This is a genomic window from Pseudoalteromonas sp. P1-7a (assembly GCF_001401855.1).
Lineage (GTDB): Bacteria > Pseudomonadota > Gammaproteobacteria > Enterobacterales > Alteromonadaceae > Pseudoalteromonas.
Window position 1 is genome coordinate 1 of sequence record NZ_LKDU01000024.1, and the last position, 57,671, is coordinate 57,671.

Annotated in this window: 59 protein-coding genes and 1 riboswitch (1 of these 60 running past the window's edge); of the genes, 16 read left to right on the forward strand and 43 right to left on the reverse strand. The window is 40.5% G+C overall.

The genetic code is table 11. The features are described 5' to 3' along the window. Positions 1 to 138: 138 nt before the first annotated feature. From AN389_RS14115 to AN389_RS14130, 4 genes are all read right to left on the reverse strand, one after another. The gene (locus AN389_RS14115) at positions 139 to 657 is read right to left on the reverse strand and encodes a DUF1566 domain-containing protein (protein ID WP_055014942.1); all 519 of its coding nucleotides are present in this window, start codon (positions 655 to 657) and stop codon (positions 139 to 141) included. A gap of 9 nt (positions 658 to 666) precedes the next feature. Then, entirely contained in the window at positions 667 to 2,322 is a 1,656-nt protein-coding gene (locus AN389_RS14120; RefSeq protein WP_055014941.1) for a DUF1566 domain-containing protein, read from the reverse strand. 276 nt (positions 2,323 to 2,598) lie between these two features. Continuing rightward, positions 2,599 to 2,931, reverse strand: coding sequence for a hypothetical protein (locus tag AN389_RS14125; RefSeq protein WP_024034321.1), 333 nt, complete (start codon positions 2,929 to 2,931; stop codon positions 2,599 to 2,601). Between the two features lie 20 nt (positions 2,932 to 2,951). Next, complete coding sequence (locus tag AN389_RS14130) at positions 2,952 to 3,656, reverse strand: DUF2982 domain-containing protein (RefSeq protein ID WP_055014940.1); 705 nt, start codon at positions 3,654 to 3,656, stop codon at positions 2,952 to 2,954. A 246-nt stretch (positions 3,657 to 3,902) separates the two neighbouring features. Between AN389_RS14130 and AN389_RS14135 the strand changes: the two genes are divergently transcribed. The 3 genes from AN389_RS14135 (at position 3,903) to msrA (ending at position 8,692) form a co-directional block, all read left to right on the forward strand. Then, the gene (locus AN389_RS14135) at positions 3,903 to 4,955 is read left to right on the forward strand and encodes an efflux RND transporter periplasmic adaptor subunit (protein WP_055014939.1); all 1,053 of its coding nucleotides are present in this window, start codon (positions 3,903 to 3,905) and stop codon (positions 4,953 to 4,955) included. Positions 4,956 to 4,958: 3 nt separating this feature from the next. Continuing rightward, complete coding sequence (locus AN389_RS14140) at positions 4,959 to 8,066, forward strand: efflux RND transporter permease subunit (protein WP_055020089.1); 3,108 nt, start codon at positions 4,959 to 4,961, stop codon at positions 8,064 to 8,066. An 89-nt stretch (positions 8,067 to 8,155) separates the two neighbouring features. Continuing rightward, positions 8,156 to 8,692: a peptide-methionine (S)-S-oxide reductase MsrA gene (gene msrA / locus AN389_RS14145; protein ID WP_055017586.1), complete on the forward strand. Its 537-nt coding sequence runs from the start codon at positions 8,156 to 8,158 to the stop codon at positions 8,690 to 8,692. A gap of 82 nt (positions 8,693 to 8,774) precedes the next feature. Here msrA and AN389_RS14150 read toward each other — a convergent pair whose 3' ends face one another. The 3 genes from AN389_RS14150 to AN389_RS14160 all read right to left on the reverse strand — a co-directional run bounded on the left by AN389_RS14150 (position 8,775) and on the right by AN389_RS14160 (position 12,426). Beyond that, a complete protein-coding gene (locus AN389_RS14150) occupies positions 8,775 to 10,604 on the reverse strand; it encodes a TonB-dependent receptor domain-containing protein (protein WP_055020090.1) in 1,830 nt (609 codons plus the stop codon). Positions 10,605 to 10,640: 36 nt separating this feature from the next. Continuing rightward, positions 10,641 to 10,804: riboswitch (cobalamin riboswitch) on the reverse strand. 86 nt (positions 10,805 to 10,890) lie between these two features. Then, positions 10,891 to 11,673 carry a hypothetical protein gene (locus AN389_RS14155; protein ID WP_055020091.1) on the reverse strand — a complete coding sequence of 261 codons (783 nt, stop codon included), beginning with the start codon at positions 11,671 to 11,673 and terminating at the stop codon, positions 10,891 to 10,893. Positions 11,674 to 11,943: 270 nt separating this feature from the next. Beyond that, positions 11,944 to 12,426 carry a YajQ family cyclic di-GMP-binding protein gene (locus tag AN389_RS14160; protein ID WP_055014934.1) on the reverse strand — a complete coding sequence of 161 codons (483 nt, stop codon included), beginning with the start codon at positions 12,424 to 12,426 and terminating at the stop codon, positions 11,944 to 11,946. 150 nt (positions 12,427 to 12,576) lie between these two features. Here AN389_RS14160 and AN389_RS14165 point away from each other — a divergent pair, with 150 nt between their 5' ends. Together AN389_RS14165 and AN389_RS14170 are read left to right on the forward strand one after the other, a co-directional pair. After that, positions 12,577 to 12,930, forward strand: coding sequence for a VanZ family protein (locus AN389_RS14165; protein WP_055014933.1), 354 nt, complete (start codon positions 12,577 to 12,579; stop codon positions 12,928 to 12,930). Then, on the forward strand, positions 12,923 to 13,825 hold the full coding sequence (locus AN389_RS14170) for a ketopantoate reductase family protein (RefSeq protein WP_055020092.1): 903 nt from the start codon (positions 12,923 to 12,925) through the stop codon (positions 13,823 to 13,825). The genes AN389_RS14165 and AN389_RS14170 overlap by 8 nt, the downstream gene beginning before the upstream one ends. Before the next feature lie 26 nt (positions 13,826 to 13,851). Here the strand turns inward: AN389_RS14170 and thiI are convergent, their stop codons facing one another. Together thiI and AN389_RS14180 are read right to left on the reverse strand one after the other, a co-directional pair. Beyond that, positions 13,852 to 15,309 (reverse strand): tRNA uracil 4-sulfurtransferase ThiI, encoded by a 1,458-nt coding sequence (thiI, locus tag AN389_RS14175; RefSeq protein WP_055020093.1) that lies wholly within the window; start codon positions 15,307 to 15,309, stop codon positions 13,852 to 13,854. Positions 15,310 to 15,406: 97 nt separating this feature from the next. Beyond that, positions 15,407 to 16,060, reverse strand: coding sequence for a TetR/AcrR family transcriptional regulator (locus tag AN389_RS14180; protein WP_055020094.1), 654 nt, complete (start codon positions 16,058 to 16,060; stop codon positions 15,407 to 15,409). Positions 16,061 to 16,234: 174 nt separating this feature from the next. On the opposite strand from AN389_RS14180, the gene coaD reads away from it, so the two are divergent. Next, positions 16,235 to 16,726: a pantetheine-phosphate adenylyltransferase gene (gene coaD, locus AN389_RS14185; protein ID WP_055014929.1), complete on the forward strand. Its 492-nt coding sequence runs from the start codon at positions 16,235 to 16,237 to the stop codon at positions 16,724 to 16,726. A 41-nt stretch (positions 16,727 to 16,767) separates the two neighbouring features. Here coaD and AN389_RS14190 read toward each other — a convergent pair whose 3' ends face one another. From AN389_RS14190 to argC, 10 genes are all read right to left on the reverse strand, one after another. Further along, positions 16,768 to 17,121, reverse strand: a complete 354-nt coding sequence (locus AN389_RS14190; RefSeq protein ID WP_327077940.1) for a hypothetical protein — start codon at positions 17,119 to 17,121, stop codon at positions 16,768 to 16,770. A gap of 166 nt (positions 17,122 to 17,287) precedes the next feature. Next, positions 17,288 to 17,800 carry a hypothetical protein gene (locus AN389_RS14195; protein WP_200911306.1) on the reverse strand — a complete coding sequence of 171 codons (513 nt, stop codon included), beginning with the start codon at positions 17,798 to 17,800 and terminating at the stop codon, positions 17,288 to 17,290. Beyond that, positions 17,800 to 18,243: a hypothetical protein gene (locus AN389_RS14200; RefSeq protein ID WP_082430568.1), complete on the reverse strand. Its 444-nt coding sequence runs from the start codon at positions 18,241 to 18,243 to the stop codon at positions 17,800 to 17,802. The genes AN389_RS14195 and AN389_RS14200 overlap by 1 nt, the downstream gene beginning before the upstream one ends. 1,157 nt (positions 18,244 to 19,400) lie before the next feature. Then, positions 19,401 to 19,934, reverse strand: a complete 534-nt coding sequence (locus AN389_RS14215) for a hypothetical protein (RefSeq protein WP_055020100.1) — start codon at positions 19,932 to 19,934, stop codon at positions 19,401 to 19,403. A 14-nt stretch (positions 19,935 to 19,948) separates the two neighbouring features. Then, the gene (locus AN389_RS14220; protein WP_055020101.1) at positions 19,949 to 20,149 is read right to left on the reverse strand and encodes a hypothetical protein; all 201 of its coding nucleotides are present in this window, start codon (positions 20,147 to 20,149) and stop codon (positions 19,949 to 19,951) included. A 288-nt stretch (positions 20,150 to 20,437) separates the two neighbouring features. Beyond that, the gene (gene argH / locus AN389_RS14225; RefSeq protein ID WP_055020102.1) at positions 20,438 to 22,303 is read right to left on the reverse strand and encodes an argininosuccinate lyase; all 1,866 of its coding nucleotides are present in this window, start codon (positions 22,301 to 22,303) and stop codon (positions 20,438 to 20,440) included. A gap of 51 nt (positions 22,304 to 22,354) precedes the next feature. Continuing rightward, positions 22,355 to 23,557: an argininosuccinate synthase gene (locus AN389_RS14230; RefSeq protein WP_055020103.1), complete on the reverse strand. Its 1,203-nt coding sequence runs from the start codon at positions 23,555 to 23,557 to the stop codon at positions 22,355 to 22,357. Then, positions 23,554 to 24,486, reverse strand: coding sequence for an ornithine carbamoyltransferase (locus tag AN389_RS14235; protein WP_055020104.1), 933 nt, complete (start codon positions 24,484 to 24,486; stop codon positions 23,554 to 23,556). The genes AN389_RS14230 and AN389_RS14235 overlap by 4 nt, the downstream gene beginning before the upstream one ends. A 7-nt stretch (positions 24,487 to 24,493) precedes the next feature. Next, positions 24,494 to 25,261, reverse strand: a complete 768-nt coding sequence (gene argB, locus AN389_RS14240) for an acetylglutamate kinase (protein ID WP_055014918.1) — start codon at positions 25,259 to 25,261, stop codon at positions 24,494 to 24,496. Continuing rightward, positions 25,261 to 26,271, reverse strand: a complete 1,011-nt coding sequence (argC, locus tag AN389_RS14245) for an N-acetyl-gamma-glutamyl-phosphate reductase (RefSeq protein ID WP_055017602.1) — start codon at positions 26,269 to 26,271, stop codon at positions 25,261 to 25,263. The genes argB and argC overlap by 1 nt, the downstream gene beginning before the upstream one ends. A gap of 218 nt (positions 26,272 to 26,489) precedes the next feature. Between argC and argE the strand changes: the two genes are divergently transcribed. Then, positions 26,490 to 27,641 (forward strand): acetylornithine deacetylase, encoded by a 1,152-nt coding sequence (argE, locus tag AN389_RS14250; RefSeq protein WP_055014916.1) that lies wholly within the window; start codon positions 26,490 to 26,492, stop codon positions 27,639 to 27,641. A gap of 77 nt (positions 27,642 to 27,718) precedes the next feature. On the opposite strand, the gene panP is transcribed toward argE, so the two are convergent. Beyond that, positions 27,719 to 29,347 carry a pyridoxal-dependent aspartate 1-decarboxylase PanP gene (gene panP / locus AN389_RS14255; RefSeq protein ID WP_055014915.1) on the reverse strand — a complete coding sequence of 543 codons (1,629 nt, stop codon included), beginning with the start codon at positions 29,345 to 29,347 and terminating at the stop codon, positions 27,719 to 27,721. A 274-nt stretch (positions 29,348 to 29,621) separates the two neighbouring features. Here panP and AN389_RS14260 point away from each other — a divergent pair, with 274 nt between their 5' ends. Continuing rightward, on the forward strand, positions 29,622 to 31,502 hold the full coding sequence (locus AN389_RS14260; protein WP_055020105.1) for a GGDEF domain-containing protein: 1,881 nt from the start codon (positions 29,622 to 29,624) through the stop codon (positions 31,500 to 31,502). On the opposite strand, the gene AN389_RS14265 is transcribed toward AN389_RS14260, so the two are convergent. The 8 genes from AN389_RS14265 to folB form a co-directional block, all read right to left on the reverse strand. Next, positions 31,499 to 32,164, reverse strand: a complete 666-nt coding sequence (locus AN389_RS14265) for a tRNA (guanosine(46)-N(7))-methyltransferase TrmB (RefSeq protein ID WP_055020106.1) — start codon at positions 32,162 to 32,164, stop codon at positions 31,499 to 31,501. The two genes, AN389_RS14260 and AN389_RS14265, sit on opposite strands and share 4 nt — an antisense overlap. After that, on the reverse strand, positions 32,164 to 32,931 hold the full coding sequence (locus AN389_RS14270; RefSeq protein WP_004588540.1) for an ABC transporter permease: 768 nt from the start codon (positions 32,929 to 32,931) through the stop codon (positions 32,164 to 32,166). Before AN389_RS14270 ends, AN389_RS14265 begins: the two co-directional genes overlap by 1 nt. Continuing rightward, positions 32,932 to 33,861, reverse strand: coding sequence for an ABC transporter ATP-binding protein (locus AN389_RS14275; RefSeq protein WP_055014912.1), 930 nt, complete (start codon positions 33,859 to 33,861; stop codon positions 32,932 to 32,934). Further along, positions 33,861 to 34,481 carry a flavin prenyltransferase UbiX gene (locus tag AN389_RS14280; protein ID WP_055014911.1) on the reverse strand — a complete coding sequence of 207 codons (621 nt, stop codon included), beginning with the start codon at positions 34,479 to 34,481 and terminating at the stop codon, positions 33,861 to 33,863. The genes AN389_RS14275 and AN389_RS14280 overlap by 1 nt, the downstream gene beginning before the upstream one ends. A 1-nt stretch (position 34,482) precedes the next feature. Beyond that, the gene (gene mpl, locus AN389_RS14285; protein WP_055014910.1) at positions 34,483 to 35,838 is read right to left on the reverse strand and encodes a UDP-N-acetylmuramate:L-alanyl-gamma-D-glutamyl-meso-diaminopimelate ligase; all 1,356 of its coding nucleotides are present in this window, start codon (positions 35,836 to 35,838) and stop codon (positions 34,483 to 34,485) included. Between the two features lie 175 nt (positions 35,839 to 36,013). Continuing rightward, positions 36,014 to 36,814 (reverse strand): undecaprenyl-diphosphate phosphatase, encoded by an 801-nt coding sequence (locus tag AN389_RS14290; RefSeq protein ID WP_055014909.1) that lies wholly within the window; start codon positions 36,812 to 36,814, stop codon positions 36,014 to 36,016. Continuing rightward, complete coding sequence (gene folK, locus AN389_RS14295) at positions 36,811 to 37,299, reverse strand: 2-amino-4-hydroxy-6-hydroxymethyldihydropteridine diphosphokinase (protein ID WP_055017606.1); 489 nt, start codon at positions 37,297 to 37,299, stop codon at positions 36,811 to 36,813. The genes AN389_RS14290 and folK overlap by 4 nt, the downstream gene beginning before the upstream one ends. Next, complete coding sequence (gene folB / locus AN389_RS14300) at positions 37,300 to 37,659, reverse strand: dihydroneopterin aldolase (RefSeq protein WP_055014907.1); 360 nt, start codon at positions 37,657 to 37,659, stop codon at positions 37,300 to 37,302. A 230-nt stretch (positions 37,660 to 37,889) separates the two neighbouring features. On the opposite strand from folB, the gene plsY reads away from it, so the two are divergent. Next, positions 37,890 to 38,501, forward strand: a complete 612-nt coding sequence (gene plsY / locus AN389_RS14305; RefSeq protein WP_055014906.1) for a glycerol-3-phosphate 1-O-acyltransferase PlsY — start codon at positions 37,890 to 37,892, stop codon at positions 38,499 to 38,501. A 2-nt stretch (positions 38,502 to 38,503) separates the two neighbouring features. Here plsY and tsaD read toward each other — a convergent pair whose 3' ends face one another. Genes tsaD through AN389_RS14320 form a run of 3 tightly spaced genes read right to left on the reverse strand, consistent with a single transcriptional unit; the run spans position 38,504 to position 40,488 of the window. Further along, positions 38,504 to 39,517, reverse strand: coding sequence for a tRNA (adenosine(37)-N6)-threonylcarbamoyltransferase complex transferase subunit TsaD (tsaD, locus tag AN389_RS14310; RefSeq protein ID WP_055017607.1), 1,014 nt, complete (start codon positions 39,515 to 39,517; stop codon positions 38,504 to 38,506). A 37-nt stretch (positions 39,518 to 39,554) separates the two neighbouring features. Then, positions 39,555 to 40,145: a YjaG family protein gene (locus tag AN389_RS14315; protein WP_055020107.1), complete on the reverse strand. Its 591-nt coding sequence runs from the start codon at positions 40,143 to 40,145 to the stop codon at positions 39,555 to 39,557. Further along, positions 40,129 to 40,488: a DUF2007 domain-containing protein gene (locus tag AN389_RS14320; protein WP_055017608.1), complete on the reverse strand. Its 360-nt coding sequence runs from the start codon at positions 40,486 to 40,488 to the stop codon at positions 40,129 to 40,131. Before AN389_RS14320 ends, AN389_RS14315 begins: the two co-directional genes overlap by 17 nt. A gap of 83 nt (positions 40,489 to 40,571) precedes the next feature. Between AN389_RS14320 and AN389_RS14325 the strand changes: the two genes are divergently transcribed. The 3 genes from AN389_RS14325 (at position 40,572) to AN389_RS14335 (ending at position 43,203) form a co-directional block, all read left to right on the forward strand. Continuing rightward, positions 40,572 to 41,009 carry a DUF2721 domain-containing protein gene (locus AN389_RS14325; RefSeq protein ID WP_055020108.1) on the forward strand — a complete coding sequence of 146 codons (438 nt, stop codon included), beginning with the start codon at positions 40,572 to 40,574 and terminating at the stop codon, positions 41,007 to 41,009. A 444-nt stretch (positions 41,010 to 41,453) separates the two neighbouring features. After that, entirely contained in the window at positions 41,454 to 42,338 is an 885-nt protein-coding gene (locus AN389_RS14330) for a LysR family transcriptional regulator (RefSeq protein WP_055014901.1), read from the forward strand. 244 nt (positions 42,339 to 42,582) lie between these two features. Beyond that, positions 42,583 to 43,203 (forward strand): 2OG-Fe(II) oxygenase, encoded by a 621-nt coding sequence (locus AN389_RS14335; RefSeq protein ID WP_055017609.1) that lies wholly within the window; start codon positions 42,583 to 42,585, stop codon positions 43,201 to 43,203. 62 nt (positions 43,204 to 43,265) lie between these two features. Here the strand turns inward: AN389_RS14335 and ubiA are convergent, their stop codons facing one another. After that, complete coding sequence (ubiA, locus tag AN389_RS14340; protein WP_055020109.1) at positions 43,266 to 44,144, reverse strand: 4-hydroxybenzoate octaprenyltransferase; 879 nt, start codon at positions 44,142 to 44,144, stop codon at positions 43,266 to 43,268. Beyond that, positions 44,141 to 44,674, reverse strand: a complete 534-nt coding sequence (locus tag AN389_RS14345; protein WP_055014899.1) for a chorismate lyase — start codon at positions 44,672 to 44,674, stop codon at positions 44,141 to 44,143. The genes ubiA and AN389_RS14345 overlap by 4 nt, the downstream gene beginning before the upstream one ends. A gap of 154 nt (positions 44,675 to 44,828) precedes the next feature. Between AN389_RS14345 and AN389_RS14350 the strand changes: the two genes are divergently transcribed. Further along, the gene (locus tag AN389_RS14350) at positions 44,829 to 45,227 is read left to right on the forward strand and encodes a flagellar basal body-associated protein FliL (protein WP_055014898.1); all 399 of its coding nucleotides are present in this window, start codon (positions 44,829 to 44,831) and stop codon (positions 45,225 to 45,227) included. A 2-nt stretch (positions 45,228 to 45,229) separates the two neighbouring features. On the opposite strand, the gene glpG is transcribed toward AN389_RS14350, so the two are convergent. The 6 genes from glpG to AN389_RS14380 form a co-directional block, all read right to left on the reverse strand. Continuing rightward, positions 45,230 to 46,051, reverse strand: coding sequence for a rhomboid family intramembrane serine protease GlpG (gene glpG, locus AN389_RS14355; RefSeq protein ID WP_055020110.1), 822 nt, complete (start codon positions 46,049 to 46,051; stop codon positions 45,230 to 45,232). Then, positions 46,048 to 46,365: a thiosulfate sulfurtransferase GlpE gene (gene glpE / locus AN389_RS14360; protein WP_055014974.1), complete on the reverse strand. Its 318-nt coding sequence runs from the start codon at positions 46,363 to 46,365 to the stop codon at positions 46,048 to 46,050. The genes glpG and glpE overlap by 4 nt, the downstream gene beginning before the upstream one ends. 66 nt (positions 46,366 to 46,431) lie before the next feature. Continuing rightward, positions 46,432 to 47,457, reverse strand: a complete 1,026-nt coding sequence (gene tdh / locus AN389_RS14365) for an L-threonine 3-dehydrogenase (protein ID WP_055014896.1) — start codon at positions 47,455 to 47,457, stop codon at positions 46,432 to 46,434. A gap of 48 nt (positions 47,458 to 47,505) precedes the next feature. Further along, on the reverse strand, positions 47,506 to 48,702 hold the full coding sequence (locus AN389_RS14370) for a glycine C-acetyltransferase (RefSeq protein WP_055020111.1): 1,197 nt from the start codon (positions 48,700 to 48,702) through the stop codon (positions 47,506 to 47,508). Between the two features lie 168 nt (positions 48,703 to 48,870). After that, positions 48,871 to 49,434 (reverse strand): D-glycero-beta-D-manno-heptose 1,7-bisphosphate 7-phosphatase, encoded by a 564-nt coding sequence (gene gmhB, locus AN389_RS14375; RefSeq protein ID WP_055020112.1) that lies wholly within the window; start codon positions 49,432 to 49,434, stop codon positions 48,871 to 48,873. Then, entirely contained in the window at positions 49,431 to 50,492 is a 1,062-nt protein-coding gene (locus AN389_RS14380) for a glycosyltransferase family 9 protein (protein WP_055020113.1), read from the reverse strand. Before AN389_RS14380 ends, gmhB begins: the two co-directional genes overlap by 4 nt. A 123-nt stretch (positions 50,493 to 50,615) precedes the next feature. Here AN389_RS14380 and AN389_RS14385 point away from each other — a divergent pair, with 123 nt between their 5' ends. Next, positions 50,616 to 51,344 carry a 3-deoxy-D-manno-octulosonic acid kinase gene (locus AN389_RS14385; RefSeq protein ID WP_055020114.1) on the forward strand — a complete coding sequence of 243 codons (729 nt, stop codon included), beginning with the start codon at positions 50,616 to 50,618 and terminating at the stop codon, positions 51,342 to 51,344. Here the strand turns inward: AN389_RS14385 and AN389_RS14390 are convergent. Continuing rightward, complete coding sequence (locus AN389_RS14390) at positions 51,327 to 52,409, reverse strand: glycosyltransferase (protein ID WP_055017615.1); 1,083 nt, start codon at positions 52,407 to 52,409, stop codon at positions 51,327 to 51,329. The two genes, AN389_RS14385 and AN389_RS14390, sit on opposite strands and share 18 nt — an antisense overlap. Continuing rightward, the gene (locus AN389_RS14395; protein ID WP_055017616.1) at positions 52,406 to 53,479 is read right to left on the reverse strand and encodes a hypothetical protein; all 1,074 of its coding nucleotides are present in this window, start codon (positions 53,477 to 53,479) and stop codon (positions 52,406 to 52,408) included. The genes AN389_RS14390 and AN389_RS14395 overlap by 4 nt, the downstream gene beginning before the upstream one ends. Positions 53,480 to 53,690: 211 nt before the next feature. Here AN389_RS14395 and AN389_RS14400 point away from each other — a divergent pair, with 211 nt between their 5' ends. Then, positions 53,691 to 55,196, forward strand: a complete 1,506-nt coding sequence (locus AN389_RS14400; RefSeq protein WP_055020115.1) for a capsule assembly Wzi family protein — start codon at positions 53,691 to 53,693, stop codon at positions 55,194 to 55,196. A 96-nt stretch (positions 55,197 to 55,292) separates the two neighbouring features. Here the strand turns inward: AN389_RS14400 and hldE are convergent, their stop codons facing one another. Beyond that, a complete protein-coding gene (hldE, locus tag AN389_RS14405; RefSeq protein ID WP_055014888.1) occupies positions 55,293 to 56,732 on the reverse strand; it encodes a bifunctional D-glycero-beta-D-manno-heptose-7-phosphate kinase/D-glycero-beta-D-manno-heptose 1-phosphate adenylyltransferase HldE in 1,440 nt (479 codons plus the stop codon). Further along, positions 56,732 to 57,322: an SIS domain-containing protein gene (locus AN389_RS14410; RefSeq protein ID WP_055014887.1), complete on the reverse strand. Its 591-nt coding sequence runs from the start codon at positions 57,320 to 57,322 to the stop codon at positions 56,732 to 56,734. The genes hldE and AN389_RS14410 overlap by 1 nt, the downstream gene beginning before the upstream one ends. 182 nt (positions 57,323 to 57,504) lie before the next feature. On the opposite strand from AN389_RS14410, the gene waaA reads away from it, so the two are divergent. Further along, on the forward strand, positions 57,505 to 57,671 hold the beginning of the coding sequence (gene waaA, locus AN389_RS14415) for a lipid IV(A) 3-deoxy-D-manno-octulosonic acid transferase (protein WP_055020116.1). The gene runs 1,117 nt beyond the window's last position; 167 of the gene's 1,284 nt are visible here — the first part of the coding sequence; the start codon lies at positions 57,505 to 57,507; its stop codon lies off the right edge, out of view.

The window sequence follows — 57,671 nt, forward strand, 5'->3', positions numbered from 1 at the left end:
TTTTACTTATTCTTACATGGATGTAAGTCATTAGAATAACGCAGGAGCAGTTATCGAGCCCACTAGGTTACAAACCTCGCGCCGCGATTAAATGGCCCTTAGATTGAACAAATTATAACCCTAAAAGGTCAACAGGCCCTAGTTTTCGTAACGCACTAAACGTAAATACACGTCACTGGTTTTAGCATGTAAACTATTGAGCCCACTATCAAACTGATAAACCCATGCTGAACTCATCGTGCTAACGCCTGACGTATTAGTCCAATAGTTTTGCAATTTAGTGCCTAAAAACACCTCTTCGTTAATACTCGGCTCGGTACAGCTGTGTTCTAATATACTGGCAAGCTCTTTAATATTAGGCACCTGCCAATCATCATAATCAGCAGTGGTGTCGTTTTCTGCTCCTCTAAGCGCTTCTTGCCAATTCAGTGATGGTGTAGACCCAGCGCACGTTTCGGTGTCGCTATCGTAAACTTGCCCATAGCTACAGCGCTGCCACATCAGGCCCGTTTCGGTATCTAATACTGTGCCATCATCATTAAGGGTAAAGCGCGTAGTGGGTGTTGTAGTATCGGCCCCGTCGTAACACGTTTGCGCTGCGGCTAGTTGAAAGCTGGCGCTAAACACAGCCAGTGAAAATAATATGCGTGTTTTCATGGTTTTCTCCTATCGGCTTCTGACTAGGCGTACATACGCGTATTTTTCTTTCGGGTAAGCTAAGTCATTCCCATTACTCATATCTATAATGTACGCTTGCGATAAGCTGGTACCATCGGCTGCAGTTTGTGATGTCCAGTACGGTAAATTAACATCATCTATAGCGCCTGCTGCTGGCATATTAGGGAAAAACGCTTCATCAATTAATACGTTTTCGCCCTGCTTGCCATAATCTATTAAGCTCAAGAGCTCAGTGTAAGTCGGTAAGCGCCAATTGGTACCGCCGCAAAAGTCTAAGTCGTTCACTTCATTTATATAGGTTTGCACACCACAGCTTGTATCATCTGGGCAGGTGGTATTTGCGGTACTGGTATCGGTAAAGGTTGTCGTGCCTAAATCCCAAAAGTAATGATTTTGGCCATCACGCAAGGTGGTATTAGGTAATGTACCTGACTCTACACTTTTAACCTCCCATACAAGCCCCGTTACGTTGTCGCGAATGCAAGTAAAGTCGTCACTATCATCAGCTACTTCATCAGCAAATTGATTTAGCTTAGTGTAGTCAAAGGCAAGGTTACCTTGGCCTGCTTTATCGAGTTGATTGGCAAAGCTGTCTCGGCCAAGCTCTGCATCTTGTCCTGGAAAATCACTACTTTGGCAATTGATACGTTGGGTATTGTTATAACACTCGCCTAGGCCACTGTCGTTGATTAACCCTAATGCTTTTGGAGATACATCAATAAATACGGTATCGATGTCAGTGCGCCCTTTAGAATCAGTAACAGTGACTTCAAAGCTCAATGTGGTATCTAAATCAACGTCGGAGGCAAAAAATGTCGTGGTACATTGGCTAGTATTTGCCAGTGTTTCGGCATTGCCTGTTAATTGTTGCCAGCTACATGAAAACGTATCTGTTAGGGTGTCACTTTCACTTGCATCTAAGGTTACTTCCTCAAATTCTTCAACGTTTTGGTCATCTCCGGCATTAGCCACAACCAGCTCGTCTGTTTTATTGAGTGTCATACTGTATTCAGTACTTGCCTCGCCGCCTTCGTCATCGGTAACGCTTAACTGCCACACTAAATTAGTATTTGACTCAAGCAGCGGGTGGCTAAAACTTACCGTTGAATTATCAAAGTCGGTTACATCTAAATCGGGGCCTGAAATTAATTCCCACTGATAACTATTAATTTGACCGTTTTCATCTGGATCGCTCGACTCTTCAGCGCTTAAAGTTACGGTATCATTATAGGTCGAAGGCAGTGTTTCAGGAGCTATTTGACTCACAACAGCAAGTGGTAACTGGTTGCTTGAAGTAATAAATATACTCACATTGTCACTCACTAAGCTGCCGTTATCTGTTTGATAGCTTACAGATAGTACAAGTTCACTATCGGCTTTAACATCGGGAGCTGTAATAGTTTGCTCTGCACCTTCAAGCGGAAAGCCGTCCACTGACGGGCCGCTAACGCGCTGCCAAGTAAAGGTACCGTCTGCCGGTGAGCCTTGCGCGGTAATGGTAAACTCTGTTTTTTCTACAACTTGAAGATCGTTTCCTGCATTGACCGTAGTTTCAACAGTAGAGTCATCACTACCGCCGCCTCCACCGCCACAGGCAGCCAATAAAAAACAAGATATAAGGGGAGCAAAAGCAAACGCTTTCATAAAACGCACCTATAATGTCAAATAATTACTATAGAGTAATTACAAGCAATAAAGATGCCATTAAGAGTTATACCAATTCGCTTAATTAGGTGATCTACTTTGAGGCAGGAAATATGTGTTAATAACTAGGTAATAAATGCGCTATTTAGTTGCTCTCGCCAATTGTTCCTGTATTGCGCGAGCTTCTGCATCCATGCAGCCGAAATGAAAATTTTTTAACGCAGGAAGCGGCACGTTTAGCCCCGCAAAATGGTTAAATATTATTGTACATTGGTATTACATATACGTATCTTGATGAATACGCACAAACAGCTTAGTGCCTATTTTAGAGTAATCTACTTTGTATTCACGTCCATCAAGCGCCTGAATAAACAATAGCTGTTTTTCTTCGCCAAAAATATCCGCGCTACTTACATTAACAATTTCAAGGTACCGCTCTTTGGCATCTCGCCGGTTTTTAGGTAGGTCCTCTTTAAACGGCTCTAAACCATTTTGAGTTACCTTTATACGTGGGTGCTGCTCTGCATTTACAATGACTAGATCAAGCTTTTTATCTTTATGGATGATGGTATTGCGACCACTTTTAATAAAAGATCTTTCTTGGCTCATTATTTTTCCTACTATCGCATTTAGTGTCCAACTTGCGATGCTATAAACCGTTCAGGTGCGCGTTTCCATTTATTTAAGTCGGCACTAAACGACCAAATGTCTGTCTCTAATACACTTGCGGGTAACAGTAAATTATACCCCGTTAACAACTCAAGGTGCTTCGCTCTGTTAGCAAACATAGCTATGAGTCCAGTATAGCTAAATCCTTTAGGTGAAGTGTATTGTGTCTCTTCTATTAACCATTCTGATGGGCAATTGCCATTTTTGCAATGTTTTTGAACAGCTTGCATAAATAAATTACGTTGCTCTATCAGTAGTTTTCCGGCGATGCGTGGATGTATAGCGCTTAAAAATTCGTCCATATCATTGAGTTTTAAACCCACTGCGTTTAATTCAAGGTATTCAAGGCCGTCAGCCACCTTAGGAATACCGCTGTGGTGCAGATTACTGACATTTAACTGCCACTGACCGTACTTATGCTGATACACAAGTAAGTACTCACTAAGTAGTAAACTATAATATGGCTCCTGTGTTTTTAAAAAACCAATAAAGATAGCCGCTATGCACATACTGACTAAAAATATTTCTATTAAGCTAATTTCACCCGGGCGCAATAAATTAAACAGCATAATAAATACTAAACCTATGCTGCCGACAGAGAGTACTTCAATGCCATTGCGTGAGCCTTGCGCTCTGTATTTTATTATTGAATTTTGCTTAGCCATATTGGTAAAAAGCCATATAGAATAAAAACATAACAATACCCCAGAGTATTATTTTTCTGATTGTTAAACAGGTTTTACACTGTGCTTGTGGCTTCATTGTTTTATCATAATTTTAGCGTTAAATGGGAACAAGTAATTAGTCTCATAAATTTTTACGCCTAACGCACAAATTTATGAGACACATAACCGCCTTTCCACGGTCTTATTTCGTACAATACTTACAATTTATTTTCAGGTATGAAAACGATGTACTCAAAACAGTCAGGTAAAGCCCTTTTTCCATTTCTAATTTCGCTTCTTGTTATTTTAAGTGTGTACCTATATTTACCATCTAGCCATGGTGAACAATCTAATTCAAGTAATAAGGCAACAAGAGTTAGCGCTCATACGGTATCGTCTCAAGAAAACACCGTTATGATTGAAGCCATAGGCAGTGCACGTGCAAATCAAGCTATTTATATTAAAAGCGCACAAAGCGATTATGTCACCCACATTTATTTTGAAGATGGTGACTTAGTTAGTAAAGGCCAACGCCTTGTGCAATTACAAAATAAACAAGAGCAGTACGCAGTAAAAGAGTTAAACATTAACTTAAAAGAGGAGAAACGCCAGTTAAGTCGCCTTACCGAGCTTTCTCGCACACAATCTACCGCTAAATCATTGTTAGAAGAGCAACTTTCTCGTGTAGATGCTACGCAAGCACAACTAGAAAGCGCTAAAACCAAACTTGACGAGCTACTAATCACTGCACCATTTTCTGGCTTATTAGGTAAACGAGAAGTATCTATCGGTGCTTATGTAAGCAGCGATACAGTTATTACAACGCTCGATGATATTAGTATTATAAAAGTTGACTTTAAAGTTCCTGAAAAATATTTATCTCAACTTAGCCTTGGCATGAAAGTACATACCCAAAATGACGCCTACCCAGGTAACACCTTTACCGGCAAAGTTACTCATATAAGTTCCCGTATTGATTCGGTTACCCGCAGTGTTGAAGTAACCGCAAGCTTTGCTAATAAATCAGGATTACTGCGACCTGGCATGCTTTTAAATACCGCCCTTGAACTCAGTAGTAATCAGGCGCTTATGGTGCCAGAGAAAGCCGTGATCCCACTGCAAGATAAACACTATGTGTACCAAGTAAAAGAGGGCATTGCCAATAAGGTAGAAGTGCATGTTGCTGGCAGAAATAACGGGTGGGTAGCAATTGATGAAGGCCTTAGCGATGGTGTGCAAGTAATTACCGAAGGTATTATAAAAATTCGCCCTGGTAGCAAAGTAAGTGTTGAGGGTTAATCGGTGAAAATTACAGATACGAGTGTCAAACGCCCTGTTTTTGCCATAGTAATTAACTTACTACTGCTTACATTTGGGTTGGTAGCCTTTTCGATGCTACCACTTAGAGAATACCCTGATATTGAAACCCCTATTGTCAGTATTAGTACTGACTATACCGGTGCGTCGGCAGAAATAGTCGAGACAAAAATAACGCAAATATTAGAAAACAGGATATCGGGCATTGAAGGTATTAAAAGTATTAACTCTTCAAGTAGAAACGGGCGCTCTAATATTGTTATCGAATTTGATATTAGCCGTGATATTGATGCAGCCTCAAACGATGTACGAGAGCGAGTTGCGCGTGCACTAGATAACCTACCAGAGCAAGTACGCCCGCCAGAGGTCTCTAAGTCAAACAGCGACGAGAGCCCTATTGCTTGGTTTGTACTCAACAGTGAAACTATGAACTCGTTGCAATTGAGCGATTATGCACAACGCTTTATTGTCGACCGATTAGCCGTAGTAGATGGTGTATCAAATGTCCGTATTGGCGGTGAGCGTCAATACGCCATGAAAATTTGGTTAAACCGCCAAGCCATGGCTGCACGTGGTATCACTTCAAGCGATATCGAAAATACCCTGCGCAGTGAAAACGTAGAACTACCAGCAGGTGAAATTGAATCTATCGACCGCGACTTTACCGTACGTACAGCGCGTAGTTATAAAGATCAACGTGATTTTCAAAACTTAGTTATTAAACGCGGTGAAGACGGCTATCTTGTACGCTTAGGTGAAGTGGCTGACGTACAGTTAGAAGCCGCCGACGATGAAAGCCTGTTCCGTGGTAACGGCCGTAACATGATTGGTCTAGGCATCGTAAAGCAAGCTAAAGCAAACACGTTAACGGTGGTAGATAACGCGCGCAGTGAGCTTGAAAAAATAAAACGTAACCTGCCAGAGGGCACCACTATTCAAGATAGCTACGACTCGTCTGTTTTTATTAAAGAGTCAATTAGCGAGGTTTACAGTACGCTTGCCATTTCTATGGGATTAGTGGTGTTAATCATTTTTATCTTTTTAGGTAATATTCGCGCTACACTTATCCCTGCCGTTACAGTGCCCGTTGCCCTTGTTGGCAGCTTTATGTTTTTGCTTGCCATGGGGTACTCAATCAACTTATTAACCCTGCTTGCATTAGTGCTAGCGATAGGCCTAGTTGTAGATGACGCCATTGTAATGCTTGAAAATATTCACCGTCGGATTGAGCTTGGCGAGCCTCCCCTATTAGCCGCCTTTAGAGGCGCCCGTGAAGTAGGTTTTGCAATTATTGCGACAACACTTGTGCTTATTTCGGTGTTTGTACCTTTAGTGTTTATGGATGGGCGAATTGGCGCCTTATTTACAGAGTTTGCGATGGCTGTAAGCGCCGCGGTGTTTTTCTCTAGTATTACGGCCCTTACGCTTTCGCCTGCGCTATGCTCTAAAGTTTTAAAAGCGTCAGAAAAAGAAAGTAAATTTAGCCAATGGATGGACCGCGTTTTTAGCAAAATTGAAAACAGTTACCGCCAATCGCTCACCTCAAACATGACCAAAAAATGGGGGCTTATGGTAAGCCTTGTGCTAGCTGGTTTTGTGAGCTATTCATTGTTTTTACAAGTCCCCTCAGAACTGACACCAAAAGAAGACCGAGGCACCTTTTTTATTATGATGAGCGGCCCTGAAGGCGCAAGTTATGAAAATAACGCTGCCAATATGGCAAAAATAGAAGAGCGCCTGCTGCCTTACTCTGAGGCTGGAGAGTTGAGCCGCGTGCTAGTGCGTGTTCCTGGTTGGGGCGGCAGTGGCGGTGTAGCCATTGTAGGTATGGCCGATTGGGATAAACGCAAGCGCTCTACCTGGGAAGTAATGGATGAAATAAGCGCTAAAATGACCGAGGTAACAGACGTACGTGCCTTTGCTATTATGCGCCGTGGTATTGGCGGTGGAGGCTCTTCTCGTCCTATTGAGTTTGTACTGCAAGGTAACGATTACGAGCAGCTTGCTGATTGGCGCGACCGCATTATAGAGCGCGCAGAAAAGAACCCTGGCTTGGTAAGAATCGATCATGACTACAAAGAAACCTTTCCACAGTTTTTGGTCAGCATAGATAAAAACAAAGCCGCTGATTTAGGTGTATCGGTATCAGATGTAGGCACAACCCTTGAAACCATGTTAGGTCAGCGCCGCGTAACCACCTTTATTGACCGCGGTGAAGAATACGATGTAATTTTAAAAGGCACGAAGCAAGACTTTACAAACCCTACAGATATTTCAAATATTTACCTTAAATCGCGCAGTGGTGAGCTTGTTCCGCTAGATAGCCTTATCAGCTTAAAAGAAGAAGCAACAGCATCACGCTTAAACCGTTATAACCGTATGCGTGCTATTACACTTAGCGCTAACCTTGCAGAGGGCTATACGCTTGAACAAGCACTTAACTTTTTAAACAAAGTAGCCGCAGAGGAAAACGACAGCGATGGCGCAGTAGATTACAAAGGTGAATCGCAGTTATTTTACGAAGGCGCATCAGCTATGACCTATGTGTTTGTGCTTGCACTGACTGTGACCTTTTTAGTTTTAGCGGCGCAATTTGAAAGCTTTATCCACCCGTTTGTAATTATGCTTACGGTCCCCCTTGGCTTAATGGGCGCTATGTTTGGCCTATGGGCCACAGGTCTTACACTCAATATTTACAGTCAAATTGGTATTGTAATGCTGATAGGATTAAGCGCTAAAAATGGTATTTTAATAGTCGAATTTACCAACCAACTGCGCGATAAGGGCATTGAATTTAGCGAGGCTATTTTGCAAGCGGCCACTCAACGCCTGCGCCCAATAATAATGACCTCTCTGACCACAGTAATGAGCGCGGTGCCTTTAGTATTAGCATCGGGCCCAGGCGCAGAAAGTCGCATGGTAATTGGTGTGGTGGTATTTACAGGCGTTATAGTATCAACATTACTAACACTGTATGTTGTCCCTACAGCGTACTATGCCCTAGCTCGCAACACACAATCGCCCGAGTTTTTGCAGCAAAAATTAAATAAGCAAGCCGACTCTCACCCGCTAAAAGACAGCGAAGAAACTTAACTGAGCTTAGACTGCGCCGTAACTTGCTGTTGCGGCGCAATCAATTTATGCTCGCTGTAATACTGCAACATACATAATTAGGACAACTTATGAGCACATCAACACAACTAGCAACATTTGGTGGAGGCTGTTTTTGGTGTATAGACGCCGCATTCAGGCGTGTAAAGGGTGTACTTAATGTCAGCTCAGGTTACACTGGCGGCAATACCGACAACCCCACATATAAATCGGTTTGCTCAGGTACAACAGGTCATGCTGAGGTTGTTCAACTGGAGTTTGACAGCGATGTAGTGAGCTTTGAAACCCTGCTTAGCATGTTTTTTACCTTACACGATGCCACACAATTAAATCGCCAAGGTAACGATATTGGCACACAGTATAGAAGTGTTGTTTATTACCACAACGATGCACAATTAAAGCAAACCAATGAGATGATAGCCCAGCTACAAAATCATATTAGCGAGCCAATAGTGACAGAGGTTAGCCCTGCTACAACGTATTACCCTGCAGAGCATTATCATCAAGATTACTACAACGAAAACCCACAGCAAGGTTACTGTAGTATTTTAATAGCACCTAAATTACACAAGTTTGAAACTGTATTTAAAGCGTTTTTAGCTGACTAGCTAATTTGCGTTGTTAAATTGATTCTAAACACACATTAAAAAGCCCGATATAAATCGGGCTTTTGTATATTAAAAAACGCTATTAAAACTGATAGCTTGCCCCTGCAAAAAAGCGGCGCTCTGGGGTGTTGTAGTAATATATTTCACCGCTTGTAAAGTCAGCTCTTGAGTCAACCACATTGTAATCTCTGTCAAATAAGTTCTCTACACGAAGCGACAACTCAATACTATCGTTTAGCTGATAGTTGCCTGCTAGGTTCCAAAGTGTATACGATCCTAGGCGCGTTACTGCCCCCTCGCGATCACTGCGGTATTGCACATCAATGCGAGCATCAAAATCTCCAAACTGCTTCGCGATTTCCCAATTAACAGTACGCTTGGCAACATTGCGTAGCTCATCGCCGGTTTCTTTATTTTCAGCACTTAAGTACGCAAAATTAAAGCGGCTATCAAACCCAAAAATTTGCTGAGCAAGGCTAAACTCAACCCCTTCATAGCGAGCTTCGTTTATATTAGCTAATGCAAAGTTTGCATCGTAATCAATTTTATCTTCGATATCGTTTCTAAAAATTGCAACATCGACTTGTGCACTGTCAAAATTAACATTAACACCAAGTTCGCGGTTTGTTGATTTTTCAGGTTGCAGGTCCGTATTACCAAAATTTGGGTAGTATAAATCGTTAAACGTAGGTGCTTTAAAACCCGTGCTTTGACTAATTCTAAATGTTGAATTTTCAGATAAATGATAACCGGCCGCCGCAGTATAGGTTGTTTCATCGCCAAACTGTTCATCGTCGTCTTGGCGAAGAGTTAAATTGGCAAGCACAGTATCGGTGTCGTAGTAAGCCCCAACAAACACAGCTAATACATCGCGGCTATCTTCATCAAAAGCTTGAGAACTGTGTGATACATCATCCTTATACCAATTAACGCCGCCGCTAATATTAAGCGTATTAGTTAAACGGTATTGGCCGTTGTAATCTACTTGCGAACGTTTAGTAATAAACGTACTGGTTGTTGGCCCACCTGTAGAAAAATCTACATACGTGCTGTCAGAATCATCCGTTGCAAAAGCAACCTCAAGAGCATGAGATTGGTTAGTGTAGTTTTTGCTCCACTTCGCCGACAGTTGATAGTTTTTAAAGTCCCCTCTTTCAACTGTGCTCGAGGCAGGGCTAAAGCTGCTATCATAATCTGCGTAACCTTCGCTGTACTGACCTAGTAGCTTAAAATTACCATAGTGAGCGTCAGCATAATTGACTTTAAAACCTAGATTCTTATTTTCATAACCATCGTCATCTGGGGCAACACCTTGCAGCGCGTCAAAGCCATCTGTTTTTTCAAAACCGGCGTTAAAAGCGCTAGTTACATCAGCCGATTTAACAGAGCCCGCAAGCTGGTAGTTTTGATAGGCATTAGAGCCAAATGTGGCATCAAGGGAGGTATTGCTCGCTTCGCGCGTTATTATATTAATAACACCAGCTAAGGCGTCTGAGCCATAAACAGCGGCACGCGATCCTTTTATGATCTCGATTCGCTCAATACTATTTAGCGGCACATTACTTAGTGCTTTTTGGCCAAGTGTGGCTGAGCCCGTGCGAACGCCATCAATTAAAATTAACGTATCGCCAGAACCTGTACCACGTAAAGATACGCCCGACGTTTGGCCAAAGCCCCCATTAGGATTAATTTGAAAACCCACTTGTGTGCTTAGTAAGGTTGGTAAATCGCGTACACTGCTTTTGTCTATTTGTTCTCGACTGATAACATTAACGCTTGCTAAAACATTATTTATTGATTGTTCAAATTTATTAGCGGTAACAGTGATTTTTTCAATTGGATTTTCTGAAGCAGAGACAGAAAAAGACAACGCAGCCGAGATAGCAACGCCGAGAGTTGTTTTATTTAGCATGATGTTCCTTATCTTTGCCCACCGCAAAGATTTAAGTAAGTAAGATTACTTCAAGGCCGGTCTCCGGACTCAGTAAACACATAAATGCGTTAATACTTTACCGTTGCGGGGGCAGTGTTGGGATTGCTTTTGTCATAAAGGCTCACCAACTTCCCGATTATCTTGCTGTTAGTTTTAATACTTTAAACCCTGTATTTAGCAACCAGCAAGCACCTTGAAAATAGGCGGTTATTGTGAGCAGTTTGTTTACAAATGTCAACGGACGTCTATATAGCTAAAAGTTAAATTAATTGTTTTGTGTAAAGCTAGAGGTTATGCCATATGAGCTTAAAAGCGCGGTGATTTTTGGTTTTATTTCGGGCGCATTTAAAAGCTTATCCATTTGTTTTACCGAAATTTTACTGCGCGAAGGGTTAACTAAAAAGTGAGTATCGTATATAGCATCTGGTGTATTGCTCCTATAAAGTAGGTCCATATTAAAAATGTTATTCTTTTTAAAATATTGATAAGCAATATTGTTTATAACCCCTACATCTGCTCGCTTTAATAGCAGCATTTTTACAACGTTAAACTCATCAATTGTTAAACTAACTTGGTGTTCTTCACTTAAATATTGTGCATCAGTTTTAAAATCAGCAAAACGATAGGAATACCCCAATACCCCCGCTTTTGTTAAAGCATGTAAATCATTGAAATAGCTTTGCTTTTGGGTGTTCTGTGCTAACGTATACAGCTCATTTTTAGCAATAACATAAAAGCTCGTTTCCTGTAAGGCGTTTCTTGCTCCCTCGGGCACCCATTGCTTAGCCATTAAAAACAACACATCAAACTCACCCCACTCCACCCACTTTTTGAGCCTTTTTACAGGCAAAGAGTTAAGCGTAAATTTATAGTCATTTTGAGAATCATTGAGTATTTTAATAAACTCTGGAGCTACTCCTTGCTCTTTTTCAGCATTAATAATAATTGGAAAGTAACCGTCCTCTACCAACACATCTACATTTATTGGCTTAGCATAACTAAACTTACTGCACACAATGAACATTATAAAAATAAAAAACTTAAGCATTTAAAGCCTTTAACAGTCACTATTAAGTAATATTGATATTAAGAATAGCCTAATATACGCAACTGCGTGCTAAGCAGGTTTAATAATGCATTTAAATAATGTTAAAAAAGTATGGAAGCACAGTAGAGTGATTTTACGCAGGTAAAAGGGGTTTAGGGTTGCGAGTAAATAAAGGCTGTAATTAGGGCGGGGTAAAATGTGTGGCTATTACATTTAATAACCACACATTTAAATTTTCACTTTAAAATACTAATGGCAGGACTTAGCTAATTAATCGCGAAAGTTTTTAAACTGGAAAGGCTGACCTAAATCTGCAGTGCGAACGACTTGCATAGCGGCTTGTAAATCGTCACGCTTTTTACCCGTCACACGTACTTCTTCACCTTGAATAGCAGCTTGTACTTTTACTTTTGAGTCTTTAATGGCTTTAACTACTTTTTTAGCCATGTCTTTTTCGATGCCTTGTTTAAGTACAACATTACGAAACACATTTTTGCCAGCACGAGTAATATCTTGCAAATCTAAGCTTGCCACGTCCATACCTCGTTTAGAAATTTTAGCGGCTAAAATATCAAACAATTGCATTACCTGTTGATCAGCCTCTGCTTTTAACTTAATTGTTTTATCATTTAACTCAATTGATGCATCCACACCTCTAAAGTCAAAGCGTGTTTCAAGCTCTCGGTTTGCATTATCAACTGCATTTTTAGCTTCGTTCATTTCTACTTCTGATACGATATCAAATGAAGGCATTGGGTTCTCCTAACTATTAAATCTAAATTTATGCGCAGATTATAACGCTAAAATTATAAATCTTTACATTTTTCTGCCAGTTGTTCAGGTGCGATACTAATTTAGTTTGATATACTGCAGCCTCTTTTTTAAGCGGTTTTAGGATTTATCGTGACAAGGCGTGTTTACCAAGCAGTTTTTTTGATTAGTATTGTGGTGTTTACCCTCTTATTTGCCAAAGAAATAAAAGGCGGCGTTACGAACTTATTTCCACATGTTGATAAAGTTGCCCACTTTGGGATATTTTTTATACTCGCCATCATTATGGATAAAGCCTTCAAATTACCGCTGTACACGCAAATACTCCTGCTTGCGGGCTACGGTGCAGCAATAGAAATAATGCAAGATGCGCTTCCTTACAGACAAGCCTCGTTAGGTGATTTTGTTGCTGATTTTGCCGGTGCGGCCACGTACTTTTTACTAAGAAGCATTTTTACTCCTCGAAAAAAGAACCCTTATGGCTAATATTCTTATTATTGGCGACGGCGCTATTGGTTTATTGCTCAGCCATTTTTTATCTAAAGCTCATAACGTCCATGTTTTAACACGTAAAGCTACTACAAATACGCGTTTTTATTGCAAAGCAAAACAGCCTTCGCAAAAAATTAATGCACGGTTCATTACACTCACACAAATGAGTGAACAGCCCGTGTTTGATATTGTTATTTTTGCTGTAAAGGCTTTTCAGGTGCAATCGGCGTTTACGCAAGTAAAACCCTTTTTATCGTCAAATAGTGTATTAATTTTGTCGCACAACGGTATGGGGAATGTTGAAACGCTCAATGAGCAACTTGATAAGCAACACGCGTTGTATTTTTTAACCACCAGTATGGCCGGTTTTAAAACAAACGACTTTATAGTACAGCACACCGGTGAAGGAAAAAGCATATTAGGTGCCTGTAACCCATGCGCGCGCAGTTACCGCCAAGCAATGTGCGAGCAATTGCAAAACGTACCGCTGCTAAGCTACTGTACTAATATTGAGCAGCTACGGTTTGAAAAACTATTAGTAAACATTGCTATTAACCCATTAAGCGCACTGCATGATATTAAAAATGGTCAGTTACGTGCCCCTTATTTTAATAGCATTATTTTTAACTTATTAACTGAAGCATGCCAAGTAGCCCATGCTTTAAAGCTTGATATTAAACTGGCCGATGCGCTTAACAACGCTTACAACGTAATGATGCTAACCGCTGAAAACTACTCTTCAATGCATCAAGACGTAGCACACAACCGGCAAACCGAAATAGACGCCATTTGTGGCTACATTAGCCAACAAGGTAAGCGATTAAATATCAGTACTCCGCTAAACGATGCCCTACTCGCTAAAATTCAGGCAAAAAAAAGCGTGGTATAAGCCACGCTCTAAATTACGTTTAACCTTTAAGGGCGGTAAACTTTTACACCCGTAAAGCCTGCCTCGTGAAGTATAAGCGCTTGCAGCTGGCTCATAACCCCTCTTTCACAATACAGGTAATAGTCTTTATCTTTTGGCAAATCACCAAACTTAGTCGCTAAGCGGAAAAACGGTAAGTGCACTACATCTATGCCGTCAATCTCAAGTGGCGCTGCATCTTCTTCCTCTGGTGAGCGAATATCAACAACCACTGCACCCGCTGGTAAATCTACAACCGACTCAGCTTCTTTAAGTTCTTGCTTAGCCTCTACGTCAATGTCGCGCACATCCATAATACGCGCGTTTTCAACAACAGTATTGAGCACATCAAAGTCAAACTTTTCTTCTTCGGCTTTAATAACATCAATTTTAGCTTTTACCGTTGGCTTTTTAGATATTACGCCGCAGTATTCAGGCATGGTTTCGGCCATTTCTGCGGTGCCGATTTTACGGGCAATATTAATAATTTCTTGCTTATCGTGCTGAATAAGCGGGCGCAAAATAAGGGTTTCTGTTACGCGGTCAATCACACTTAAATTAGCTAAAGTTTGGCTAGAAACCTGACCAATACTTTCACCGGTTACAAGTGCTTGAATATTTAATTTTTCAGCAACTTGGCTACCAGCACGCATCATCATACGTTTTAGTACCACACCCATTTGGCTGTTTTCAACGTTTTCTAAAATCTCCGCAACAACGGGTTCAAAATCAACCGTGATAAATTTAACTTTATGGGTAGAGCTAAACTTTTTCCATAAATAGTAGCTAGCTTGCTTAACACCAATCTCGTGCGCAGCTCCTCCTAAGTTAAAGAATAAAAAGTGCGTGCGAGCACCTTTACGGATCATCTGATAACTTGCTACCCCCGAGTCAAAACCACCCGACATTAGCGAAAGCACGTCTTCTTGCGTAGGTAGAGGAAAGCCCGCCATTCCAAGGTGAGTCTTCGTCACTATGTACGCTTTATCGTCTTTTACTTCTAAGCGAATAGTGACTTCTGGGCGGCTTAGTTTAACGCGCGCGCCTTCAACGTGCTGGTTTAAACCACCGCCAACGTAGCGCTCTAAATCGGTAGAAGTAAAGTCGTGTTCACCAATACGCTTAGCGCGTACACAAAACGTTTTACCAACAATGGTGTGCCCTACTAGGTCTATGGCTTTTTTATAGATATCGTCAAGCGTAGTGAAGTCAGTTTCGGTCACTTCAATAAATTGCACAATGCCAGGAATACGCTGCAGGCTGTCTATAAAGTTTAGGCGTGTTTGTGCATCATCAAGCTTAGTTACAACAGAAATATTATCCCAGTTGTTTCTTACCTGTACTTTTTCGTCAACACGGCGCAACATTATTTTAATGTTATTTTCTAACACTTTAGTAAAGCGTTTACGTACCGAACGGCTTTTAATGGCAATTTCAGGATGTAGTTTGACGATAAATTTAAGCATAGTTCACTCTTAGACTGCGGGAATTCGCGCTCCCAGGCATTGGGCGCGCGATTATAGCAAAAATTTTTGCGTCTAGGAACTAACCAACTAACAGCAGTTAGGCAAGCGCTGGGGCTTGCTCTGCAAGTTGGGTGTATTTTTCGCGTAACTGATTCATTTTAAGCATGCTTTTTTCGGTGCTGTAAGCCCTAAATAACGCTAATACTTTTAAAATACCATGATAAATATCTTGCTCGGCTAAATTACCACTGAGCCTACGCGCTTTAATATATGGAGTCCAAAAACTAACGGTTAGTTTAAGCGTATGGGCAAGTTCAAGCGCATCTTGCTCTTCTATGGCAATCATTTCGTTGTCACGCAGGCCTAAAATAACTTGGCGAACCTGCTCTAATAACGTTGCCTGAAAATCTATGTAGGCCTTTTTTAAACTTTCGTCTCTTGAGAGAATATCGCCTAAGTTGTCGTAAAAAAAGTGATAGCGCCACATTAGCTCAAATAAAGAATCTAAATAAGCAGTTAAATGATCAAACGCATCATCGTTTACTTCAATAGGTTTAAAGTGAGTATGTAAGTGTTCACTATAAAGCGCAAAAATATGCCGAATAATGTCTTCTTTATTTTTAAAATGATAGTAAAGGTTACCCGGGCTCATCCCTAAATGTGATGCAATGTGATTGGTTGATATTGCACGTTCACCATGTTCATTAAATAACGAAATACTGGTGTGTATTATTTTATCCTTGGTATTCATATGCGACGACTCAAATTAACTTATAAACTACATTACACTAAATCTCGGCCATGCAGTATAAACAAATCAGGTTGGTTTAAATACCATCATAATTTACTATTTTAAAAACACGCTTAGCTGATTTGTGCCACAAACACTGATAGACTACTTAAAAAATAATAGTTAGTGAAATCTATGAACGTTACGGCAATCTACCCAGGTACATTCGACCCCTTAACTAATGGTCATACCGACCTCATTCAGCGTGCAGCTAAAATGTTTAGCACGGTTATTGTTGCTATTGCACATAACCCCACTAAAAAGCCGTGTTTTAGCCTAGAAGAGCGAGTTAGCTTAGCCAACAGCATTTTAGGGCATTTGAGTAATGTAAAAGTAATTGGTTTTTCAGGTTTACTTGCCGATTTAGCTTTTGAGCATAAAGCCGATGTACTTATTCGCGGTATTAGAGCAGTGTCTGACTTTGATTACGAATTTCAGCTTGCGAACATGAACCGCCGCCTGAACCCCGATTTAGAAAGTGTATTTTTAACACCTTCTGAGCGTAATTCGTTTATATCATCCACCTTAGTTAAAGAAGTGGCTCGCCATAATGGCGATGTAAGCGAGTTTGTAAGCCCACTTGTAGTGGATGCTTTAAAACAAAGATTAGGTGGCGAGGTAAGCTAAATAAACACAATGAGCGCACGTTGGTGCGCTAATATACCTAACTACTTTTTAGCCATAGCGTGTAATTCACCGCGGTTAAACAAAGCGCGTTTAAGCTTTATCAAGCCTAAAATATCTTTATTTATAATTAATACAAGTGCCATTGTGAAATCGCTAAAATACATACCAAAAGTATATACGGTCCAAAACCACCAATAGTAAAGTGTACCCTGTATAACAATGTCGTAATGCATACCTAAAAATAAGCAGGCATTAAAGCTTAGCCCTATAATTAAATAATAAAAGGGCGTAGGTATAGCCTGTGCGATAAAATTACGCCACAGAAGTAAAACAAGGATAGTTACAGCATCATAATAAAAATAATTTAAGTGCGGTGTTTCAGTATATGTGTCCATAAACAAACTAGCTATGTAGGATACCATCATAATAAATGAAAGCTGTACTCTACTCTTATCCAACTTATTAATACTTGCTGATAAGTTGTACAAAAAGGCAATAAGAAAAAACCACGTAAATAAAATACCTACGTTGTCTCCTAAATCGACAAGCCTCCAAAGAATATCAGCCATTTTGCTTCAATCTCATAACACCGCTAACCAACTTATCAGTAGCATGCACTAACATTAAAAAATCCTTTTTAATGAACAAAATACTAACCATGATGATATCCATCATATTAATAACAACGGTATAAACAGACCAAAACCACCACGGTTCGTAATTACCACGTACAAACACATCTATATGCATAGCTAAAAACAATAACGAATTGATGCTCAAGCCAAATAATAAGTAAGTAGATATGCGTTTTTCAGGTAAGTAATACCGCAGAAAAAAAATAAAAAATAACGTGACTACGTCATAACAAAATAACTCTATGTAGGTAATATCATAAATATCAACAAAGAAGCTAAAGCAATAAGATATGGCCATAACTAAAGATAGCCATACCACCTGTTTTGCTGAATTGTTAATGCTAGTTGTTAGTGAATACAAAAAGGCCATTAAAAACCCCCACTGCACTAACACACCGATATAAACTGATACTTCAGGCGGGATTAGAACATTATTCACTATTGCTGTTTCTTAGCAAAAAAAGAGTAAATAAGGTTTTTAAAATAAATGATTTTTAAAAAGTCTTTATTAATAAACAACACTAAAATCATACTTAAATCTAATACCAATACTACCGTCACATAAAAATCATAAAACCACCAATGAGTGTAGTTCTGTAAAATATGACGGTCTAAGTACATACCCAGAGCTAAACACATATTTATACTAAGCCCAAATATAAGGTAGTTATAGGCAATTGTTTTTTCTTTAATATATAGGTTCTGCACAAGTGCCAATACAACTAGGGTTATAGCATCTAATGAGGCAATATCAAAATAAGTAACTGTTTGAAAGTTAAAGAACATTCCTGGAAAATATGAAACAGCCATTATAAGCGAAAGAACAACTAATACCTTAAAGCGTGAGTTAATAGACGAAACTAACGAGTATAAAAATGCCATGAGAAAACCCCATTGCATGATAATACTTAAAGTATGTGCAAAGCTTATATCTGAGATAAAAGAAATAAACCCCATCTTAAAAGCAAACTCGGAGAATAAAGATCTCGAAATTCATTAAAACAACCATTTACTAAACAACCTAACTTAACACTAAACTTTTTAACAATTAATATTAATTACAAAGCTTTATTTAAAAACCAACTTTTTAACCTAACAAGGCCTAAAAAATCTCGGTTAATAAAGCACACTATTATCATGCAAATATTTACACTTCCAACCACAACCGTAAATACCGACCAAAACCACCAATATTCATAATATTTTGAAAAACTCATATCTAGGTGCATTAGAAAACTAAAAATAACATTAATGCATAGCCCTGTAGTGACATAATAATATGCTACCGGGTATGATTTAAATTTGAAGCGCTTTAAAAAGAGTAGAGCAAGTAATGTACATGCATCTAATAAAATAAAATCTAAATAAGTAGTTTGCCCATAATCAGTAAACAAACTTCCCGAATAGCAAATGCACATAACAAGTGAGATATACACAAGCTCTTTATCTGGCTTGTTAATCGAGTTTGCTAATGCATGCAAAAATGCAAACAAAAAACCCCATTGTACAATTGCCCCAAGATAAATTGCGTAATTATAACTTACTGTCATTTTCCCCTCTATTTAAAATAACGGGTTGAGGGGGATTTACCATTCGGTGGTTAACCACTAATGAAAGCATCATTAATACATCGATAACATTTACACCAATGGAGTAGACACTCCAGTACCACCATGGTTCATAGGTATACAAGACGTATATATCATAATATAGAATTAACGTTAGCAATGCATTGGTTGTTAATGCTAGTACCAAGAAATAAAAAGCCTTACTTCGTCTGAAAGCATTAAAAAATTGTAAAGTGAACAGTGCCACAATTGTAATAAAATCGTATAAAGCCCAATTAAGATATAGGTTATCTAACAGTTTTAGATAGCTGCTAAAAATATATGAGCTAAGCATTAACGCAGACAAATAGACAGGGGATTTATTGTCTTTGTTTATGCTAGAGACTAAGCAGTAGAGGAAGGCCATTAAAAAGCCCCACTGGGAGAAAGCCGCTACATAATCCATTAGGGCTTTGGATAAGTACATTTAAGCTAGATTGTGGGCTGCGGTTTTGAAGATTTAAACAAACCAAATAGCTTATTTTTGAGCTTGTGAAGACCTAAGAAGTCTCTATCTACAATTAAAGCCACCACCATTAATAGGTCACTAGAAAAGACTATGAAGGAGTAAGCCCCCCACAGGAACCACTGTTCTTGATTTTTAAAAACATTAACGTCCAAATACATTGAAAATGCTAATAACATATTCAATAGTAGGCCCGCCATTAAATAAATGAATGAAGGTGAAGACTTTTTAATGACCAAGAAGCATGAAATAAGAGCAAAAATTGTTACTAAATCATAGATAACCCAATCCAAGTAAGTTGTTTCATATATGGATAACCATGTAAAAAAATAGTCAGATATTGAGTAAGAAACAAGCATGCAAAGTGAGCTAAATATTAAAGTTGTTTGCCTCTTATGTCCCAACATATAAACAAATACATTAAAGAAAAAAGCCATCAGAAAGCCCCAAGTAATTAAGGCTGACATTGAAAAAAAACCAAACAACTCTGTTAAAAACATTTAAGTCCTATTACTTAACGAGGCTTTACTGGGATTGGTAGTATAGCAGGATTTCTCTGAAGTTCTGCTCCACTGGCACTCATCGCCTCTTGAGAGAAGCTTACTGTATCAGATTGTAGGGTTTTAGGGCTAGCAATTTGTTCCGCTGCAGGCTGTAATTGTTGTGTTTTATTGTATGCTTGCATTTGTAATTGGCTATTAGCTGAAACTTGCATGTGATTGATCCTTGTAAAAGTTTTAATATTTTTTGGCGCAACTTATAATCACACCATCATGTAGGTAATTGCATTACCTGTTTTAAGCAGTGATAGCTATTTTGCTATCTGACTTATACAAAGCAACCAGTGTGCCAATATTTTTTGACACATTAAAAATATATGCTAGCAACTACTATTTATTAAAACAAAACCTAATATTAACTAGCGCCAAACTCATCTGACCAGTTTATAATACACATAAAAAAACGTACAGGGGTAACCGTACGTTTTTTATATCCAGGGAATTTAAGCCACGTATTTACACGGGATCTCCGCACGTGTACTTGGCTTTAAAATATATTCCATTGCTACTTCGTCGCAGTTTTCTTTACGAAGGCAAAGCTCGCAATCTTTCATTACTTTTTCTGGCAACGATTCTTTGCTACAAAAAGTAAAACGTTGCTGTTCAAAAAAATCTGGCACGCGGGTTAATACAATAACGCGATTAAGCGCCAATTTTTTGGCTTTTGCTAATAAGTGCTCTACAAGCTGCCTACCTTGCCCAGTTACTGCACTTTGTGGATCTATGCCTAAAGAGCGTATTTCAGCAAGCCCCGTATCGTAAATGTAAAGTGATGCACAGCCCGACACTTTGCCGTCTATTTCTGTTACTGCAAATTCGTTAATTGAATGCACCATGTCGCTTTTTGCACGCGGCAAGTTTTCGCCAACGGTTGCCCAGTGCTGTATCAGCCGAGCAATATCTTCAACATCATCTAAATTTGCATCACGAACCGTTATTTGCAGTTTTTTTTTGGCGTCTTTTACTGCTTTAGTCACTTGTTCAACAGAGGTGCCGCCAAGGGCTTGACGCGCTTTAATACAGGCATCTATTTCAAGTACCGGGTAAACGTCATCTTCAAATACGTCATTAACTGATTTGTACTGCTCAAGCGAAAGCTCCTCTAGGGTTTTACCTTCGCTTATAGCAAGCTGCACAAGTACACCCACTATGTGGTGGCCTTCTCTAAATGGCACACCTTTAGCTACTAAATAGTCTGCAAGCTCAGTTGCATTAGCATGGCCACCTTTTGCCGCTGCGAGTGTTTTATCGCCGTTTACTTTTACGCCTTTAATACACGCTTGCGCCATGTGAATACAGGCAAGCCATGTTGGCATGGCGTCAAAAAGGCCTTCTTTGTCTTCTTGCATATCTTTATTGTACGCAAGAGGAAGTGCTTTTAAGGTCATCATCATGGCGCTAAATGCGCCAAATACACGGCCAGTTTTACCACGAATAAGCTCTAGCGCATCAGGGTTCTTTTTTTGCGGCATTAACGATGAGCCAGAGGTAACATTATCAGCAAGCTCTATAAATCCGGCTTCACCAGAATTATAAAATATTAAATCTTCAGCCATACGCGATAAATGAATCATCGAAATAGACGCACAGCTTAAAAGCTCTACTACAAAATCACGGTCAGATACGCCATCAAGGCTGTTTTTAGTTGCGCCAGTAAAGCCTAGGCCTTGCGCCAACGCTTGGCGATCAATTGGGTATGCAGTACCAGCGAGTGCACCACTGCCTAGAGGGCAAAAATTAAAACGCGCTTTGGCATCTTGTAGGCGGCTTTCATCACGCTCTAGCATTTCTACGTAAGCCATACACCAGTGGCTAAACAATACCGGTTGGGCACGTTGTAAGTGAGTGTAGCCTGGCAATATAGTGCCCAACTCGCGCTCAGCTAACGCCACAAACTCAGCTTTTAGTGCAGCAATAGCACCGAGTAGATGATCTGCAGTATCGCGGCACCATAATCTAAAGTCGGTGGCTACTTGGTCATTACGGCTTCGGCCTGTGTGTAGCTTTTTAGCTAAATCGCCTACTTTTTCGATAAGTGCAGCTTCTACGTGCGAGTGAATGTCTTCTGCGCCTGAGGTTGCTACTGCTTGTGGATCTGCTTTTACTTCTTCAAGCAGTTCATTAAGTGCTGCAACTAACTGTGTGTGCTCATCGCTTGTAAGTACATTTACTTGCTCAAGCGCACCTGCCCATGCCACAGAGCCAATAATATCTTGCTCTGCTAACTGATAATCGAACGGAAGTGAGTCGTTAAATTGTTTAAACGCCTCATCTGGACCCGTAGAAAAACGTCCGCCCCATAATGCCATGAAATCTCTCCAAACCCTGTAATGCCCCTTATACAAGGGGCTATAAATAATTTACTTTTTAGCCATTGCTGAAATTCTGCTCGAAAGCGAGAATAAACGAATAAAGCCTTCAGCATGTGACTGATCATATACGTCGTCTTCACCAAAGGTAGCAAAGTCTTCGCTGTATAAGCTATTAGGTGATTTTTTCTGAACGGCTGTTACTTGGCCTTTGTAAAGCTTAAGTACAACTTCACCTGTTGCTAGTGTAGAAAGCGCTTCTGCACCGGCTAAAATAGAGTCTTTTAGTGGTGTAAACCAACGACCGTCATAAACTAAATGCGAAAACTCACCGCCCAGTACTTCTTTCCACTTACGGCTTGATTTATCAAGCACTAGCTCGTCAATGGCTTGCAGTGCTGCCATAATCACGGTACCGCCTGGTGTTTCGTAACAGCCGCGCGATTTCATGCCCACTAAACGGTTTTCTACAATATCTACACGGCCAACACCATGTGGCGCAGCAATGTTGTTTAATTTAACTAAACAGTCGTAAGGTTTAAGCTGCTCACCATTTACCGCAACCACTTCGCCTTCAACAACTTTTAGAGTTACTAGCTCTGATTTATCGGGTGCTTGCTCTGGTGAGTTAGTCCACGTCCACACTTGGTCGCTCGGCTCACACCATGGGTCTTCAAGCTCGCCACCTTCGTGCGAAATATGCCACGCATTAGCATCACGGCTGTAAATTTTTGTTGCAGAAGCAGAACACGGAATATCACGCTCAGCTAAGTAATCTAATAATGATTCACGGCTTGATAAGTCCCACTCACGCCACGGTGCAATAACTTTTAAATCAGGTGCAAGCGCTGCAAAGCACGACTCAAAACGAACTTGGTCGTTACCCTTACCAGTACAACCATGCGAAAGTGCATCAGCACCTACTTTACGTGCAATTTCAACTTGCGCTTTAGCAATAATAGGACGCGCCATTGACGTACCTAATAAATACGTACCTTCGTAAATAGAACCCGTTTTAAGCGTTGGGTAAATGTAGTCACTTACCATTTCATCTTTTAAGTCAACTACGTAACACTCTGATGCACCTGATGCGATAGCTTTTTCTTCTACGCCTTCAAGCTCTTCAGCGCCTTGGCCTACATCGGCAACAAAGGCAATAACCTCACAACCGTAGTTTTCTTTTAACCATGGCACGATAGCTGAAGTATCAAGACCACCTGAATAGGCTAAAACGACTTTTTTAATTGAACTCATAGGTGTTCCTTAACAAAATTTGGATTTAGTAATGTAACTAGCAGAGCATTTTGCGCATGCATGCGATTTTCTGCTTGTTGAATAATTTTTGATGCTGGGCCATCCATTACCTCAGAGGTAATTTCAAACTCACGGTGTGCCGGTTGGCAATGTAATACCGTAGTCGCACCTGTTTGTTCTAGCAATGCTTGGTTTAGCTGATATGGCATGTATTTTTCTTTAACTTGCTCAAGCGGCGTATCGTCACCCATAGACACCCAGGTATCTGCATATACAACGTTTGCGCCTACAGCCGCCTCTACACGGTCGCTTACCATGACTGATGCACCGTTCATTGCCGCTATTTGCTCGGCCTTTTTAAGAATTTGCGAATCAGGCGAGCTACCTTTTGGTGTAACAGCAACAAAATCAGTACCTAGCGTTGCCGCTAATAACATAAGTGAATGAGTAACGTTGTTACCTTCACCTAAGTAAGCCACTTTAAGCTCACTCACATCGCCATGTACTTCTTGTAGTGTTAAAAAGTCAGCCAATGCTTGGCACGGGTGATATAAATCACACAAGCTATTAACGACAGGTACACTCGAGTACTCACCTAAGGTGGTTAACGTGCTGTGCTGGTTTACACGCGCTACAATCCCATCAGCCCATGTAGAAATATTCAGCGCGAAGTCTTTTACCGATTCACGTGCACCCATAGCGCCATTTTGCTGGTCTAAATATACAGCGTGACCACCTAAACGATTAATACCAATATCAAACGATAAACGCGTACGTAAACTTTGCTTTTCAAATAAGGTAACAACTGACTTGCCTGCTAGTACTTGGCTGTATTTCTCTGGATTTGCTTTTAAATCACGCGCAAGCTTTAATAAATTAAGTGCGCCTTGTTGGTCTAATTCTAGACCCGTTAAAAAATTCTCTAACATGGTAACCCTATGGTGTAATCTTTGTTCCGACATGCTCGCCTTGTAGCAAAGCAGTTAAGTTTTCTGGCTTTTGCCAGCTGGAAATATACACACCTCGTCGTAAATGTTGGGCAGCGTGTAGGCTGGTCTTCACTTTGACCTCCATCCCGCCCAAAATCACTCCTTCATCAATTAAAGTATCAATGTGTTTTGTGTCAAGTTGATGTAGCGGTTGTTTATTTGCATCAAGTACCGCCTCTACATCGGTCATAAATATAAGTTCTGCGTTTAAGTTGCTCGCAATCGCTGCCGCAGCTTCATCGGCATTGACGTTGTACCAATTGCCTTGCTCATCAAAGCCGATTGAGCTCACAATAGGTAAGCGACCAAGCTTAAGTAAATCATTCACTATTGAATCATCATTACTTGTGCATTTACCTACTTGACCAAGTGCTTTTAGTTTTTGCGACGCCATCACACCGGCTTCATAAAGGCTTAAACCAACAGGTTTATGCCCTGCATTAATAGCTTGGCTTACCAGCTGCTTATTTGCACAGCCAGCCAACGCCCCCACTATGTAAGGCATTTGCTCACTTGGGCTAATACGTAAGCCTTGGTGTTTTGCACTAGCAAATCCAGCTTGTTGTAGCCAGGTATCAACTAACGAGCCGCCACCATGCACTATTACAAACTGATTATTTTGATCTGTGCTTAATACATCAAACAACGCTTTTGCTGCGTTTTCAGAGTTAAGTACAGCACCACCTAATTTAATTACCCACGTTTTAGTGCTCATTAAAAGGCTCCCTTTAAACCCGTTGTATGATCTAAATTCATAGATAAGTTAATGCACTGCAATGCTTGGCCTGCAGCGCCTTTTAATAAATTATCTATGGCTGCCATAACAATTAACTGCGAGCCTTGTTGCTGCCAACCAATATCAACGTACGGCTGTTTAGCTACACCTTTAATAGAGGGTATTTTATCGCCTAGCAAACGAATCAATGGCTCGTTTTCAAGTACTTTATAAGCATCAGAAACGTTTTCCTTGGTAACGTTTGGCTTAAGCTGTACATAGATAGTTTCTAAAATCCCACGCGGAAAATTACCTAAGTGCGGTGTAAATAACACCTTGTGTCCCAGGTGCTGTTCGATTTCTGGTCCATGGCGATGGTTAAATAAACCATACGGGGCAAGCGACACTTCGCAAAAGTGAGTACCTACGCTGGCTTTGCGCCCAGCACCAGTTACACCAGAAACCGCATTAATAATTACTTTTTCATCACTTAACAATCCAGCCTGCTGCAGTGGTTTTAACGCATTAAGTGCGGCTGTAGGATAACAACCTGCCACAGCAACAAGTTGTGCGCTTGCTATGGCATCACTGTTCCACTCAGCTAACCCGTAAGCCGCTTCACTTAATAGCGCTGGGTGTTGGTGCTCAAAGCCATAGTAAGTGACGTAGTCGTCATTACTAGCAAGGCGGTAGCCGCCAGATAAATCAAATACTTTTTTACCCATGGCTAAAAATTGCGGGGCTAAATCAACACTTACTTTATGATCAGTACATAAACAGATGAAATCAGCGCTTGCGCTAATATCATCAAACGCAGAGTCACTTAGAGGTAATAATGGCAAGTCCAGTAATCCGTTATGCTCTGGGTATAAATCACTTAATAATTTATGTTTATCTAAACTTCCTTCAGACACATAACAACCTGATAAAGTTAAATTAGGGTGCTTAGCAACTAAACTTGCTAATTCTGCGCCGCTGTAACCGCTTGCGCCAATAATCACTACATTCATTTGTTACTCGATTATAAATTTACTACTAAATAGGGATGGTGTTCGCTTACACTAGCTTAGATGCTAGCTAATACTTTTCTTAATGAATTGTTGATTATCGTCGCATTATCTTCATGGCTATACTTAATATATTTATGCTTAAAAAGTGAATTGATATTCATCATAAATACTTTTATATTGTTATGCAATTAAATTGAATAATTATTTTGGATTTTTTTATGTCTTTGCCGTCATTTATCTCAATGTACCAACAACTCATTGCTGCCCCCTCTATTAGTGCAATAGAGGATGATCTTTGTATGAGTAATAAAGGGGTAATAGAGTTACTTGCACAGTGGTGTGAAAGCCTTGGTTTTACATGCGAAATTATAGAATTAGAAGGCGGTAAAGGCCGATACAATTTATTAGCTAAACGCGGCCAAGGTGATGGCGGTTTAATGCTTGCAGGGCACACCGATACTGTACCGTTTGATGATAGCCGCTGGAACCACAACCCGTTTAAACTAACAGAGCACAATAATAAATTGTATGGATTAGGCAGCATTGATATGAAAGGCTTTTTTGCTTTTGTGCTGCAAGCAATTAGTGAACTTGATGAAAAGCAACAATCTCAGCCTATTTTAATACTTGCCACTGCCGATGAAGAAACCACCATGGCGGGTGCACAGCAAATTTGCAAGCACCCTAATTTAAAACCTGCTCGCTGTATAATTGGCGAACCTACTGATATGACTCCTGTATTTACCCACAAGGGGCATATGAGTACCGCTATAAGAGTGGTAGGCCGTTCAGGTCATAGCTCCGATCCCGAACGTGGACTTAACGCCATCGAAGTCATGCATAAAGTGATTACAAAATTGCTGATCTTAAAAGAGCAGTTAAAGAATAAATATTCAATTGAACATTTTGAAATACCTTACCCTACTTTAAACTTAGGCAATATTCATGGTGGTGATAATGCAAACCGCATTTGTGGGTGCTGCGAAATGCACATAGATATGCGCCCACTCCCGGGGTTAAGCATTAAAGACCTACAAGCTTTGCTTATTGATGCCACCCGCGATATAAACGCGCAATACCCAAACGCAGTAAGTGTGATTGATTTACACGACCCCATTCCTGCTTTTAGTGGTAGCACCGACAGCGCACTCGTTAAAATGGCAGAAAAAATTGCAGGAGAGAAAGCTGTTGCCGTTAACTATTGCACGGAGGCGCCGTTTATCCAGCAACTTGGTTGTGAAACAATAGTCATGGGGCCTGGCTCTATTAATCAAGCTCACCAACCCGATGAGTTTTTAGCAATGGAGAAAATAAACCCATCGCAAAAAATTATAACTGACATTATTAAAGCAAACTGCTTTAACGCTTAAAAAAGACTGTATTAAAAACTAATAGCAAAAATAACAAAGGCGCCCAATGGCGCCTTTGCTTTAGTAATACCTATGCGTTACTGCATATACTTACTTAAGTACTTTTTAAATACAGGGTCTGTTTTTGCAAGCTCTTTTTGCTCAGCTAAAATCTCTTTTAATATAACCCCCGATGTTAGCGGGTTAGCCAATACAACTCTAAATACCACTGTCGGTTGATTGTCATACTTTGAAGGTGTTAAACGAGTCCGCGATACAAACGAGCGCCCTGATTCACGTTGGCGTTTTTGCATACTGGCAGTGAAGCGGTTAAGCGACGCGAAAATTTCTAATCGTGTTGCGGCATCCGCTTGGGCTATAGCCTGCTTAATTTGTTTAGGCACATAACGGTATGTAAGTAAACACAACTCAGGCTCAGAAATCAGCTCAAAGTCTTCATCGGCTTTAATTAAATCTGCAAAGTAATGTGCTTTTTTGATACTACGATCAATCAGCATTTCGTACCCTTTACGACCAATTACACGTAAGCAAGCATGTACTAACATAGCCATACCAGGGCGGCTGCCTTCGAGTGTATGGCTTCCCAAATCTTTTGAGCCCTTACGTAATATGTACTCTGCATGGTGCTCTATTGCATCCGTAGCGGTTGGGTCTTTAAATAACACCAAGCCTGCGCCCATTGGCACATACATTTGTTTGTGCGCATCAATGGTGATTGAATCTGCGCGCTCAATTCCTTTTAGTAAAGGGCGATGCGTTTGCGATAAAAGCGTAGCCCCACCCCACGCGGCATCTACATGAAAGTGGCAATTTATTTCTTGCGCTAAGTCGGCCATATCATCAAGAGGGTCGATATTGCCGGTTTCGGTAGTCCCTGCAACCCCAACAATGGCCATAACTTTTATGCCTTGCGATTCAAGCTCTAAGGCTTTTTCGCGCATGGCATTCACATCAACCTTGTTATTTTCGCAGGTTTTTACACCCATTAAGTTTTCACGGCCGATGCCTAGTAAGTCAATTGATTTACCTAAAGAATAATGCCCTCGCTCAGACACTAAAACCGCTAGCCCTTTGTAGCCATAATGCAGCATACCGGCTACGAGCCCTTGAGCGGCAATGCCTTTAAAGCTGCCGTCGGGTTTTAATAAGCGGTTACGTGCAATCCACAGGGCCGTTATGTTTGCAACTGTACCACCGGAGCAAAAAGCGCCGAGTGATGTTTTAGCGCTGTGCATCCATTTAGAATAAAACGACTCATCTTGCGAGTAAGCTAAATGATGCATCATGCCTAGTACTTGGCGCTCTAGCGGGGTAAATGCTTTTGAGGTTTCTATTTTTACTAGGTTTTGATTAAGCCCCACCATTAACTTTGACAGCGGCAGTAAAAAATGAGGAAGCGCCGATGTCATATGACCAATAAAGCTAGGCGCAGCCGTGTGCACCGAATGGGCAACTAGCTGCTCCATAATATCTTGGGCGTAAGCAGATACAAACGTTGGGTTTTCTGGGATCACCGCAGCCTGAAAATCTTTTTCAATTTCATGTAATGGTTTTTCAATTGCCGCTATATTTTCGTTTAAAAACCCTGCTAAATTACTCGAAATTTCAAGCTCAATTTTGCTTAAAGTTGAGTCTGGCGCTTCAGGTACAGTAAATATACGCTTAAGGCTTTCTTTAGAGGCGACGGCACAACGCTTTTGATCCATCTTTATACCTAGTGTGTGTAGCTAAAACACGCGTTTAACAGTTAAAAATGCCAAACTATGGCGCTATTATAAGCAGCGTGCTTCTTTTAAAAATTGCGCTAACTTTACTGCAATATAAGTAAAATGTCTCCCTTTAAGCCATAAAAGCGGCAAAACGGATGACAAATATTGTAAAAAAATTTCAATAATAGGATTTTATTAAAAAGTCAGATTTTAGTTTTGGGCAAATTACATTTATGCGTATACTTAACATGTGTAACAATAAGGGACAAGTATGCTCACAGGGAAATTAAAAGGGAAGTGGTTTATAGCTGGCTTTACATTGTTTTTGGTCAGTTTATTAGTCTATGTTTATTACACCTATAGCTCTGCACGTAGTGAAATAATGCGCGCAGTAGATGAGCGTCTTCTAAATGCAGCCACTAGCGTAAAACATATTTTAGGGCAAAGTTACCACGATAGAATTAGCCAAGGCTACGATATTGGTTTTTCGGTTTACCAAACTAAAAGCAAACAACTCTCAGAGCTTGCACAAGCGCTTGATATAGCTTATGTGTATTCGATGGTTATGCGCGATAACAAAGTTTATTTTACCTCATCCAGTTACACTAAAGACGATCAAGAAAACGCACGTGTTACGCAATTTCTCGACTTATACCCAGAGGCCACCGACATCAACAAGGGCGCGTTTTATTCTACCGAGCCTGTTTTTGAGCAATCAAGCGACCAATGGGGTGATTTTAAAACTGTTTTTATTCCCTTCGTAGATAAATATGGTACTACCTTCATTACAGGTGCCGACATAACCTTAGATGATTTAAATAAAAAACTTCAATACAGCGTCACTAAAGCCATAATAACGGCGTGCTTTTTCTTTTTTATTGCGGTACTGGTTGCGGCCATTTATATATATTTGTTAAAGCGTACCCTAGCAACCGATGCCAGTACTGGCTTTGCTAATCACATTGCGCTTGAGTACTTTATTAAAAAGAGCCATTCACACCACATGCAACTTGCCATTATTTGGGTGAACGAAATTGAAGATATTAATAGCTTTTATGGCACTCAAATTGGCGACAACGTAATGAAAAGCTTGCTCAGTCATTATCAAAGTCGCACTCCACAAAACTGTAAAGTGTACCGGCTTGCCACCAATAAAATTGCAATTCTTGCACCTAAAAACTTCAAAAATAGCGAACTGAACGATTTAGTCGAATCGTATAACGCGAATAGCCCTGTATTAACAAATCCGTTTATTTATATAACTTACTGTGCTGGTATTGCCAGCGGTAATAAATCGTTATTGATTGAAAATGCACATATTGCAACACTTCAGGCTAAGCATGGCCGTGGTAAGATCATTAGCTACTCAAAAGTAATGAGTGATGTGAAAAATCAGTATCAGTATAATGTAAGCCTTGCTAAAGAAGTGCAAGAAGCGTTTGATAACAACCGCATAGTGCCTTATTTTCAAGCTATGTTTAACACCACCAATAATGAAATAGTCCATTACCAATGTTTGGCCAGAATGGTAACTAAAAGTGGTGAAATTTTAAAACCCGACTCATTTTTAAACGTAGTGAGCCGCTCAAGAATGGGTGGACTATTAACCCGCACGCTATTTAGCCAATGTATAGAACGCTTTAGAAAAACAGATATACGCTGGTGCTTAAATATAAGTGACAAGGATATTCTCGATCCAAGTTTGAGTGAATACATTTCCAACGAGCTTAAACGTTACCCTCACCCAGAAAACATAACGCTTGGCCTTTTTGAGTCACACGCTATTACTCACTTTTTAGAGGTTAAAACGTTTATTTCTATGGTAAAAACTAAAGGGGTAAATGTCATTATTACTGGTTTTGGCAGCGGTTATTCAAATATTTCGAATGTGCTAAAGCTTGAAGTAAACGGTATAAAACTCGACGGCGCATTAGTAAAACAGGCCGTAAGCGATGAAAATATAGCATTATTTATTGAGCATACAGTTAATGCTGCAAAGCAACTTGGTTTAACGCTCATGGCAGAGTCGGTAGAAAATATAAGTATTGAAAATGCACTTAAAAATGTCGATGTGGCGCTAATGCAAGGTAATTATTTTGCTTACCCAACGCCACATGTTAACTCCCCTAGCCAAGAGGAAGTAGTCGTTTAAAGGTCAATCACTAAACGGTGGCTTTGTTGGCCGCTAGCCCAGTATTTACGTTCAAACGGAGTAATTGCTTCGTTTGACTCATACTGGGTTACCTCACAAGGCTTACCCGCAAGCTCAAGCGCTCTGGCAAATTCTTTTACATAAATATCCCAGTTACTTCGCACCTCTAAGCGACCACCTAGCTTAACAATAAACGGAAAAATAGCCGCACCATGCCACCTACGCTGAATATGCTTAGACTTAGGCCAAGGGTTAGGATAAAGCAAATAATGATGAGTAGGCTGCCAATTAGCAGCCACAGCTAAACGCCAAAAGTCGTTTAAGTCAGCTTGTACTAAAATATACTGGCCGCTGTCTGTTTGTTTATACTCAACATCGTGCTTATCTAAGCGGTGTGATGATTTATCTATACCAATAATTAACGCATCTGTATGGCGCTTAGCTAAATTGGCGCTACTTTCTCCTACCCCACAGCAGGAGTCTAAAATAAGCGGGCCATTAAACGCTTTCACTTGCTCATTTACTTCATCAAACGCTTTTTGAGTATGCTCAGCAATAGGCTTTTTAAACTCTGCGTTTAAATGCTTGTTAACGATTTCATCAAGCTTTTCGTGTATACCCGCTTGATTAGATACAATACGACGTGAATTTGCATCGCTCATTAATGTCTAAGCCCCACACCTTTTTTAATTAATGTTAGTGCTAAAGTAAATAGCACCGTAATAAATACTAATATAACACCAAGCGCGACGCTTAAATCAACATCCGACACACCTAAAAAGCCATAACGAAACGCATTAACCATATAAATAATTGGGTTTATTTGCGATACATTTTGCCAAAACTCTGGCAGTAGCGTAATTGAATAAAATACGCCGCCTAAGTATGTTAGTGGCGTTAAAATAAAGGTTGGGATAATACTAATATCGTCAAAACTATTGGCGTAAATAGCGTTAATTAAACCACCTAGTGCAAACACCGCTGAGGTTAAAATTACCGTTGCCATAATTACAAATATATTATGTATTTGAATATCCACAAACAACAGCGATACACAGGTAACAATAAAGCCCACCATCATGCCGCGGGTCATACCACCGCCCATATAGCCCAGTACAATGATGTAATTAGGCACAGGCGCAACTAGTAACTCTTCAATACTTTTTTGAAACTTGGTTGAATAAAAACTAGAAGCAACATTAGAATATGAGTTGGTAATAACCGACATCATTATTAGCCCCGGAACAATAAATTCCATGTAGCTAAAGCCGCCCATTTCACCGATGCGCGAACCTATTAAATTACCAAAAATAACAAAGTACAAACTCATCGTAATCGCCGGCGGTACTAAGGTTTGCACCCAAATACGTAAAAAACGAATACACTCTTTAATCCATAAACTCTTTAAGGCTACGCCATATTTAAACATTTATTCGCCCCGCCCTTGCTCTAATAATCCTACAAATAACTCTTCTAATCTGTTTGCTTTATTACGCATACTCAAAACAGTGTTACCTTGCTCGGTTAGCGCGCTAAAAACTGCGTTTAACCCTTGAGATTTAGCCACTTCAACTTCTATGGTGTGCTCGTCAGGCATGCTAAACGAGTACCCTTCAAGGGTGACTGGCTGCGCTGGCTGTTTTAAATCAAGTACAAAGGTTTCTTTATCAAGCTTTGCAAGTAATGCTTTTATTGTGGTGTTTTCTACAATGCGACCAGTATCAATAATGGCAATATTTTTACACAGTAGTTCGGCTTCTTCGAGGTAATGCGTGGTTAAAATAATCGTTACGCCTTGTTCATTTATTTGGCGTAAAAAGTCCCACATTGAACGGCGCAGCTCTATATCAACCCCCGCAGTGGGCTCATCTAATATTAGTAGCTTTGGCTCATGCATTAATGCGCGGGCAATCATTAAACGACGTTTCATGCCCCCTGAAAGTGTGCGTGCTTGCTTGTCTTTTTTCTCAAGTAAACCAAGTTGAGCTAAGTACTTATCGGCACGCTTATGCGCTTCACTGCGGGTAACGCCATAGTAGCCAGCTTGGTTTACTAGTATTTGGCCAAGCGTTTCAAACTGACTAAAGTTAAACTCTTGTGGTACAAGTCCTAAATGCGCTTTAGCAGCTTCAAGGTCGGTATCGATGTTGTGACCAAACACCTCCACCTTTCCTTGGGTTTTATTGACTAGTGAAGAAATAACACCAATAGTGGTCGACTTACCTGCGCCATTTGGGCCAAGCAAGGCAAAAAAGTCGCCTTCAAAAACTTGTAAATCAACCCCTTTTACGGCCTCTACGCCATTATTATAAACCTTGGTTAGGCCTTCTATATTTAAAGCAACATTTTGCTTATCCATTATTTACCCTCACCATAACCCCAACGTTTAGTTAGGTTATGTTCAATGTTTAAATGATCTAAAATTCGCGCCACCATAAAATCAACTAAGTCTTGAATGCTCTGTGGCTGGTGATAAAAGCCAGGTGCTGCTGGCATAATAGTGACCCCTAAACGCGCAAGCTTTAACATATTTTCAAGATGAATTTCGCTAAAGGGGGTTTCACGTGGTACTAAAATTAGTTGGCCTCGCTCTTTAATAACCACATCAGCTGCACGCTCGAGTAGGTTATCAGATGCCCCTAGTGCAATAGCTGATACAGAGCCCGCACTACATGGGCATACCACCATTTTTTTAGGGGCCGCAGAGCCTGAAGCAACGGGGCTAAACCAATTATCTTTACCAAATACTTTTAACTGCTCTGGCTTGGCATTAAATAAAGCGCTTAACTGCTCGGTTGCTTTATCTTCATTAGCTGAGAGTTTAATGTTTGACTCAGTATCGAGCACCACGCGCGCAGCACTTGATATAAGTACATACACTTGAAATTGCTGAGCGAGTAATACTTCAAGCAATCTTAAACCGTAAGGCGCGCCTGAAGCACCACTAAACGCCAGTGTAATTTTATCTTTGTACTGCACATTATTCTCCGCTGTATTTTTTAGCTAAACCATCAACTAAGTGTTGATGTAAGCCATTAAAGCCGCCATTGCTCATAATTAATATGTGCTGATTTGGCATGATATTTTCAAGCACAGTGTCAATAATCATTTGCGTACTATTAAAACACTGCATACCGGCATTATCGGCTTGCGCTTTTAGAGACCAATTTAGGTTATCTGGCTCAAATAGCAGCACGTCATCGGCATCACTTAACGAAGCAAGTAGCGTATGTTGGTGTACACCCATCTTCATGGTGTTTGAGCGAGGCTCTAAAATAGCAATAATTTTTTCATCGCCCACTTTTGCACGTAACCCCGCAAGGGTGGTTTTTATTGCTGTTGGGTGGTGTGCAAAATCGTCGTACACTTTAATGTTATTTATATCGGCTTTAAGCTCCATACGCCGTTTAGGGCTAATAAACTCTTCAAGCGCTGCAATGCTATGATCTACGGCTATACCAACATGGCGCGCTGCCGCGATAGCCATAATGGCATTTTTAACATTATGCTCGCCTATTGCCTGCCAATTAACTGTGCCTTGAAGTTCATTGTTTAAAAGCACATTAAATTGACTACCATCAGCGCTTAATAAGTCATAATGCCAATCACCATTTAGGGTTTCGCTTTCGCTCCAGAGCCCTTGCTTAATAACATCATTAAGCGCTAAATCGTCTTTAGGCCAAATCACTTTGCCACTGTGAGGTAATGTACGCATTAAGTGATGAAATTGTTTTTTTATTGCGTTTAAATCTTCAAAAATATCGGCGTGATCAAACTCAAGGTTATTTAAAATGAGCGTTCGTGGTAGGTAATGTACAAATTTACTGCGCTTATCAAAAAACGCAGTATCGTATTCATCCGCTTCTATTACAAAAAAGGGCGTTTCACCCACTTTAGCTGACACACCAAAGTTTTGTACTATGCCACCAATTAAAAACCCTGGCTTTAAGCCTGCATACTCTAATATCCACGCCAGCATACTTGCGGTAGTGGTTTTGCCATGCGTGCCAGCCACCGCAAGCACCCAAGCATTTTGCAACAGGTTATGTTTAAGCCACTCTGGCCCCGATGTATACGGTAAGCCCTTATCTAACACATACTCTACACAGGGGTTACCTCGGCTCATGGCATTACCAATAACAACTATATCAGGCGCAGGCTCTAACTGTGCAACATCGTAACCTTGGGTTAGCTCTATACCTAACTGCTCAAGTTGAGTGCTCATCGGCGGGTAAACATTTTGATCAGAGCCAGTTACTTTATGGCCAAGTGATTTAGCAATCGCCGCAATACCGCCCATAAAGGTGCCGCAAATGCCTAATATATGAATATGCATAACTTTTTAAATCCTTTGGTACTTCGCACGTCTGTGAAGTTTTATGGCGCTATAATGCCAAATTTTAGGCTTAATGACTACGCGCGTCTCGTCAATTCATTGATGCTAAATCTGCGTTATCAAAATAAAAAAGCCCTCCAACCTAAGTAAGAGGGCTTGTTCGTATTAATTTAAATTACAGCGTTAAAAATACAATTAAACCAACACCCAGTAACAATCTATAAATTACAAACGGCAGCATACCCATTCGTTCTATCACTTTTAAAAACATGAAAATACAGGCGTACGCCGATAAAAACGAAAGGACTACACCTAAAATTAATGTACTCCAATCAACTACATGCTCGCCTAAAGCCAGCTCTATTGTGTAATAAAGGCCCATCATAGAAATAATAGGTATAGCAAGTAAAAACGAAAAACGGGCTGCGCTTTGTTTGTTCATGCCCAGCAATAAACCCGCTGTCATGGTAATGCCTGAGCGAGAAGTTCCTGGGATCATCGCCACCGCTTGAGCAAAGCCAATAAGCAGCGCTGTTTTCCAGTTAAGCTGGTAAATTGTTTTCATTTGCTTACCTTTGGCATCGGCGTACCAAAGTAATAAACCAAAAATAATAGTCGTGGCCGCTATAACCCAGGCACTGCGCAGGTACAGCTCAACAATGTCTTTTAGCAATAAGCCTAGTATCGCAGCTGGTACAGTCCCCAGTATAATCCACCAGCCAAGTTTACTGTCATCGGTGGTACCTTGAGTACCAAACGATTTAAACCAGGCGCTAAGAATATCAGCCACTTCTTTACGAAAATAAATAACAACCGCTATCAACGTACCAACATGTACAGCTACATCAAAAGCAAGGCCTTGGTCTTCCCACCCCAAAATTTGCGAGGGTAAAATTAAGTGAGCGGAGCTCGAAATAGGTAAAAACTCAGTAAATCCTTGTATCAGGGCTAAAATAATTATTTCTAAAATACTCATGGGTTAGAAAACTCCACCTTCCATAGTTTTTGTTGAGGGTTATTATACTCACTCCATAGCGCAGCAATGGTTTGCTTTGCAACGGGGTGATAAAAATTGGGGGCTACTTCACAAAGAGGCTGAAGCACAAAAGCGTTTTTAGTAATTTCATCGCGAGGTAATTGTGCTGGCGAGTCGCAAATAACGTCATCGTAAAAAAGTAGATCTAAATCGAGCGTACGGGGACTAAATTTTTTATCGTCCGCTTTACGCCCGTTATCACGCTCAATTTGTTTTAATAATTTACATACACGTTCAAGCGGCATTGATGTGGTAGCAGCCACCACCGAGTTATAAAAGTTATTACCTTTAAACCCTACCGCTTCGCTTTCAAACACAGATGAGTGCACAATATCTGTGAAATGTTGCTTGAGCGCATCAAGCGCACAACGAATATAATGCGCTTTGTTTATATTTGAGCCTAGGCTGATATAAATTTGCGCCATTTAGCTCATTGCCTTAGTGCGTGTTATTTCTACACCTACCGTGTTTGCTTGCGCCACAGCGGCTGGTTTGCTCACTCTAATTGTTACTTGGGGTGTATTAAATTCGGTTAATATAATAGTCGCTAATTGCTCTACCAAGGTTTCAAGTAGCTCAACCGGCTTAGCCGTAGCGTGTTCAATCACCCGTTCACTTACTTTTGCGTAATCCAGTGCTAAATTTATGTCATCATTTGCTGCTGCAGGCTTTATATCGCTGAGCATTTCAATATCAAAATAAAGGCTTTGTTTACTTTCTTTTTCAAAGTCGTATACGCCAATAATGGTGTCGACGTGTAGTTGAGATATAAAAACCTTATCCATTGATACTCCAAATAACTATAAACACCCTCAAAACATACAATGCATTGATTAAATTAATACTGTATATGCTTTAAGCAGTGTTTAAATATGTAAAAATTACTTCTACAATAGCCATATAGCTAGATTAACTGCAAAATACAGCAGTTAATAATTTTCACGATAAATTGTGCCGCCAATAATAGCGTAAAAGTGCTATCGATGGGTATAGCAATTAAAAAATAAGGGACTTTGTGTTAGCCATTTTACTGTTTGTTTTAGCCTACTTATTAGGGTCGATTTCATCGGCCATATTAGTGTCTCGGCTATTCAAACTGCCAGACCCTCGCAACAGCGGTTCAAATAACCCTGGCGCCACTAATGTGTACCGTTTAGGTGGGCCTTTTCCTGCGTGCTTAGTATTAATATTTGATATTTTAAAAGGCACCATCCCCGTATGGGGCGCTTATTTTTTAGATTTAACCCCCTTATCACTTGGTTTGGTCGCCGTCGCCGCATGTTTAGGGCATATGTACCCACTATTTTTTAGTTTTAAAGGCGGTAAAGCGGTAGCCACTGCATTTGGCTCATTATTGCCGATTGGTTTATCGCTGGCGGGGCTATTAATAAGTACCTGGATTATTGTAGTTGCTGTGACCCGTTTTTCTTCATTAGGCGCCTTGGTCACGGTGTCGCTTGCGCCACTGTATACGTGGTTGATTAAACCGCTTTACACCCTACCGGTAACCTTTATTACCGTGCTAATTATATTTCGTCATCGCACTAATATTATTCGCCTTTTTAAAGGGGAAGAACCAAAAGTGGGCGCTAAAAAAGCGCCCACTGATAAAAAAAATAATAATTAATGCTAAATCGCTTCTAAGCTGTCTATTGGCCAACGCGGTTTGGTTTTCATGTCGAGGGTGGCAAATTGGCCGGCTTTTAAGCGCTGCATACCGGCGTAGGCAATCATTGCGCCATTATCTGTACAAAACTCAGTACGCGGGTAGTAAACTTGTCCTTTCATGCCCTGCATAACACGCTCAAGCTGTAAACGCAGCTGTGTATTAGCACTCACTCCACCAGCAATCACTAAACGTTTTATCCCAGTGTGTTTAAGGGCACGCTTACATTTAATAACTAGTGTATCAATCACTGCGGTTTGAAACGCATGGGCGATATCTGCTTTGGTTTGTGCATCATCATCATTTTCGCGAATCGCGATAGAAGCCGCAGTTTTTAGACCACTAAAGCTAAAATCAAGACCAGGCTTGTCGGTCATCGGGCGTGGAAAAACAAACCGTTTTGCAACACCTTGCTCAGCCATTTTAGCTAATCGAGGGCCGCCAGGGTAATCAAGCCCTAACAGCTTAGCCGTTTTATCAAATGCTTCACCAGCAGCATCGTCAACAGACTCACCTAATACTTCGTACTGACCTATACCGGCGACTTTTACCATCATGGTATGACCGCCCGATACGAGCAACGCAATAAAGGGAAATTCTGGCACATTTTCTTCAAGCATAGGCGCAAGTAAATGCCCTTCCATGTGATGTACGGCTACAGCTGGAATATCCCAGCCATAGGCTAAAGAGCGGCCAATAGAGGTGCCTACCAATAACGCCCCTACTAAACCAGGGCCTGCAGTGTATGCAATGCCATCTAAATCTTCAGGACCGCACCCCGCTTGAGCAAACGCAGCATCAATAAGTGGCAGTGTTTTACGAACGTGATCGCGCGATGCAAGCTCAGGCACGACACCACCATAATCTGCATGTACTTTTACTTGACTGTATAACTGGTGAGCCAATAAGCCTTTTTCATCATCGTAAATTGCAATACCGGTTTCATCACACGATGACTCAATGCCTAAAATTCGCACTGTACTTCTCCTGCCTTTTTAAACTTTACTTAATGTATTATAACGCCAAGCCAATGTTGGTTTGCCCATCTGCAATAGCTTGTTTTTTTAGTGCCTTCACGTTTTCAGAAGTTACGCGGCCCATATTTTCTACAAAGTCGATTAGCTCACTCAATACTTCAATTTCATATTGCATTAATGGGTGTTCTCGTACGGCTTTATTATCGGCTACTTCACCTTCAACTGTCATTTGGTATTCAATAAAACGCGCCACTGTAGCTTGGGATATTTTACTAACGCTAATAAATTCTTGCTCGTCTTGCCCCATCAAACCATGCATTAGGCTTAAAAGCGAGGTAGCAGCATCTATTGCGGGGTAAGTGCCAAACATATCAAAGTCGGCAAGCTCGGGGACATTTGGCTCAATTTTTTCTACTTGTTTTTCGAGATCTATTTTACTTTTGGGTAGTAATATTTTTTCCCAGCAAACATTTAACGCACTGCGTAATAAGGCTGCATCACCAAAATCGGTGGCTTCACTAAATAAACCATAATTAGGTAACATACGCTCAATTAAAGCACTTGCTAACACCGCTTTTTGTAAGTAGTTTAGCTCTCTAATACGTTGAAAGTTATTCGCTTTTGTCATTTCTTAACGTCTCACATGACCAACAAAAATCAAATGTTGATCCATTATGCTCATTACAGTTAGGGCATACCCAATCTGGAGCGGATTGTTTTACTTGTTGGTAGTTTACCAATATTTCGCGCGCGTGGCGCTCTTTTATCGAATAAACCTGCACACTAACTTGGGTTTGTTCAAAGGGAATTTCGCCCAAGGCGCCTTGAAGCATTTCACCTTGAATTTGGCACTCAATTCCCGCGCTTAATAACAGCCCTTTGATTATATTTGCCTCTAATGTGTTATCTGCTTTGTAGATCGTTACCCACTGAAAGGCTTGGTGCTTATTATGAGTATTAATATTTTGCAATTATCACCTCAATTATTTTGTGTTTACAATATCCTACGATACTCTACTAAAGTGTATAGCAGGTAACTTTTTAGGACATAACAATGACACTTACTACCCCAGGTTTACTTTTCCCAGCAATCTCACTGCTGCTTCTTGCATACACAAACCGCTTTTTAGTATTAGCGCAATTAATCCGAGAACTAAATTCAAGAGAAGGCGAGTCTATTCGCCCCGTAGTCGTAGCGCAAATAACGAACTTAAGAAAACGCATCAAGCTAATACGCACCATGCAAGTATATGGTGTAGCCTCTTTTTTATTATGTACGCTATCGATGTTTGCCTTATTTATTGAATTTAATACCACGGGCATTATTTTATTTGGAGTAAGCTTAGCGTGCTTAAGCCTGTCGTTATTAACGTCGTTATTTGAAATTCATATTTCGTGCGACGCTATAGAGATAGAGCTACAAAGTATTGAAAACAAGCCCCTCAGTAGCCGCATAACTAAAAACTTTACGAATAAAAATAATAAGTCTTAGCGGTTTATTTTTCTAAAACCATAAACAATAAAAAAGTATTGGCAGACTTGATACTTTAAGTTGCTATGCATCATATCATTACAAATCACTAAGTAAGATTTTCGTATAGCCTTTTTTCTGGCATACTTTTTTATTAATTGATGCTAAATTATGTCTAAAGTATTACTTTTGTACGCTACAAAGAGCCTAAGTTGTTGTATTTAATATTACTTGCTCATTTAACTTAGTTTAAAATAGAGTAATAAATCACTATAACTAAGCCTAATTGGTAATACTTTTAAATGCGTCTTCTCTTTAAATAATACTAAAAGAGGGATATGCTGAGGCAAATATGTCATAAATTTGCAAACACAGTTATATATTAGGCTTCGCTTATAAGCGCTTGAATCTAATATTTTTGATGTTCGCGGCACACGCGACTTACTTATAAAAAGGGACTATAAAGTGAGATTTGAACAGTTAGAACAATTTGTAGCGCTTGGTGTGCTACGCCACTTCAGACAAGCAGCCGAACAAACTCAAATAAGCACATCAGCGCTCACACGTAGCATTCAAACCTTAGAAGACGAAATGGGGTACGAACTGGTGAAACGCTCAACCCGTTCAGTCAAATTAACACCCGAAGGTGAGCTGTTTCTTGATTACGCCAAAAACACCCTTGCCGAACTTGAGCATACAAAAAAAAGAATTTCTCAATCTGTTAATGGCAATTCAGATGAAAAATTAGTGATTGGCTATACCAATAAAGCCAGTAGTGTAGTGCCCGTATCATGCGGACAGTTTTTAGCGCAATACCCACATGTAAAAATAGAAATGCAATTGCAAGAACAACATGAACTTGCAAGAAAGCTCCAAGAGGGTGAAATTGATATTAGTGTTTATTCGCAGGCTATTAATAGCATCGGCAGCGACATACACCTACCGGACCAACTGGTGTTGTTTGTTTCTAAACACCACCCGCTAGCGAATAAAAGCGATATCAGCAAACACGATTTAGACAGTTACCCTATGTATGGCTGTTTTTCTCAGTCTAAACAAGTTCAAAGCATGCTTAACGAAGCTATCGATATGCTCAACAAATCAGCGAGTATTAAAGTAGGTAGCATTGAGCAAGTAATGTCAGGGCTGGTTAAGTCAGATCACTTTGCTATTGCAAGTATTGAACACGCCAATACGCTTGCTGAGCACACAGAGCTTGTACAGCTAAAAACAAATAAAGACTTAAGCCACGAACAACTTGTTGTACAAACAAGTCAACAAGCAGCGGTTGGCGAACACATTGACCATTTATTATCGCTTATCAAAAAAGCATCTACCGCGATTAATTAATCCAAGGAAAATAGCATCCAGCGTTGCCCTTAAGCTTTTAAGGGCAGCCCGTTTAGTCAATATTTCACTGTTCTACTCTTCTTTTTGCTAAGGCCTGCAGCACAGCAGCCTAACCTCAAAAGCACTTTTCGTTTATATGCTTACGTGGGAGGTTTTTTATTTGCTTTAGTAGCGCAGCACAAACCATTAGCTATTAAATTTTTTTAGGCTACACTGTCGCACCTTTTTTAATCAACTGACATGAATGAACACACTTTTTAGTCCTGATGTTTATTTAGATGCAATAAAAACCCACGGCTATGTTGTTATCCCTAACGCACTTATTAATGAGCTAGTAGAGAGTTTAATGACCGATTGCCACCGTATAAACCCGCATTTTAGCCTTGCAGGTATTGGCCGCTTAAACGATTTAAAAATAGATAAAACTATCCGTAAAGATAAAACCTATTGGTTTGATGGCAGCTCTCAAGCCCAACTAACTTATCAAGCTCTAATGGAAAGTATAAAAACAACATTTAATCGTCAGTTTTTTATGGGGTTATTTGACTACGAATGCCATTATGCAAAATATACAAATGGGGATTTTTATAAAAAGCACTTAGATGCGTTTAAAGGGCGTTCTAACCGCGTATTTACAACAGTACTTTATTTAAATACGCCCGAGCAAGGTGGCGAGCTTGTTATATACAAACCAAAAAGTAACCACATAGAAATAATAATTAAACCCACCGCAGGGACACTCGTTATGTTTGAAAGCGAGCGATTTGCACACGAGGTATTACCTGCCATTAATGAGCGTTACTCTATTGCTGGCTGGTTTAGAAAGAACGCGTCAATAAGTGGGGTAATTGACCCGCCACGATAAAAAAACATAGCCACAACAACTAGTGGCTATGCTGAGGTTAAATTAATAACGTTGAGATGAAATTAACGCGCAAATACAAATGACAAGAACAAGCCAATAAAAATGGCTAATCCAACATAGTGATTATTTAAAAACGCTTTAAAACATGCATCACGCGCACGTTTATGAATAAGCACTTGCTGATAAATAAGTAACCCAGCGGCAGTACATAAACCAGCAACAAACGCCAAGCCTAGCTGATTAATTAAGCCAATAAGTGCCAACAGCGCTATAAAATTTGCGTTTAATAAAAATATAATGTGACGGTCGTATTTACCAAATAAAATAGCAGTAGATTTAACCCCTATTTTTAAATCATCATCTCTGTCGACCATGGCATACATAGTATCGTACGCTACCGTCCAACAAATATTTGCGGTAAATAACAGCCATGCCTGCAGCGGCAATGTGTCAATTGATGCCATATATGCCATAGGTATTGCCCAACCAAATGCAGCGCCTAAGACCACTTGTGGAAGGTGCGTATAACGTTTCATAAATGGGTAGCAAAAAGCCAGTGCCAACGCCCCAAATGACAATAAAATAGTGTTGATGCTAAGTAGCAATACTAGTACAAAGGCGATGGCTATGAGTAATACAAATAAACTCAATGCTTCACCGGCGCTTACTTGTCCGGTGGCTAAAGGACGCCCTGCTGTACGCTTAACTGAGCCGTCTATTTTTCTATCAGCAAAATCATTTATAACGCAGCCAGCACTGCGCATAACAATTACGCCTAAGGTAAATACAATAAAGTTAACTAGACTTGGCATACCACTGTTTGCAAGCCATAGCGCCCAATAAGTAGGCCACAGTAATAATAATGTACCTATAGGCTTATCAACGCGCATAAGTTGAATATAAAAAGGGCTATGCTGTAATTGCAAAGGGGCTAATTTCATGAGTACAAATAGGCTCCGGGTAAAAATACTTCGCACACTAAAAAGTGGTAATCATTAATAGAAAACACACTACGGCGGCCTAGTAACGGGCGCATGGTTAAATTCAACTCTTTAACAAGTGACTGCAGTGCATGCTCTGAGTCAAAGCGTCCTACTTCAATATTGCTGCGGGTAAGTTCAGGGTGTTGAAAAATAACATCGCCTAAAGGGCGTGCCCCCATATTATGCAGTGTTGTTTGTGTACTTGGCAGCCAGCTTTGGGCATACACCATAGGTGCATTGTCACACAATAAAAGCACCTCACGCTTAAGTGCTTTATTTGTGTTTGAACCAAGTAATTGCTGCTGTGCATCGCTTAAAGTAAAAGTTTGCTCATTAAGCACTTTTACACTAAAACTTTGTGCATTACTTTTCAATTTAGCGGTTAACGAATGTGGCTCAAATAGCCACTCTTGTTCTAACTCAGATAAGTTATTTACCAAAGATGCACATTGCCAATTGGCAGATATAGAAAGCGGAAATGTAATCACAATAGCTCAATAAAATAAAAACCGAGACGATGATAACATTGCCAAAGCATTTGAAAAAGTGATGTTTTACTGCCGATAAATAATTGTAGAAGCTGTTTATTAAGCGCTATTAAGTATAAACTATTTGTATTAAGAAAATGGAAACACACTAAAGATGAAAAAAATAGTATACGCAGGTTTTTTAGCACTATGCCTAAGCTGTTTTAGCTTCTGGGCAAAAGCACAATCCACAGTGGGTTATTTTGGTTTTGAGCCAGATATAATTACCAATTACATAGGTGCCTCAAGTAAGAAAATGGGCTATGTACGCGTGACTATAGACTTAATGCTTAGCAATAACGCAGACATTGCAATTGTAGAGCATCACACTCCACTTTTACGCGATGCATTAGTAGAAATACTCTCAAAAGAGCCTGAAGAAAAAATAAAGTCGCTTACTGGGCGTGAAGAAATTAGAGCAAAGTGTGCTGAAAAATTAAAAAGCCTGTTAAAAGAAGAAACAGGCCAAGAGATTATCCGTGAAGTATTATTTACTAAGTACTTATACCACTAAGCTCACGCTTTTTTAGCATTAAATAAATGAGCGGTTACGGCGTAAGCCATGCCGCTTAAAAGCCCACCTAAATGTGCCCAATTAGCCATACCAACAAATAAAACATCTGCAAAGCCAAGTATTAGCCAAATTAACATAAAGCCAACAATCGCTGTGCTCACTAGCGCAGGCTGCTTAGGGTTTAAATAGCCGTGAATCCAACAAAAGCCCAATAACCCATACACAACACCACTTAACCCGCCGAAATTGGGGCCCACTATTATAAACTGGGCCCAGTTACTAATCAGTGCAGTAACCACAAATAATCCGACTAAACTGAGCTTACCGCATTGTTTTTCAATATTATCGCCAAGCGACATCCACCAAATTAGGTTAAATACAATGTGCATTGCACTAAAATGAACAAGTGCCGGCGTAAACCAGTTCAGTGGTTGGCTCGGGTTAAACTGCAAAGCAGTGTATATTTGCTCAAAACCACCCAATAAAAATGCAAAGTAAATAGCAACGCTTACAATACTGACGGTTTTATTCAGCCAGCTTAGTGCTTTAAAGCGCGCCACTAAATTAAGCGACTGCCCTTGGTACGTTAAGCCAGATTGTGTGCTGCCAACATCCCAAGAGGCTTGTTGATAGCGCTCATGATTTGGGTTTTGTACAAACTCAGCCCATAGCGGTTGCACCTGATGAAAATGTTCAGGCTTAACGCTTATAACCACATTGCTGCCATCAGGTGAGTGTAACTGCCCTTCTAAGCCTTGGCTTTTTAAGTAGTCTATAAACCCTTGCGCAGCGCGTGGGTTATTTAAGCTACCTAATTCAATCATCGCTCTACTTGCTCGCTGTAAGCCGCTTCCCAAGCAGTAAAGCCACCATCCATGCTGTAAACATCTTCAAAACCCTGCTCGACTAGGTAGCTCGCCGCTCCTTGTGAGCTCATACCGTGGTAGCAAACAATAATAATGGGCTGATCAAACTCTTTTTCCATCATAAATTGAGCTATATTGGCATTTGAAAGCGCTTCAGAGCCAGGGATATGCCCTGCTTGGTACGAGTTAGGATCGCGTATATCTGCAATTACTACGTCTTCTTTATCAAGTAGCTCATGTGTTTGTTCTATAGATATATGTTTAAAAGCCATTAAAATCTCTTTATAAATTAAATAAAAAAAGGCGGCCACAGCCGCCCTTCTTGTAATTTTGTAGAATTAATCCCAGTTTAAAATTACTTTTCCTGACTGACCTGAGATCATCATATCAAAGCCAGCTTGGAAGTCATCTACAGAATACTGATGCGTAATAATTGGATCTAAATTAAGACCAGACTGAATCAAACTTGCCATTTTGTACCAAGTTTCAAACATCTCGCGGCCATATATACCTTTTATTACTAAGCCCTTAAAAATTACTTGGTTCCAATCTACTGCCATGTCTGAAGGTGGAATGCCTAACATGGCAATTTTACCACCGTGGTTCATGTTATTTAGCATAGAATTGAATGCGCTTGGTACGCCTGACATTTCAAGGCCTATATCAAAACCTTCTGTCATGCCCAGGTCATTCATTACATCTTCTAACTTATCATTGGCAACGTTAACGGCACGAGTAGCGCCCATTTTACGCGCAAGCTCAAGACGGTATTCGTTAACATCGGTAATCACAACATGGCGAGCCCCCACGTGCTTCGCTACGGCTGCTGCCATAATACCAATTGGCCCTGCTCCCGTAATAAGTACATCTTCGCCCACTAAATCAAACGATAAAGCAGTGTGCACTGCATTGCCAAACGGGTCAAAAATAGACGCCAACTCATCAGAAATATTGTCGGGAATTTTAAACGCATTAAAGGCAGGAATCACTAAGTACTCTGCAAATGCACCTTCACGGTTAACGCCCACGCCGGTGGTATTTCGGCATAGATGTACACGACCAGCACGACAGTTGCGACAATGCCCACAGGTAATATGACCTTCGCCAGATACGCGATCACCCACTGCAAAGCCGCGTACTTCTTGGCCCATATCAACCACTTCACCTACGTATTCGTGGCCAACAACCATAGGCGTAGGAATAGTTTTACTCGCCCATTCGTCCCATTTGTAAATATGAACGTCGGTGCCGCAAATTGCCGTTTTACGAATTTTAATAAGTAAATCGTTATGGCCAACTTCAGGCTTTGGCGCATCTGTCATCCAGATACCCGGCTCTGCTTTTAATTTAGATAATGCTTTCATAGTTAACACTCAACTAAAAACCGAGGACTGACCTCGGCTTATAAAAATTTAAATTACACCCATTTCTTTACCAATACGGGTAAAGGCTGCAATAGCGGTATCTAGCTGTTCAATGCTATGTGCAGCAGAGATTTGTGTACGAATGCGCGCTTGACCTTTTGGCACAACGGGGAACGAAAACCCAGTTACATAAATGCCTTCTGCAAGTAGCTTGTCTGCCATTAGTGACGCTACTTTTGCATCGCCAAGCATGACAGGAATAATGGCATGATCTTTACCCGCACAAGTAAAGCCAGCAGCTTCCATTTGCTCACGAAAATATTTTGCATTAGACCAAAGTTTAGCGCGTAACTCGCCACCATTTTCAAGCATTTCGAGCACTTTAATAGACGCTGTCACAATTGAAGGCGCTAAGGAATTTGAAAATAAATAAGGACGAGAACGCTGACGCAGCCATTCAACAATCTCTTTTTTACCCGATGTATAACCGCCTGATGCACCGCCCAGCGCCTTACCTAGCGTACCGGTAATAATATCTACACGGTCAAGCACATTACAGTACTCAGGGGTGCCTTTACCATTTTCGCCAACAAAGCCTACTGCATGCGAGTCATCAACCATCACTAATGCATCGTACTTATCAGCCAAATCGCACACAGCCTCAAGGTTACAAATTACACCATCCATTGAAAACACGCCGTCGGTGGCTATTAATTTTGTTTTAGCGCCGGCTTCATCAGCTGCAATTAATTGTTTTTCAAGATCCACCATGTCGTTATTAGCATAACGAAAGCGTTTAGCTTTACATAAGCGAACACCATCAATAATTGATGCGTGATTGAGAGAGTCAGAAATAATAGCATCTTCAGCGCCTAAAATAGTTTCAAATAGGCCCGCGTTAGCATCAAAACAAGACGAATATAAAATGGTGTCTTCGGTTTCTAAAAACTCACTAATTTTTTGCTCTAGTGTTTTATGGATATCTTGCGTGCCACAGATAAAACGTACTGAGGCAACACCAAAGCCATGGTCGTCTAAACCACCTTGCGCAGCTTTAATTAATTCTGGGCTATTTGCTAAACCTAAGTAATTGTTAGCACAAAAATTAATAACTTTATCGCCAGACGCAACCTCTATCTGAGCTTGTTGCTGCGAGGTAATAATACGCTCACTTTTATACAAACCTTGCGCTTTAACGTCTTCGATTTGCTCTTGTAGTTGGCTAAAAAAAGCAGATGCTCTCATCTGTAGTCTCCAATTAAATGAACGGGTAAACAACAACATTAAAGCCACTGTTTATGATGGGATGTATTGTAAAAGTTTAACGCGTAAAATGCACGGTTTGCAGTTCATCGCAAACACCCGAATTGGCAGGAATTCCTGCCACTTTACAGATGAACAAGAAGGCTCAATCTAAAGAGTGATAACTGTCGGTAAATCACGTATCGAGTTAATCACGAGATCAGCATGTTGCTTGGCACTTTCATCTATATGCTGGCCTGAACGCACCAGAACGCGCGTTGCAATATGTGCTTTTTCTGCCGCTTGCATATCGCTAAGTTTATCCCCTACCATAACACTGCTAGAAGGGTGAATATTATGCTCTTGCATAGCTTGTAACAGCATACCTGGCGCTGGTTTTCTGCACTGACATTGTTTTGAATATTGCGCTAGCGCTTTTTTGGGGTGGTGCGGGCAAAAGTACACATCTGTAATTTTAATATTGTGCTCACTAAATTGAGTTTTCATCCACTGTGTTAAGGCTAAGAAGTCTTCTTCAGTGTAGTAACCACGGCCTATTCCCGATTGATTAGTCACTATAATAATTTTATAACCTGCATCATAAAATGCTTTACAGGCACTAAACACACCCTCTATGAATTCAAATTTTTCACTTTGATATACATAGCCATGATCAATATTTACCACGCCATCGCGGTCTAAAAAAAGCGCTTTGTTTTTTTCTTGTACACTCATTTGATAAACTCTTTTTGTACCACATGGTCAAACATAGCTTTAACACTGTCTACGGTTATTTGGCTCATTAAGTCATCGCCTTTAACGCGCGTCCCCCAAGGCAATTGTTGCGCTGTTTTACCCGTTTGCTTTAGCAGATTTTGATGATATACCTCAACTACATAGTCTTGATATAAATAAGGGCCTGTACGTGCAGGATTAGAATGCGCATATAAACCAATAACCGGCGTACTTACCGTTACCGCCATATGTGCAGGGCCAGTATCGGGAGCGAGTACTATATCAGCGCGCTTAAGCACACATAGCAGCTCTTTAAGTTTTGTTTTACCTACTAAGTTTAAAATAGTGCAGTGACTGTGTTTTATAATTTGGTTAGCTAAATTAATCTCAAGCTCAGTTGGGCCGCCCGTTAGTACCACGTTAAAGCCCTGATCATGCGCGTAATCAGCAAGCGCTGCGTAGCGCTCAGGCAGCCAGTTGCGCTGGGCTTTACTGGCCGCAGGCGATATCACCATTAGTTTACCTGACAAATACGCAGGCCCTAACAACTCATCTGCTTTTCTCTCATCCGCTAAGGTATAAGGCATATCCCAGGTAGGTGAATAGTTTTTAACACCAATGGCCTGCGCAAAGCCTTTAAACCCCTCTAACACATGCGCTTCTTTTTGTGGGGCTATTCGTTTATTTATAAACAAGCTGTGTAATTCTTTTGAACGAGCCCAATCAAAGCCTATTTTCACTTTAGCCGGAATACAGCGCGCAACAAAGCCAGCTCTTAATGCAACTTGCATATTAAGTAGCACATCAAACTGTTGCCCTTTAAAAGAATGTTTTAATTTTTTAAGTGCATCTTTACCTTGTTTTTTATCAAAAACCACCAGCTCAACCCCAGGTAAGTCGGCAAGCAACATGGCCTCTACTTTGCCCATAACCCAGGTTATTTTTGCATTGGGGTGTGCTTTTTGAATCGCTTGTACAGCACTAACAGCATGACACACATCACCAATGGCAGAGAGTCTTAAAATACAAATTGAGGAGTAATTAGGCACTTGAGTCATGCGTTCCATTTGGCTTTAAATAATAGACTGCGATCTTAAATTATACTCGCGCTAATGCAAGCACTTATGCTGCGCTATAAAACACGTTAATATACACGTATTATTGAATTACTTTAACGAGCTATGTTTAAAACACTAACGCAAGGCAAACACACTATTTTAAGCCACCCCGATTATACTAACGAGGTTAATTTAAATTGGTTTGATGCAGATTACTGGCAACAACAAAATAAAATAGTCGGCGCTAAAAAAGGCCGTGCCACAGCCTGGTTTTTTAAACACGATAATTTAACCGCTGTACTTAGACACTACTGGCGAGGTGGTTTAGTGGGTAAGTTATTAAGCGATCAATACCTTTACCCTGGCCTTGAAAGCACCCGCGTGTATAAAGAGTTCAGCTTAATGATAACGCTTATTGAGCTTGGTTTAAATGTGCCAAAACCCATTGCCGCTAAAGTAACAACCACAGGCTTAATTTATCGTGGTGATATAATTACTGAGGCTATAAAAGGGGCTAAAAGCCTGCTCGATATCTTAATTGAACGCCCACTAACAGAAGATGAGCTCAAGCGCATTGCCAGTATTGTGGCTCTCTTTCACTCAAAAGGCGTGTATCACGCGGATTTAAATATAAATAATATTTTATTTAATGAAACGGGTGACGTTTATATTATCGACTTTGATCGCGGTGAAATAAAACCATTAAATAAACAGTGGCAACAAAGTAATATGGCCCGTTTAGAGCGCTCATTTTTAAAAGAGCGAGGACGCAACAACGCATTTTATTGGCAAGATAATGACTGGCAAACGTTATTAACGCTTTATAAAAGCCAGTTAACCACACAAAGCTAGGTATTGCTTAGCAACTTGGTCGGCCGTTACCTTTTGTAAAATATCGGCATTAGCTACATTAGGCTTAGTGTTTAAAACCAGCTCAATTTTAGCTGCTAGCTCATCGCTATTCCCTACCGGCGCTAAATATTTGGCTAAGTCGTTTGTTAAAATTTCACTCGGCCCAAACGTGCAGTTAGTACTTACCACTGGCGTACCCACAGCGAGTGCCTCAATTAACACAGTGGGGAGCCCTTCAAAATCAGAGCTTAAAACTAACGCCTCGGCCTGCTTTATCCAGTTATACGGATTTTGTTCAAACCCAGGCACTATAAGTTGCTCCTCAATACCATGCGCTTTGGCAAGCTTAAATGCTTTACTAGGCTTATTGCATAGAAGGACTAATTTGTATTTTTTATCAAGCTTTGCAAATGCCGCAAATAAAATATCATGGCGCTTTTGTTTAGCTAACCGCCCTACATGAATAATATACGGCGATTGCGGAATTTGCGCATTCACCTCATTTGAGAGCCGCTTTATATCTTCTAAATTAAAGGGATTATAAATAGTGGTGATGGCGCTTGGGCTAATTAAACGCCCTTGAGTAATTTCGTGCTCTACCCCTTTAGACACGCACACCAAAGATTTTCCGTTTAAGTTTTGCTTTGACTTTTTAAGGTAGTGATAAGATAGCGGGCCTAATTTTTTTTGCCTAGCAAGCTCTGCATTAACAGAGTTATGCATAACAAAGTGAACATTTTTAATCTGGCTTTTAGCCAATAAGTTATTGCTTCTATCTAAATTGCTAAGTACTAAATCTATGGGGCCAGTTTGTTTTTGTTTTTTATTAAACCACGCTTCTAGCTTTGCTACACTTTTATTTATTTTCCAAAAACGATCCACTTTAGTGGCTTTATCGGTGAATAAACTTTCAACCTTAATACACGCAGGGATAGTGTATTCATATTTATTAGCCAACGATAAAATAGTCACGCTATGCGCTTTTATTAACTGCTGAGCAAGGGTTAACATCACTTTTTCGGCGCCGCCACCCGCTAATGAATCTATTACAATCACTATATTCATCTATCGGCAACCATTAGCATGCTTTTAACCCCTTGCGTTATTTCTTCATAGCTATGCGTGCTTTCAAGCAAAGCGTATTTTTCTAATAGCTGGTTAAAATCAGGCTCTATTAGCAAAGCACTGACTTTATTTACTATGTCTTGAATTTCAAAGTTCGCTTTAATTACCACACCGGTTGTGGTGCAACTTGCTAAGCGTTGTGTTTGATCTTTTGAAATAGCACAGGCTACAACAGGTGTTTTAACCGCAATGGCTTGCAATAGGGTATCGCCAGCACTTAACAGTGCAAACTTTGCTTGTTCCATAAGCGACAAAAACTCACTATTTTCTAACGTATTTAAATTTAAAACCGCATTTGATACTGGCAACGCTTTATTATAGTTAGGGCCAAATACCACCACTGCTTTTAACCCTGTTTGTAATGAAACCTGCTCTGCGGCGGCAAAAAATACATCTGCACAGTTTTGGTTATCTAGCATATGACCGCCAGAGCCTGCACTCACAATAAAGTAGCCTTGTTCATCAAGCTGATATTTTTTTAACACCTGTTTGGTATCGCACGCTGATGAAAATGCTATGTAAGGGCCCACATTTTTAGGCATAGCCAAAGAAAACATATCTATTTTAGCTCTTTCAGCCCAGCTCAGAGGTTCAATGCAATAATCGGGCTGTACCACCCAATGGCTATCAATTAAATTAATACGGTTAAGCTTTAACCCTTTCGCTCTTTTTTTGGCATGTTGAGAAATAAACACCACTTTGGCGCCCACTTTTTTGGCCGCTTTCATGTGAGCTGCGCGCCCTGCACAGTCAAATATAACAATGTCAGGTTTAAAATCAGCGATAACTTCACACACTTTATCGCGCTCTTTAGTTGCAGAGCGCTCAAGCAAGGTGGCATCAAATGGGCAGTTTTTAGCGTAGGCCGTGTGTTTATTTAAAACAAAATGGATACTAAGTGAACCTGGGCATTCACTTTCTAAGCTTTGAGCTAGCAACAACGAGCGCATGTATTCGCCTATTCCTTGTGGCGATGATACGGGTATGAATAAAAGTCGTTTGTTGCTCATTGCATTCTCTATTTCCTATTTGCGCAGCAGTATACCAATCCCATTGTTTTTACGATAGCTAGGTTACATTTTTATACACAAATTTAACGCCATAAAATAGATTATTTACTGCAATAGCCTTGCTAGATTGGTAAACTTAGCCGCAATCTTAATCACAAGGATCTGAACTTTGCGAAACAGAATTTTTCTACTTTCTTCTCTTTTTTGCGCTATGAGCGCATCAGTAACGGCAGAGCCCTGGGTAAAGCCAGACGATTACGGACTCAGAGCCGATATACAACAGCTGGCTGATGCCGGTGTTATTTTAGCGCCTGTAAACACCTACCCGCTAATGTGGAAAAGTTTTATTGGGGAGTTAGAATCGAGCAAGCTTGAACTTTTATCTCCTAGCCTGCAAGATGCATTACTTCGTGTAAAACATCGTTATAAGTCAGAAAACAGTAGCTCGCACAGTGTACAACTCTCAGCGTTTGCTGCATCAGACCCAATTATAGCCACCAGCTTTGGAGCAACCAACACACAGGAGTCTGAGCTTTCTGCGGCCTACGCTTACCTTGGCGATAATTTTGCAGCAAAGGTAGCCGTTAATTACCGAAACGATGGTAAACAATGCTTAGTTGATGGCAAAACGACCAATGATATAGCCACTAACGAACAGGCGCTTGAAGAGTGTAACGATACCTCATTTGACGATAGCTACTTAGCCTACCGCTTAGGCAATTGGATTTTTAGAGCCGGTGCCGTAGAGCAGTTTTGGGGCCCGGGTGTTGATAACAGCTTAATTATGTCAGGTAATGCAAAGCCACTGCCAGCACTGAGTGTAACCCGTGAGCAAAGCACAGCGTTTGAAACGCCTTGGTTAAGTTGGCTTGGCCAATGGAGCTTTACCGCGCAAATGGCAAAGCTAGAATCAACCCGCGTTATTCCTGATGCATTACTTTGGAGTAGCCGTGTTAACTTTCGCCCAATTCAACAGCTTGAAGTTGCTTTAAGTTGGTCTGCACAGTGGGCTGGCGAAGGCCAACCAAGCTCGGCAGGTGATTTTATTGATGTAATTACTGGGCAAACAAATTGTATTGATGGCAATGAAAATTGCGATAGTTCCCTAGAGTCTAAAATCGGTAATCAGCTTGCTGGCATAGATGTGCGTTGGTCTGACACTTTATTTAGTCATCCTTATGCCATTTACGCAAGTACAATTGGCGAAGATGCCAGCTCGCAATTTAAACCAGCCGACAGAGCATACTTATTTGGCGTACAAACTACGCAGCGCATTTACAATCAAAATGTGCTCGTTAACGTTGAATACATAGACACAGGTGTATCGTGCTCGGCCGAGTCAACCAATGAAAACTGCTACTACGAACACTCAGATTATAATTCGGGCTATCGTTACCATGGTCGCACTATTGGCTCAACCTATGATAACGATGCACAGTCAGTCGTGTTAACACTACTTGGCCAACTTTCAAATGGCGATGACTGGCAAGTAAAGCTGCGTAGCGTTGATTACAACAGCGATAATCGCGATCGCTACCCTAACAACCCAGACTTAGGTAATACAATTACCAAAACTGGTTATAACTCAAAACAAGTTGAGCTTCGTTACAGACAACTTGCAATGGGTGGGCGCTTAACGCTCGGTGCTTTTGCATCAAACAATGATGGCGCTGAAAACGACACCTCAGCGTTTGCTAAATACGAATATAACTTTTAAACCCTATATTTAAAAATAGCATTTAGAAGTTAGTATTTAGAACAAAAAAGGGTTGAAAACGCAGTTTTCAACCCTTTTTTGTTCGCTAAGCAAATGTTATTGCTTAATTTTTCTAATTACTTTAGATGTAGAACAACCATCTAAAAATGTCAGCACTTCTACTTTACCGCCATGGCGTAGCACATGATCAGCCCCTGCTATTTGCTCTACAGTGTAATCCCCCCCTTTAACTAAAATATCGGGGCTTATTTGCTCGATTAATTTAGCCGGTGTGTCTTTTTCATCCTCGCTGCCAAAGGGAATGACCCAATCAACAGAGGCAAGTGCACTTAACACCATTGCTCGCTCATCAAGTGGGTTTATCGGGCGTTCAGGGCCTTTTAAACGCGTAATTGAATCATCATTGTTTAGCCCCACAACGAGCCTATCCCCGCGCGCTTTGGCTTGTGCTAAATAGCGTACGTGGCCTGCGTGTAAAATATCAAAACAGCCATTGGTAAACACTATCGTTTCGCCGTTTTGCTTAGCAAATTCAATATGTTGCAGTACATCGTCAAACGGCGTTTGGTAGTGCTCGCCATTGGTGTGTAAGTATTGGCCAAGCTTTTGGCTTAGCTCTTCTGGTGACACTGTTGCCGCACCCAATTTACTTACTACAATGCCTGCCGCTAAGTTAGCAATTTCTACCGCATCTTTGGGGGCCATACCTGCACCGAGCATCACGGCAAGCGTGGCTATAACAGTATCGCCTGCGCCAGTTACATCGCTTACTTCTAACTGCTGGGCCGCAAAGTCATGTTTTTCATCGGCATTAATTAATGACATTCCCTGCTCTGAGCGTGTAAGTAGCATGGATTTAATACCATTTTTGCTAATTAGTTCACGGGCGCTTTGCGCTAAAATTTCTTCAGAGCCTGTTTTACCACCTGCTAAATTGAACTCGTGTAAATTTGGGGTAATGTAGTCTGCGCCTTCGTATAAGTGTAAATCGGGCGACTTAGGGTCAATCAGTACAGTTTTACCTGCGGCTTTAGCAACGCTCACCATCTCCTTAATTAAGCTTAACGAGCCTTTGCTGTAATCAGAAAATACCACAAAGTCGTATTCATCAAGTACTAGCTCTAAGCGGTTTAATAACAGCTGGCTATGCTGCTCGCTAAAGGTTTCTTCTAAATCTAGGCGCACAAGTTGTTGATGGCGGCTAATAACACGCATTTTAGAAATAGTCGGTAAATCACAAACACTCACAAGTTGAGAACTTATTTTCTCACCTTTTAAAATGGTTTCTAAAATTTGCCCGCTTTCATCTTCACCAATTAAACCAAGTAGCCCTACTTTTGCATCAAGTCTAGCAATGTTTTTTGCCACATTGGCAGCGCCACCTGCTTTATCTTCAAACTTACTTACTTTTACAACCGGTACCGGAGCCTCAGGCGAAATACGTCCTGTATCGCCATACCAGTAACGGTCTAGCATAACATCGCCCACAACTAAAATACGCGCTTTAGATAAGTTTTTTAATAGCGATAAATCCATTACTGCTGCTCCGCAACAACCATATCGATGGCTTCACACAACCAATGACCAATAAACATATGTGCCTCTTGGATACGGGCTGTTTCATCATTTTTTATAATAATGGGCAATTTAGCAATGTCTTTTACTTTACCGCCCTCGCGTCCGGTTAAGGCAACTGTAAATGCACCAATTTTGTTGGCTGCTTCAAGCGCTAGATTAATATTGGCGCTGGTACCTGAGGTTGTTAAACCAATCACTAAATCCTCAGGTTTACATAAAGCCTGAACTTGGCGCTCAAATACCGTATCAAAGTGGTAATCGTTACTGTGCGCAGTCAGGATTGAGGTATCTGTAGTGAGTGCGATAGAAGCTAATGGGCCACGCTCTAATTTATAACGCACTACAAACTCAGCTGCTAAATGCTGCGCATCAGCTGCACTGCCACCGTTACCAAACCAAATAACCTTACCACCAGCTTGCAATGCACTGTGGCACGCTTCTAATAATTGCATAGACTCTTGATGATAAGCCTCCATCGTTTCAAATAAGGCTTGATGACGGTTTAAACTTTCAACGTAGCTTGTTGCCACAGAATCGATAATTGACATGAAAAATTCCTCTAGGAACTGAAATGGCAGGAAAAAATTAAATCCATTATTCCATAGTTTTATTTAGTTGTGTGTATTTTATGGGAATATAGCTGAACTGAATTATAATTTCGTGCTTCACATGTTCAGAAATTATCACTTTCGCGTTAAACTAGCGCCACTTACCTTAATAAAAGTTCAGTATGGCACGTATTTTTTACTCACTCGCTTTAATTTTAATTAGCCCACTGATTGTATTTTACTTATATGTACTAAGAGGTAAAAAAAATAAAGGCTACCGTGCGCACTTTAAAGAGCGCTTTGGTTTTATTAGCAAACACTTATTTAATAATAGCGCTAAACCGGTTGT

Bases quoted from the DNA above. Each gene is read 5' to 3' on its own strand.
- argB (WP_055014918.1), bottom strand. From the start codon at position 25,261: ATGAGCACTAAAACGTGGGTAATTAAATTAGGTGGTGCTGTACTTAAC.
- argH (WP_055020102.1), bottom strand. From the start codon at position 22,303: ATGGCATTATGGGGCGGACGTTTTTCTACGGGTCCAGATGAGGCGTTT.
- AN389_RS14260 (WP_055020105.1), top strand. From the start codon at position 29,622: ATGCTCACAGGGAAATTAAAAGGGAAGTGGTTTATAGCTGGCTTTACA.
- ubiA (WP_055020109.1), bottom strand. From the start codon at position 44,144: ATGAAATTAGCCCCTTTGCAATTACAGCATAGCCCTTTTTATATTCAA.
- coaD (WP_055014929.1), top strand. From the start codon at position 16,235: ATGAACGTTACGGCAATCTACCCAGGTACATTCGACCCCTTAACTAAT.
- glpE (WP_055014974.1), bottom strand. From the start codon at position 46,365: ATGGCTTTTAAACATATATCTATAGAACAAACACATGAGCTACTTGAT.
- AN389_RS14190 (WP_327077940.1), bottom strand. From the start codon at position 17,121: ATGGACACATATACTGAAACACCGCACTTAAATTATTTTTATTATGAT.
- AN389_RS14115 (WP_055014942.1), bottom strand. From the start codon at position 657: ATGAAAACACGCATATTATTTTCACTGGCTGTGTTTAGCGCCAGCTTT.
- thiI (WP_055020093.1), bottom strand. From the start codon at position 15,309: ATGCTTAAATTTATCGTCAAACTACATCCTGAAATTGCCATTAAAAGC.
- panP (WP_055014915.1), bottom strand. From the start codon at position 29,347: ATGGATCAAAAGCGTTGTGCCGTCGCCTCTAAAGAAAGCCTTAAGCGT.
- AN389_RS14270 (WP_004588540.1), bottom strand. From the start codon at position 32,931: ATGTTTAAATATGGCGTAGCCTTAAAGAGTTTATGGATTAAAGAGTGT.
- AN389_RS14350 (WP_055014898.1), top strand. From the start codon at position 44,829: ATGAAAAAAATAGTATACGCAGGTTTTTTAGCACTATGCCTAAGCTGT.
- AN389_RS14155 (WP_055020091.1), bottom strand. From the start codon at position 11,673: ATGCTTAAGTTTTTTATTTTTATAATGTTCATTGTGTGCAGTAAGTTT.
- AN389_RS14315 (WP_055020107.1), bottom strand. From the start codon at position 40,145: ATGACAAAAGCGAATAACTTTCAACGTATTAGAGAGCTAAACTACTTA.
- msrA (WP_055017586.1), top strand. From the start codon at position 8,156: ATGAGCACATCAACACAACTAGCAACATTTGGTGGAGGCTGTTTTTGG.
- AN389_RS14120 (WP_055014941.1), bottom strand. From the start codon at position 2,322: ATGAAAGCGTTTGCTTTTGCTCCCCTTATATCTTGTTTTTTATTGGCT.
- AN389_RS14180 (WP_055020094.1), bottom strand. From the start codon at position 16,060: ATGAATACCAAGGATAAAATAATACACACCAGTATTTCGTTATTTAAT.
- AN389_RS14410 (WP_055014887.1), bottom strand. From the start codon at position 57,322: ATGTCAATTATCGATTCTGTGGCAACAAGCTACGTTGAAAGTTTAAAC.
- AN389_RS14395 (WP_055017616.1), bottom strand. From the start codon at position 53,479: ATGAGCAACAAACGACTTTTATTCATACCCGTATCATCGCCACAAGGA.
- folB (WP_055014907.1), bottom strand. From the start codon at position 37,659: ATGGATAAGGTTTTTATATCTCAACTACACGTCGACACCATTATTGGC.
- glpG (WP_055020110.1), bottom strand. From the start codon at position 46,051: ATGATTGAATTAGGTAGCTTAAATAACCCACGCGCTGCGCAAGGGTTT.
- AN389_RS14380 (WP_055020113.1), bottom strand. From the start codon at position 50,492: ATGACTCAAGTGCCTAATTACTCCTCAATTTGTATTTTAAGACTCTCT.
- AN389_RS14160 (WP_055014934.1), bottom strand. From the start codon at position 12,426: ATGCCTTCATTTGATATCGTATCAGAAGTAGAAATGAACGAAGCTAAA.
- AN389_RS14150 (WP_055020090.1), bottom strand. From the start codon at position 10,604: ATGCTAAATAAAACAACTCTCGGCGTTGCTATCTCGGCTGCGTTGTCT.
- AN389_RS14230 (WP_055020103.1), bottom strand. From the start codon at position 23,557: ATGAGTTCAATTAAAAAAGTCGTTTTAGCCTATTCAGGTGGTCTTGAT.
- folK (WP_055017606.1), bottom strand. From the start codon at position 37,299: ATGGCGCAAATTTATATCAGCCTAGGCTCAAATATAAACAAAGCGCAT.
- tdh (WP_055014896.1), bottom strand. From the start codon at position 47,457: ATGAAAGCATTATCTAAATTAAAAGCAGAGCCGGGTATCTGGATGACA.
- AN389_RS14290 (WP_055014909.1), bottom strand. From the start codon at position 36,814: ATGAGTATTTTAGAAATAATTATTTTAGCCCTGATACAAGGATTTACT.
- AN389_RS14385 (WP_055020114.1), top strand. From the start codon at position 50,616: ATGTTTAAAACACTAACGCAAGGCAAACACACTATTTTAAGCCACCCC.
- AN389_RS14370 (WP_055020111.1), bottom strand. From the start codon at position 48,702: ATGAGAGCATCTGCTTTTTTTAGCCAACTACAAGAGCAAATCGAAGAC.
- AN389_RS14335 (WP_055017609.1), top strand. From the start codon at position 42,583: ATGAACACACTTTTTAGTCCTGATGTTTATTTAGATGCAATAAAAACC.
- AN389_RS14390 (WP_055017615.1), bottom strand. From the start codon at position 52,409: ATGAATATAGTGATTGTAATAGATTCATTAGCGGGTGGCGGCGCCGAA.
- gmhB (WP_055020112.1), bottom strand. From the start codon at position 49,434: ATGAGTGTACAAGAAAAAAACAAAGCGCTTTTTTTAGACCGCGATGGC.
- hldE (WP_055014888.1), bottom strand. From the start codon at position 56,732: ATGGATTTATCGCTATTAAAAAACTTATCTAAAGCGCGTATTTTAGTT.
- AN389_RS14200 (WP_082430568.1), bottom strand. From the start codon at position 18,243: ATGGCATTTTTATACTCGTTAGTTTCGTCTATTAACTCACGCTTTAAG.
- AN389_RS14220 (WP_055020101.1), bottom strand. From the start codon at position 20,149: ATGCAAGTTTCAGCTAATAGCCAATTACAAATGCAAGCATACAATAAA.
- AN389_RS14215 (WP_055020100.1), bottom strand. From the start codon at position 19,934: ATGTTTTTAACAGAGTTGTTTGGTTTTTTTTCAATGTCAGCCTTAATT.
- argC (WP_055017602.1), bottom strand. From the start codon at position 26,271: ATGAATGTAGTGATTATTGGCGCAAGCGGTTACAGCGGCGCAGAATTA.
- AN389_RS14265 (WP_055020106.1), bottom strand. From the start codon at position 32,164: ATGAGCGATGCAAATTCACGTCGTATTGTATCTAATCAAGCGGGTATA.
- argE (WP_055014916.1), top strand. From the start codon at position 26,490: ATGTCTTTGCCGTCATTTATCTCAATGTACCAACAACTCATTGCTGCC.
- AN389_RS14325 (WP_055020108.1), top strand. From the start codon at position 40,572: ATGACACTTACTACCCCAGGTTTACTTTTCCCAGCAATCTCACTGCTG.
- AN389_RS14125 (WP_024034321.1), bottom strand. From the start codon at position 2,931: ATGAGCCAAGAAAGATCTTTTATTAAAAGTGGTCGCAATACCATCATC.
- AN389_RS14135 (WP_055014939.1), top strand. From the start codon at position 3,903: ATGTACTCAAAACAGTCAGGTAAAGCCCTTTTTCCATTTCTAATTTCG.
- AN389_RS14400 (WP_055020115.1), top strand. From the start codon at position 53,691: ATGAGCGCATCAGTAACGGCAGAGCCCTGGGTAAAGCCAGACGATTAC.
- AN389_RS14130 (WP_055014940.1), bottom strand. From the start codon at position 3,656: ATGGCTAAGCAAAATTCAATAATAAAATACAGAGCGCAAGGCTCACGC.
- AN389_RS14275 (WP_055014912.1), bottom strand. From the start codon at position 33,861: ATGGATAAGCAAAATGTTGCTTTAAATATAGAAGGCCTAACCAAGGTT.
- AN389_RS14235 (WP_055020104.1), bottom strand. From the start codon at position 24,486: ATGTTAGAGAATTTTTTAACGGGTCTAGAATTAGACCAACAAGGCGCA.
- mpl (WP_055014910.1), bottom strand. From the start codon at position 35,838: ATGCATATTCATATATTAGGCATTTGCGGCACCTTTATGGGCGGTATT.
- AN389_RS14170 (WP_055020092.1), top strand. From the start codon at position 12,923: ATGGCTAATATTCTTATTATTGGCGACGGCGCTATTGGTTTATTGCTC.